This window comes from Rhodospirillaceae bacterium (genome assembly GCA_002728255.1).
Classification (GTDB): domain Bacteria; phylum Pseudomonadota; class Alphaproteobacteria; order UBA7887; family UBA7887.
In genome coordinates this window covers 1-53,552 of the sequence record PBWV01000013.1, presented here as the reverse complement: position 1 = coordinate 53,552, position 53,552 = coordinate 1, and the positions used below count along the sequence as shown (strand labels likewise).

At 45.8% G+C, this 53,552-nt stretch carries 54 protein-coding genes and 1 pseudogene; 22 read left to right on the top strand and 33 right to left on the bottom strand.

Features of this window, described 5'->3' with window-relative positions; genetic code table 11:
- The coding region (locus CMM32_03480; GenBank protein ID MBT05962.1) for a phytanoyl-CoA dioxygenase at positions 1 to 587 on the top strand (587 nt) is incomplete at its 5' end.
- On the opposite strand, the gene CMM32_03475 is transcribed toward CMM32_03480, so the two are convergent.
- Both CMM32_03475 and CMM32_03470 read right to left on the bottom strand, forming a co-directional pair.
- Entirely contained in the window at positions 584 to 2,209 is a 1,626-nt protein-coding gene (locus CMM32_03475) for a hypothetical protein (protein ID MBT05961.1), read from the bottom strand. The two genes, CMM32_03480 and CMM32_03475, sit on opposite strands and share 4 nt — an antisense overlap.
- A 159-nt stretch (positions 2,210 to 2,368) precedes the next feature.
- Complete coding sequence (locus CMM32_03470) at positions 2,369 to 2,548, bottom strand: hypothetical protein (protein ID MBT05960.1); 180 nt, start codon at positions 2,546 to 2,548, stop codon at positions 2,369 to 2,371.
- A 200-nt stretch (positions 2,549 to 2,748) separates the two neighbouring features.
- On the opposite strand from CMM32_03470, the gene CMM32_03465 reads away from it, so the two are divergent.
- The 5 genes from CMM32_03465 (at position 2,749) to CMM32_03445 (ending at position 10,490) form a co-directional block, all read left to right on the top strand.
- A complete protein-coding gene (locus CMM32_03465; protein ID MBT05959.1) occupies positions 2,749 to 4,284 on the top strand; it encodes an acetyl-CoA acetyltransferase in 1,536 nt (511 codons plus the stop codon).
- 10 nt (positions 4,285 to 4,294) lie between these two features.
- Positions 4,295 to 5,803 (top strand): amidase, encoded by a 1,509-nt coding sequence (locus CMM32_03460; GenBank protein ID MBT05958.1) that lies wholly within the window; start codon positions 4,295 to 4,297, stop codon positions 5,801 to 5,803.
- Between the two features lie 737 nt (positions 5,804 to 6,540).
- Positions 6,541 to 8,367: a ribonucleotide-diphosphate reductase subunit alpha gene (locus CMM32_03455; protein MBT05957.1), complete on the top strand. Its 1,827-nt coding sequence runs from the start codon at positions 6,541 to 6,543 to the stop codon at positions 8,365 to 8,367.
- Positions 8,368 to 8,383: 16 nt separating this feature from the next.
- Positions 8,384 to 9,343 (top strand): ribonucleotide-diphosphate reductase subunit beta, encoded by a 960-nt coding sequence (locus CMM32_03450; GenBank protein ID MBT05956.1) that lies wholly within the window; start codon positions 8,384 to 8,386, stop codon positions 9,341 to 9,343.
- 319 nt (positions 9,344 to 9,662) lie between these two features.
- Entirely contained in the window at positions 9,663 to 10,490 is an 828-nt protein-coding gene (locus tag CMM32_03445) for a hypothetical protein (protein MBT05955.1), read from the top strand.
- Here the strand turns inward: CMM32_03445 and pip are convergent.
- On the bottom strand, positions 10,487 to 11,491 hold the full coding sequence (gene pip / locus CMM32_03440) for a prolyl aminopeptidase (protein ID MBT05954.1): 1,005 nt from the start codon (positions 11,489 to 11,491) through the stop codon (positions 10,487 to 10,489). The two genes, CMM32_03445 and pip, sit on opposite strands and share 4 nt — an antisense overlap.
- A gap of 108 nt (positions 11,492 to 11,599) precedes the next feature.
- Between pip and CMM32_03435 the strand changes: the two genes are divergently transcribed.
- Complete coding sequence (locus CMM32_03435) at positions 11,600 to 11,824, top strand: 50S ribosomal protein L31 (protein ID MBT05953.1); 225 nt, start codon at positions 11,600 to 11,602, stop codon at positions 11,822 to 11,824.
- Positions 11,825 to 11,839: 15 nt separating this feature from the next.
- On the opposite strand, the gene CMM32_03430 is transcribed toward CMM32_03435, so the two are convergent.
- The 6 genes from CMM32_03430 to CMM32_03405 all read right to left on the bottom strand — a co-directional run bounded on the left by CMM32_03430 (position 11,840) and on the right by CMM32_03405 (position 16,811).
- The gene (locus CMM32_03430) at positions 11,840 to 12,295 is read right to left on the bottom strand and encodes a thioesterase (protein ID MBT05952.1); all 456 of its coding nucleotides are present in this window, start codon (positions 12,293 to 12,295) and stop codon (positions 11,840 to 11,842) included.
- Positions 12,296 to 12,297: 2 nt separating this feature from the next.
- A complete protein-coding gene (locus CMM32_03425) occupies positions 12,298 to 13,107 on the bottom strand; it encodes an alpha/beta hydrolase (protein ID MBT05951.1) in 810 nt (269 codons plus the stop codon).
- Positions 13,108 to 13,110: 3 nt separating this feature from the next.
- On the bottom strand, positions 13,111 to 14,406 hold the full coding sequence (locus tag CMM32_03420) for an O-acetylhomoserine aminocarboxypropyltransferase (protein MBT05950.1): 1,296 nt from the start codon (positions 14,404 to 14,406) through the stop codon (positions 13,111 to 13,113).
- 2 nt (positions 14,407 to 14,408) lie between these two features.
- Positions 14,409 to 14,594: a hypothetical protein gene (locus tag CMM32_03415; protein MBT05949.1), complete on the bottom strand. Its 186-nt coding sequence runs from the start codon at positions 14,592 to 14,594 to the stop codon at positions 14,409 to 14,411.
- 72 nt (positions 14,595 to 14,666) lie between these two features.
- Positions 14,667 to 15,461: a hypothetical protein gene (locus CMM32_03410; protein MBT05948.1), complete on the bottom strand. Its 795-nt coding sequence runs from the start codon at positions 15,459 to 15,461 to the stop codon at positions 14,667 to 14,669.
- 9 nt (positions 15,462 to 15,470) lie between these two features.
- Entirely contained in the window at positions 15,471 to 16,811 is a 1,341-nt protein-coding gene (locus CMM32_03405; GenBank protein ID MBT05947.1) for a hypothetical protein, read from the bottom strand.
- Between the two features lie 337 nt (positions 16,812 to 17,148).
- Here CMM32_03405 and CMM32_03400 point away from each other — a divergent pair, with 337 nt between their 5' ends.
- The 5 genes from CMM32_03400 (at position 17,149) to CMM32_03380 (ending at position 21,828) form a co-directional block, all read left to right on the top strand.
- The gene (locus CMM32_03400; GenBank protein MBT05946.1) at positions 17,149 to 17,982 is read left to right on the top strand and encodes an MBL fold metallo-hydrolase; all 834 of its coding nucleotides are present in this window, start codon (positions 17,149 to 17,151) and stop codon (positions 17,980 to 17,982) included.
- 26 nt (positions 17,983 to 18,008) lie between these two features.
- Positions 18,009 to 18,986 (top strand): NAD(P)H-quinone oxidoreductase, encoded by a 978-nt coding sequence (locus tag CMM32_03395; protein MBT05945.1) that lies wholly within the window; start codon positions 18,009 to 18,011, stop codon positions 18,984 to 18,986.
- A gap of 186 nt (positions 18,987 to 19,172) precedes the next feature.
- A complete protein-coding gene (locus tag CMM32_03390; protein ID MBT05944.1) occupies positions 19,173 to 19,736 on the top strand; it encodes a cytoplasmic protein in 564 nt (187 codons plus the stop codon).
- Between the two features lie 27 nt (positions 19,737 to 19,763).
- A complete protein-coding gene (locus tag CMM32_03385) occupies positions 19,764 to 21,239 on the top strand; it encodes a bifunctional heptose 7-phosphate kinase/heptose 1-phosphate adenyltransferase (protein MBT05943.1) in 1,476 nt (491 codons plus the stop codon).
- Complete coding sequence (locus CMM32_03380) at positions 21,232 to 21,828, top strand: 3-octaprenyl-4-hydroxybenzoate carboxy-lyase (GenBank protein MBT05942.1); 597 nt, start codon at positions 21,232 to 21,234, stop codon at positions 21,826 to 21,828. The genes CMM32_03385 and CMM32_03380 overlap by 8 nt, the downstream gene beginning before the upstream one ends.
- Here CMM32_03380 and CMM32_03375 read toward each other — a convergent pair whose 3' ends face one another.
- A complete protein-coding gene (locus CMM32_03375; protein MBT05941.1) occupies positions 21,829 to 22,371 on the bottom strand; it encodes a TIGR02444 family protein in 543 nt (180 codons plus the stop codon).
- A 169-nt stretch (positions 22,372 to 22,540) separates the two neighbouring features.
- On the opposite strand from CMM32_03375, the gene purE reads away from it, so the two are divergent.
- Together purE and CMM32_03365 are read left to right on the top strand one after the other, a co-directional pair.
- Positions 22,541 to 23,035 carry a 5-(carboxyamino)imidazole ribonucleotide mutase gene (gene purE, locus CMM32_03370; protein ID MBT05940.1) on the top strand — a complete coding sequence of 165 codons (495 nt, stop codon included), beginning with the start codon at positions 22,541 to 22,543 and terminating at the stop codon, positions 23,033 to 23,035.
- 17 nt (positions 23,036 to 23,052) lie between these two features.
- Entirely contained in the window at positions 23,053 to 24,144 is a 1,092-nt protein-coding gene (locus CMM32_03365; GenBank protein MBT05939.1) for a 5-(carboxyamino)imidazole ribonucleotide synthase, read from the top strand.
- Between the two features lie 26 nt (positions 24,145 to 24,170).
- Here the strand turns inward: CMM32_03365 and CMM32_03360 are convergent, their stop codons facing one another.
- Together CMM32_03360 and def are read right to left on the bottom strand one after the other, a co-directional pair.
- Positions 24,171 to 24,833 (bottom strand): COQ9 family protein, encoded by a 663-nt coding sequence (locus CMM32_03360; protein ID MBT05938.1) that lies wholly within the window; start codon positions 24,831 to 24,833, stop codon positions 24,171 to 24,173.
- 23 nt (positions 24,834 to 24,856) lie between these two features.
- Positions 24,857 to 25,375, bottom strand: a complete 519-nt coding sequence (gene def / locus CMM32_03355) for a peptide deformylase (protein ID MBT05937.1) — start codon at positions 25,373 to 25,375, stop codon at positions 24,857 to 24,859.
- 151 nt (positions 25,376 to 25,526) lie between these two features.
- Here def and rpsU point away from each other — a divergent pair, with 151 nt between their 5' ends.
- On the top strand, positions 25,527 to 25,727 hold the full coding sequence (gene rpsU, locus CMM32_03350) for a 30S ribosomal protein S21 (protein MBT05936.1): 201 nt from the start codon (positions 25,527 to 25,529) through the stop codon (positions 25,725 to 25,727).
- 47 nt (positions 25,728 to 25,774) lie between these two features.
- Here rpsU and CMM32_03345 read toward each other — a convergent pair whose 3' ends face one another.
- The 6 genes from CMM32_03345 to CMM32_03320 all read right to left on the bottom strand — a co-directional run bounded on the left by CMM32_03345 (position 25,775) and on the right by CMM32_03320 (position 32,242).
- Positions 25,775 to 27,178: an amidase gene (locus tag CMM32_03345; GenBank protein MBT05935.1), complete on the bottom strand. Its 1,404-nt coding sequence runs from the start codon at positions 27,176 to 27,178 to the stop codon at positions 25,775 to 25,777.
- A gap of 27 nt (positions 27,179 to 27,205) precedes the next feature.
- The gene (locus CMM32_03340) at positions 27,206 to 28,597 is read right to left on the bottom strand and encodes an NAD synthetase (GenBank protein MBT05934.1); all 1,392 of its coding nucleotides are present in this window, start codon (positions 28,595 to 28,597) and stop codon (positions 27,206 to 27,208) included.
- Positions 28,594 to 28,929 (bottom strand): NAD(P) transhydrogenase subunit alpha, encoded by a 336-nt coding sequence (locus CMM32_03335; protein MBT05933.1) that lies wholly within the window; start codon positions 28,927 to 28,929, stop codon positions 28,594 to 28,596. Before CMM32_03335 ends, CMM32_03340 begins: the two co-directional genes overlap by 4 nt.
- A gap of 2 nt (positions 28,930 to 28,931) precedes the next feature.
- On the bottom strand, positions 28,932 to 30,083 hold the full coding sequence (locus tag CMM32_03330; protein ID MBT05932.1) for an NAD(P)(+) transhydrogenase (Re/Si-specific) subunit alpha: 1,152 nt from the start codon (positions 30,081 to 30,083) through the stop codon (positions 28,932 to 28,934).
- Between the two features lie 111 nt (positions 30,084 to 30,194).
- Entirely contained in the window at positions 30,195 to 31,520 is a 1,326-nt protein-coding gene (locus CMM32_03325) for an MATE family efflux transporter (protein MBT05931.1), read from the bottom strand.
- A 20-nt stretch (positions 31,521 to 31,540) separates the two neighbouring features.
- Positions 31,541 to 32,242 (bottom strand): hypothetical protein, encoded by a 702-nt coding sequence (locus tag CMM32_03320; protein ID MBT05930.1) that lies wholly within the window; start codon positions 32,240 to 32,242, stop codon positions 31,541 to 31,543.
- 82 nt (positions 32,243 to 32,324) lie between these two features.
- On the opposite strand from CMM32_03320, the gene CMM32_03315 reads away from it, so the two are divergent.
- Complete coding sequence (locus CMM32_03315) at positions 32,325 to 33,122, top strand: hypothetical protein (GenBank protein ID MBT05929.1); 798 nt, start codon at positions 32,325 to 32,327, stop codon at positions 33,120 to 33,122.
- A 51-nt stretch (positions 33,123 to 33,173) separates the two neighbouring features.
- Positions 33,174 to 33,911, top strand: coding sequence for a hydratase (locus CMM32_03310; protein ID MBT05928.1), 738 nt, complete (start codon positions 33,174 to 33,176; stop codon positions 33,909 to 33,911).
- Positions 33,912 to 33,977: 66 nt separating this feature from the next.
- Here the strand turns inward: CMM32_03310 and CMM32_03305 are convergent, their stop codons facing one another.
- The 4 genes and pseudogenes from CMM32_03305 to CMM32_03290 form a co-directional block, all read right to left on the bottom strand.
- A complete protein-coding gene (locus CMM32_03305) occupies positions 33,978 to 35,087 on the bottom strand; it encodes an S-(hydroxymethyl)glutathione dehydrogenase/class III alcohol dehydrogenase (GenBank protein ID MBT05927.1) in 1,110 nt (369 codons plus the stop codon).
- Between the two features lie 62 nt (positions 35,088 to 35,149).
- Positions 35,150 to 36,328, bottom strand: a complete 1,179-nt coding sequence (locus CMM32_03300; GenBank protein ID MBT05926.1) for a GNAT family N-acetyltransferase — start codon at positions 36,326 to 36,328, stop codon at positions 35,150 to 35,152.
- 8 nt (positions 36,329 to 36,336) lie between these two features.
- The gene (locus tag CMM32_03295; GenBank protein MBT05925.1) at positions 36,337 to 37,701 is read right to left on the bottom strand and encodes a hypothetical protein; all 1,365 of its coding nucleotides are present in this window, start codon (positions 37,699 to 37,701) and stop codon (positions 36,337 to 36,339) included.
- Between the two features lie 55 nt (positions 37,702 to 37,756).
- Positions 37,757 to 38,239 (bottom strand): annotated as a pseudogene (locus tag CMM32_03290) (hypothetical protein).
- A 142-nt stretch (positions 38,240 to 38,381) separates the two neighbouring features.
- Here CMM32_03290 and msrA point away from each other — a divergent pair.
- The 5 genes from msrA to CMM32_03265 all read left to right on the top strand — a co-directional run bounded on the left by msrA (position 38,382) and on the right by CMM32_03265 (position 43,316).
- Complete coding sequence (msrA, locus tag CMM32_03285; protein MBT05924.1) at positions 38,382 to 38,852, top strand: peptide-methionine (S)-S-oxide reductase; 471 nt, start codon at positions 38,382 to 38,384, stop codon at positions 38,850 to 38,852.
- Positions 38,853 to 38,880: 28 nt separating this feature from the next.
- Positions 38,881 to 39,660 carry a crotonase gene (locus CMM32_03280; protein ID MBT05923.1) on the top strand — a complete coding sequence of 260 codons (780 nt, stop codon included), beginning with the start codon at positions 38,881 to 38,883 and terminating at the stop codon, positions 39,658 to 39,660.
- Positions 39,661 to 39,664: 4 nt separating this feature from the next.
- Positions 39,665 to 41,341: a cyclohexanecarboxylate-CoA ligase gene (locus tag CMM32_03275; protein ID MBT05922.1), complete on the top strand. Its 1,677-nt coding sequence runs from the start codon at positions 39,665 to 39,667 to the stop codon at positions 41,339 to 41,341.
- A 125-nt stretch (positions 41,342 to 41,466) separates the two neighbouring features.
- Positions 41,467 to 42,456: an NADPH:quinone oxidoreductase gene (locus tag CMM32_03270; protein MBT05921.1), complete on the top strand. Its 990-nt coding sequence runs from the start codon at positions 41,467 to 41,469 to the stop codon at positions 42,454 to 42,456.
- Positions 42,447 to 43,316 (top strand): hypothetical protein, encoded by an 870-nt coding sequence (locus tag CMM32_03265; GenBank protein ID MBT05920.1) that lies wholly within the window; start codon positions 42,447 to 42,449, stop codon positions 43,314 to 43,316. Before CMM32_03270 ends, CMM32_03265 begins: the two co-directional genes overlap by 10 nt.
- Positions 43,317 to 43,366: 50 nt before the next feature.
- Here CMM32_03265 and CMM32_03260 read toward each other — a convergent pair whose 3' ends face one another.
- The 11 genes from CMM32_03260 to CMM32_03210 form a co-directional block, all read right to left on the bottom strand.
- Positions 43,367 to 44,545 (bottom strand): DNA polymerase IV, encoded by a 1,179-nt coding sequence (locus CMM32_03260; GenBank protein ID MBT05919.1) that lies wholly within the window; start codon positions 44,543 to 44,545, stop codon positions 43,367 to 43,369.
- Positions 44,538 to 45,446: a hypothetical protein gene (locus tag CMM32_03255; protein MBT05918.1), complete on the bottom strand. Its 909-nt coding sequence runs from the start codon at positions 45,444 to 45,446 to the stop codon at positions 44,538 to 44,540. Before CMM32_03255 ends, CMM32_03260 begins: the two co-directional genes overlap by 8 nt.
- Before the next feature lie 6 nt (positions 45,447 to 45,452).
- Positions 45,453 to 46,112: a hypothetical protein gene (locus CMM32_03250; GenBank protein ID MBT05917.1), complete on the bottom strand. Its 660-nt coding sequence runs from the start codon at positions 46,110 to 46,112 to the stop codon at positions 45,453 to 45,455.
- Positions 46,106 to 46,405 (bottom strand): hypothetical protein, encoded by a 300-nt coding sequence (locus CMM32_03245; GenBank protein MBT05916.1) that lies wholly within the window; start codon positions 46,403 to 46,405, stop codon positions 46,106 to 46,108. The genes CMM32_03250 and CMM32_03245 overlap by 7 nt, the downstream gene beginning before the upstream one ends.
- Positions 46,406 to 46,407: 2 nt before the next feature.
- Positions 46,408 to 47,403: a hypothetical protein gene (locus CMM32_03240; GenBank protein ID MBT05915.1), complete on the bottom strand. Its 996-nt coding sequence runs from the start codon at positions 47,401 to 47,403 to the stop codon at positions 46,408 to 46,410.
- A gap of 191 nt (positions 47,404 to 47,594) precedes the next feature.
- Complete coding sequence (locus CMM32_03235; protein MBT05914.1) at positions 47,595 to 49,259, bottom strand: hypothetical protein; 1,665 nt, start codon at positions 49,257 to 49,259, stop codon at positions 47,595 to 47,597.
- A 135-nt stretch (positions 49,260 to 49,394) separates the two neighbouring features.
- Positions 49,395 to 49,562 carry a 50S ribosomal protein L33 gene (gene rpmG, locus CMM32_03230; protein ID MBT05913.1) on the bottom strand — a complete coding sequence of 56 codons (168 nt, stop codon included), beginning with the start codon at positions 49,560 to 49,562 and terminating at the stop codon, positions 49,395 to 49,397.
- 66 nt (positions 49,563 to 49,628) lie between these two features.
- Positions 49,629 to 50,780: a hypothetical protein gene (locus CMM32_03225; GenBank protein MBT05912.1), complete on the bottom strand. Its 1,152-nt coding sequence runs from the start codon at positions 50,778 to 50,780 to the stop codon at positions 49,629 to 49,631.
- Position 50,781: 1 nt separating this feature from the next.
- Complete coding sequence (locus CMM32_03220) at positions 50,782 to 51,501, bottom strand: hypothetical protein (protein MBT05911.1); 720 nt, start codon at positions 51,499 to 51,501, stop codon at positions 50,782 to 50,784.
- Positions 51,413 to 52,849, bottom strand: coding sequence for a hypothetical protein (locus CMM32_03215; protein MBT05910.1), 1,437 nt, complete (start codon positions 52,847 to 52,849; stop codon positions 51,413 to 51,415). Before CMM32_03215 ends, CMM32_03220 begins: the two co-directional genes overlap by 89 nt.
- Before the next feature lie 186 nt (positions 52,850 to 53,035).
- Positions 53,036 to 53,552, bottom strand: a 517-nt coding sequence (locus tag CMM32_03210) for a DNA topoisomerase I (protein MBT05909.1), incomplete at its 5' end; no start/stop codon positions are given.

The window sequence follows — 53,552 nt, the reverse complement described above, 5'->3', positions numbered from 1 at the left end:
TAGGTCCTAACGTTTTTTTTCATCATTCAAAATTAAATTTTAAATGGCATGAGGGCGGTGATACAGTGCAGTGGCACCAGGATATCCAATTTTATCCTCATACTAATTATAGTCCTCTGGCTATTGGTTGCTATTTGGAAGATACGGGCCCTGATGATGGGCCAGTTGGAATTATTCCTGGATCCCATGATGGACCATTGTATGAGTTGTATGACGAAGAAGGGAAATGGACAGGGGGCTTGAGGGACGAAGATGTTGCGGACCTTGATACCTCGCGAGCGGTATACCTAAGTGCTCCAGCAGGTTCAATAACCATTCACAATTCCAGAACTGTTCATGGCTCTCCGCCAAGCAAGCGGGCCGAGGGGCGACCCTTGCTAATAAATGCATACGCCTCGGCTGATGCCTTTGCGTATACGCCGAGCCCGGCCGTATCTAAAAACTATCGGGCTATTGTGAGAGGGCAATCTGTTAAATGGGCTCATCATGATCCACGGCCTTGCCCCATACCACCAGACTGGTCAGGTGGCTATACCTCGATTTTTGCGGCCCAGGCTGGTGGCAATTCTGGGACAGTCGATGGCTAGGTGTTGGAGGTAGTAGAAACTATTTTTTTCTGCGCCAAGTCTCGTAAAAGTGTCTTTTGAATCTTGGTTCCATTAGGACCAGTAGTAGTAGGAAACTTGCTGATCAAAAAGACATAGGAAGGGACCTTATACTTCGCAAGGCGGGTCTGACAGAATTCCATGATTTCCTGCGTACTGACATGGGTTCCTTTTTCTACCGTTACGAAAGCTGCGCAGGTCGGCCGTTGAGGCCCATTTATTCCCACTACCTGGCAGCCTATGACTTTCGGGTGTTTTTGGATAAAGTTTTCGACCTCTTCTGGATTTACGAGAAATCCACCGAGCCTAAGTGCGTCGCCTATGCGAGATAAGAACTCAAAACTCCCATCATTACAAATTTTTCCTAAGTCACCAGTCTTAAAAAAGCCATCCTTGGTAAGTGCGAGTTCTGTTGCATCTGGGTTTTGATAGTAACACTCCATTCGACTAACACATTTAATTTCAAGCTCACCAACCTCTCCTTTGGGCATGGCTGCCCCAGTCTCTGGATCCCTAATCCGGACCTTAGTGCTTTCGCTGACGGGGAAACCTCCCATTCGGCGACGCCGAGAGGTTGGCAACTCAGGTTTTTGGACAGCGAGAAATGCAAGTAATTCGCTTGTGCCATAAAGTCCAACTAGAGTTAGTCCAAATTCCTGACATGTTTGAACAATATTCGATAGAGAAGGGGTAAAACTCGCGTAGCCACAGAAAGCAACCGAATTAAAATCAGAGAGATCACTGCTTTCATTGATTAATCGATCAAACATTTCATCGCTCCCATTAAGGTGAGTGACATTGTGTTCTTTTATCAAATCTAACGTGTTACTTGCATCGAATGATGGAAGACAAAGAATAGAAGCTCCGGAAGAGATGGCGGCGATAGCCTGGGAAAAGCCAAACACTCCACAAAATGGGATAGCCTGCAGAATTACAGAAGAAGGAATATCTAGTTTAATTGATTTTGCAACATCCTTGGCATGAGAGGCAATGCCATTTTGAGTATGTACAACCAGTTTGGGTAAGCTGGTTGTGCCAGATGTGGTGAACATTATACACTTTGAGGAGGGGCTGATAGTTGTCGATAGCCATACTGTCGAGCTTTGTTGAATTAGTTTTGCGTAGGTAATGAGTTGAATTTTTTGGAGGTCTTTTGCTTCCCCGGAGGGCTTGCCAACGGTAATTACTGTTTCTAGTGCAGTTAGGACATTTTTGTTCACCTGGCTAAGTATGGATAAATATTTGTCATCGCTGGGGTTAGAACAAACAAATAGAGCCTTACATCCGGAGCGATTTAGTATGTCAGATACTTCTGTAGTGCCAAACCTTGTATTAATGGAGACGGCTATCGCTCCCAGGTGCGCACACGCAAAAAACACCTCAATCCACTCTGGGATATTAGGCAACCATATTCCTATCCGATCTTCTTTTCCGATGCCCATTTTCTGGAGCTGAGAAGCCAAATTATATACACGATTCTGTAAGGTTTTGTATGAAATACGTTCCCTGTTGTGGAGAAGCGCTGTCGCACCCGGATTTATTTTGGTTGTTTCATCAAGTAACTTTATGAGTGTTTGGGAAGGTGATGCATTTTGTTTGGGCATTGATCAGATATTAAACCTTTTGGGTTCCTTCTTAGTTCAAGAACTTAGGTTACTGGGTCGTTCAAAGTGTTACTCTTTAATTTATACCCCTGATTATAATATGTTATGGTAAATAAACTCACATAGTGCGATGTGCGTGTAGCTTCACTTATGGTGAATTTAAAAAAATTTTCTGGTATTCAAAATTACATTTAGTGGGTCAGTCCCCGTAGGCTGACATATTCTAAGGCCATAAAAAAGGCTTTTTGTGAAACTAGCAATACGACATTTTCGTTGGGTGTTTAGGCGCTCGTTCTCCATTATAGCTCCTAATCCAATCTTGTTTGTTTTGGCTATCATCTATTCTAAAATCTTACATCGAGAGTCGTCCATTAAGTTTTAGGACCTCAAATCCGTAACATGATCTGCGACACNTAGGAATCTGTACTGTGCGGAAGAAGGTCTAAGGAAACCGAAAAAGGGATAGGTTACTATTAGCTTTAGCAAAAGATATAATTTAATTAATTTGGGGCGTACTTTGATGTAGAGGGAATAGGAAAATGGATGGGAATAGAGTGCCAGTCTTAGTTGGCGGTGGCCAAATTACCCAAAGGGAGCCTGATCCTTCTCGTGGTTTATCTCCCATAGATCTAACAGCGTCTGCAGTGTACAAAGCGGCAGATGATAGTGGAGCAGGTTCCACTTTACTCAAGGCGCTAGATACGATTGTTGTGGTACGCTCCTTCTCCGATACGAGTTGGCGATTTACCTGTCCTTTTGGTACCTATTCAAACCCACCAAAGTCTTTAGCTAATCGTATCGAAGCAGAAAATGTTCAACGTTTTGTGTATACCCATCCTGGCGGAAACATGCCTCAATGGTGTGTAAATAAAATGTTTGAGATGGTAACCAGGGGTGAAGTAGATGCAGCAGTAATTGGGGGTGGGGAATCGTTGGCGACCCAAAAGGCAGCCGAGCGCGCAGGCCTCCAATTAGACTGGAGCGAGAATCCGGGAGGTAGCTGTGACGTTTGGGGTATAGAAACTAGAGGCTGGTCCGATATGGAAGATCGACATAAAATGGCAGGNGCGATATTTGCTTACCCAATGATTGAAAATGCGATTCGAGGTAATAGAGAAAGGACAATCGAGCAACATAGTCTTGAGATGGGTAAGTTATTTTCAAGATTTGCAAAAGTCGCGGCAGATAANCCGTTGGCAGATCGCCGCCAGGGTTTTACAGCGGATCAAATTTCCTCAGTAAATTCAAATAATCCGTACATTGGCTTTCCATATACAAAATTGATGAATTCAAATGCCTTTATAGATCAGGCTGCAGCCATAATTTTAACCTCCGCCAAAAAAGCTCGGGAACTTGGCATTCCAGAGGAAAAATGGGTTTATTTGCATGGTTGCGCGGATGCCCATGATCATTGGTATCTAAGTGATCGCATAAATTTTCACTCNTCGCCCGCTATGTCCAAAGTGGCAAGAGAGGCATTTGAGATGGCTGAATGTTCTCTGGATGATTTAGACGCACTGGACTTATACAGCTGTTTTCCATCTGCCGTCCAAATAGCGTGCGATGAAATGGGAATTAATCCAGATGATCCAAGAGGNTTAACTGTGACGGGGGGGTTGCCATATTTCGGGGGACCAGGAAATAATTATGTGACACATTCTATTGCTGAAATGATGAACAAGGTTAGGGATAAACCAGGAAGTAAGGGACTTGTCACGGCCAATGGGAATTATATAACGAAGCAATCCGCTGGAATTTACTCCACGGAACCTCCTAATAAGCCATTTCAGCCAAAAGATCCAAAACTCTACCAAGCAGAAATTAATGCAGACAGGGGGCCATGCGTCACAGAGGCAGCAGATGGAAAGGCTATAATCGAAACCTATACGATTATGCACGACCGCAAAGGTCCTTCTTTTGGTATTTTATTTGGGCGATTGCCGGACGATTCACGCTTCATCGCAAATACCCGATCTGATTTGGGCCTTTTGGCAGATATGACAGTTGAGGATTATTTAGGCGCTAAAGGAAAAGTATCAAACTTTGATGGNGTGAACGTATTCACACCTGATTAGGNAGGCCAAAATGAGTTTCAGCGAATTAAATGATATAGAACTTTTATCGATAAGGGACCTAGGTCACGGCCTGGATCAAGGAGTTTTCACATCGTACGATCTGGTGCAACATTTTTTGAAGAAGATTTCGTTAGAGGACGAAGATTTTAATTCTATAGCCTTTCCAAACCCTCAAGCAGAAGACATTGCAAGGAAAATGGATGAGGAAAGAGAGAAGGGAATTGTTCGTAGTGCGTTACATGGGATCCCATTAGTCATCAAAGATAATATCGATACGGCAGACGAAATGATGACATCTGCTGGCTCTTTAGCATTGGACGGATCAAGGGCGCAAAAAGATGCTTACTTAGTTTCTCGACTAAGAGCAGGCGGTGCTATTATCTTGGGCAAGAGTAATTTAAGCGAGTGGGCTAATTTTAGATCGACAAGGTCCTGCAGTGGTTGGTCCAGTCGTGGGGGTCAGGTTCGAAATGCCTACACTTTGGATCGCACGCCCGGTGGATCAAGTTCTGGGTCTGCTGTTGCTGTTGCTCGAAATTTTTGTGCGGGTGCAATAGGTACTGAGACTGACGGATCTATTGTTGTCCCTGCGGCAATGAACTCACTTGTAGGTATAAAGCCAACAGTAGGACTTGTTAGTCGGACGGGGGTTATTCCTATCGCGCCTAGTCAAGATACTGCCGGCCCAATTGCTAAAACTGTTGCCGATGCTTCGACTATTTTAGCAGTATTGATGGGGCACGATTCTGAAGACACATCGACAAACGTGTTAGCCAAAAATTTTTACCACAACTTTTTAGGTTCATTAAACCCGAAGGCGCTTCAGGGACAACGAATTGGCGNGGTGAGAAATCTTGCGCACTTTCAAGAAGCTGTTGATCAGGCCTTCGAGGAAGCTCTCACAATAATTAAGTTTGCTGGGGCTGAAGTTATAGATGGCATCGTTCTTCCTGATCAACAGACTATTAAGGAGCATGAAATTGTGGTGTTACGAACAGAGTTTAAGGTCGCTCTGAACGCGTATTTAGCCGCTTTAACAGACCAAAGCAGAGTCAGTTCTTTATCCGAATTAATACATTTTAATGAGCAAAACAGGCTCGAGGTAATGCCGTATTTCCAACAAGAACAATTCCTGGCAGCTGAAGCGACCTATGGGCTGAATGATTTGAAGTATCAAAAGGCGCTTGAGGAATGTCAGCGTCTTAGTAGGCGAGAGGGTATAGATAGAGCGTTATCAGATCATTCGTGTTGCGCTTTAGTGGCGCCTACCACTTCTACGCCGTGGGCGATCGATTTANCAAATGGGGATAACAGGCTGGGGGATAGCTCTTGCTTGGCAGCTGTATCTGGTTATCCGAGCGTAACGCTGCCAATGGGCTATATTGCTGGGTTGCCGGTTGGCTTATCTTTCATTGGTAAGGCTTGGGAAGATACTTTCATTATCAATCTAGCTTATGCTTTTGAACAAGCGTCCTTAATCCGGCGTCCGCCAGGCGGTCCAGTCCAAGTTTTGGAGTAAGCCTGCCCATGCTTTTCCCGTTGTTTTTTTATTCTAGATGCAAATTCCATGCAGGAAGACCATTCTTGGATGAGAGTAGAAAAAGTGATAACTGTATAATAATGAAGAACAAATTCTTGGATAGGTCCATGACTTAGTCAGAGAAGCTGCCGTTGCAGCGCTGAAGGGGTCACAGGAATTCATTAATGAGGGGGCCGCGAATCTCAGCCGCAAAGGCAGCTATTTCTTTTTCTACAGTCATATGCTTGTCCTATCATTTTATAGCTTGAATTTCGAAATTTCCGCTTTCTCGAGTTGCAGTCCGTGCCCCGGAGCATTGAGGGTTGCCATCTTACCGAAAGCCGGCGACGGAATGTAGAACTTTTTGGATTGAAGGTGATTCGCCCGGGGTGAATGATAGACTGCAGTCAAACCTATGAATTAAGTTTTATGGCCCGATAATCTTTTTTTTTGGGTCGGATCACTAATAGCATGTGGTTAAGTATCGAATATCCACGAGCTATGTTGGGCGCGGGTTTTTGGTGTTTGAGAGGAAATGATCTAGTTCTTAGGAACAACCCAAAGTAGGTTTTAGTGGTCGTTTTTGCTGCAAACTAACTTGCACTGGATTAGCGTATTTTGTTTAGTAACAATTCGACATTTTCTAGTGGTAGGAAAATCCTCTGCAGCATAGAGGGCTTTATCCACAAACGGTTATCCACACGCTGTGGATAGATACGGAGTGCAAGGATGGTGGTATGCTTAACGTAGTCCAACTTGAACGGAGCGGTCAGGTCGAGACAAAGCCTGAAAGAGATGCGTTGCTCACAGGATTTGGCAAGGCAGTATTGGATGACCGGTATTTGATGCCTCAAGAGAGTTATCAGGAATTGTTCGCTCGCGTGTCTAGTTATTTTGCCTACGATACGGGTCATGCCCAACGTTTGTACGAGTATATCAGTCGACACTGGTTTATGCCTTCTACCCCTGTCCTGAGTAACGGCGGTACCAATAGAGGTCTTCCAATATCATGCTTCTTAAATGAGTCATCAGATAGTCTAGAAGGAATAGTAGACTTATGGACCGAGAATGTTTGGCTCGCTGCGCGAGGTGGGGGCATAGGAAGCTACTGGGGTAATCTTCGGTCAATCGGCGAAACCGTGGGGGGTAATGGCAAGACGTCCGGTGTGATTCCTTTTATACGGGTCATGGATTCCTTAACCTTGGCGATTAGCCAGGGATCGCTTAGAAGAGGTAGCGCCGCAATTTACCTGCCGGTTTCCCACCCTGAGATTGAGGAATTTATTGAGTTGCGGCGTCCAACTGGCGGCGACCCTAATAGAAAAGCCCTTAATCTTCATAATGCGGTGGTGATCCCTGACTCTTTTATGCGGGCGGTGGAAGACGGAGAAGATTGGGCGCTGGTTAGTCCAAAAGATAAGGCGGTTGTGCGAAAGATGTCCGCTCGGGACCTATGGGTGAGAATTTTAACTGCGCGTATAGAAACGGGGGAGCCTTATCTCCTTTTCATTGATCATGTGAATAGGGCGTTGCCCGAGCACCAGAAATTAGCAGGCCTAAGTGTAAAAATGTCAAATTTATGTAGTGAAATTACCTTGCCCACGGGAATGGACCGGCTTGGCTCAGAGCGTACAGCAGTTTGTTGTTTATCCTCACTGAATCTGGAGTACTTTGAGGAATGGTGTAATGAACCACAATTCATCAAAGATATTATGCGTTTCTTGGATAACGTTCTTCAGGATTTTATCGAGAAAGCTCCAGATAGTATGTCACGAGCTAGGTATGCAGCAATGAGGGAGCGAAGCGTTGGTTTGGGTGTAATGGGTTTTCACTCTTATCTTCAACAAAAACGCGTGGCAATGGAGTCAGCGGTAGCTAAATCACTAAACTTCCGGATTTTTAAGCATATAAAAACTGAGGCGGATAAGGCCTCCCGAGAGATAGCCGCTGAATTGGGGCCTTGCCCTGATGCAGCAGATTTTGGGATAGCTGAGAGGTTTTCAAACAAGTTAGCCGTCGCTCCAACTGCTTCCATTTCAATAATCTGTGGTGGTNCCTCACCTGGAATCGAGCCAGTTGCTGCAAATAGCTACTTACACAAAACTCTGAGTGGTTCTTTCAATGTGCGAAATAAGTATCTGTCAGAAATTTTTGTGGAAAAGGGCAAGGATAATGACGCAACTTGGTCATCGATTATCGCCAATGAAGGATCTGTGCAGCATTTGGATTTTCTGACTAGTGATGAGAAGAATGTCTTTAAGACAGCATTTGAAATTGATCAGAGGTGGTTAATTGAATTAGCAGCAGACAGAACAAAATTCATCTGTCAGTCTCAATCTCTGAACCTTTTTTTGCCAGCAGATATTCATAAACGAGATCTACATGGAATCCACTTCAGTGCCTGGAAGAAGGGAGTAAAAAGCCTTTATTATTGTAGATCAAAGTCTCTTCAACGAGCAGATACCATTGCCACCCTGGGGGAAACGGGCGTCACTTCGTCCTCCTTGGATGCTGACCCTCCTGGTAGTGCTGTAGATTATGATGAATGTCTCGCTTGTCAATGATAGGTAGTTCCTCCAGATGAGTCTTCTTGATGCGGATCCGGTATACAAACCCTTTAAGTATCCCTGGGCCTACGACGCATGGTTAAAACAACAGCAGATACACTGGTTGCCTGAGGAAGTGCCNCTAGCAGACGATGTCAAGGATTGGCATCGGATCTTGACCCCCCAAGAAAGAAACCTCCTGACCCAAATTTTTCGATTTTTTACCCAGTCCGATGTCGAGGTAAATAATTGTTATATGAGNCACTACTCAAGAGTTTTTCGGCCAACTGAAATACAAATGATGCTGGCGGCCTTTTCTAACATGGAAACTGTTCATATCGCCGCATATTCTCATCTTCTGGATACAATTGGCATGCCAGAAATCGAGTACTCTGCGTTCTTGCGGTATAAGGAGATGAAAGACAAGTACGATTTTTTGCAAGCATTCAAATCCGATTCGAAGAGAGAAATCGCCTGTACATTAGCGACTTTTGGTGCATTTACGGAAGGCCTTCAATTGTTTGCAAGTTTTGCTATCCTTCTCAATTTTCCTCGATTTAATAAAATGAAAGGGATGGGGNAGATTGTTTCCTGGTCAGTGCGCGATGAGACTTTGCACACCAACTCTATGATAAGGTTGTTTTCCACGTTTATGTCGGAAAATACAGAATTACGTTCTAATTCCCTGGATCAGGAACTCCAGGAAATATGTTTGAAAGTTGTATCCCATGAAGATGCTTTTATTGATCGCGCCTTTGAACTTGGGGGAGTTGAGGGTTTGGAGGGAACCGATGTTAAGAGATATATTCGGTTCGTAGCGGATGGTCGACTCAGGCAGCTTGGTTTGGATCCTTGCTTNGAAATTACAGAAAACCCACTTCCGTGGGTCGAAGAGATGATTAACGGGGTGGAGCACGTTAATTTTTTTGAGAATCGTGCCACCGAATATAGCAAGGCGGCCACCAAGGGAAGCTGGGGCGACGTTTTCAGCTAAGCACTTTTTCTAAGTGAGATTGTATTAATCAAAGGTCTGCAGCCAAATATGCTTGGGAAGGGCTACAAGTAACCTTGTTGATTTATGCAATACGGTATAAAAATAACGATTAAATAATAGANACTTATAATAAAATCCTAACTAATTTTATTAGTTTTGAAATAATTGGGCTCCTTCTGTGGAGGGAATGCCCATTCCTTTCGTTAAATGTGAAGGAATATCAATTATTACTGCCACCAAGTTAAAATGTAGTATTGTATTCTGAACGTGATACTTGTTGTTGTCTGTGCCATTCGGACAGAGCCAAAAGGAACTTACATTGCTAGTAGTGCTTCGAAACGCGTTACTGTGCTGGGTTGCGTCCAGTATTGCCTTCTCTGTGGAAGGTTTGGGGCAACACAGGCCTTTGTCCCCGGAGCAGTTTCAGTCAATTTTCGAGGAAGAATTTGTACTGGGTCAGGGAGGCGAGTGGCTGGAAACGGACTTGGCCCTGAAGGTCTTTGTGGGAGATGGCAATGTTTTGTGGAACGATGAGTGGTCGACAGGCGATAGTGTTGGCCTATCAGAGTTAGGATCGAGAATCATATCAATTGGACCAGACGCGAAGTTCATAGTAGGTAATATTATGTCGCTTGATATGAAGATAGGGTACAGCATGTTATCGAATAGAGATCTTGCTATTTCGTCAAGAGATCAATCGGGAGTGCCAGGGAGTAAGTCTCAATGGAGATGGTTTTCATCGGTGGGATTGAGCTCATATCATAAAGTCAGGGGTATGAATTTGCACGGCCGAGTTAATTTGAGTCAACACTTGGTAGATAAGGGTAGAGGGTTAATCGAAAATCATAATTGGTTTTCAGAAGGGTACGAGAAAGGGCCTAAACAGCTCATCGATGCCCGGTTAGGTTTGGCGCTTGGTCGCATTGAGCCTTTCTTAGGTGGTCTCTTCTCTTACAAAGACATTTCCCCGATTTCGGCTTTTCGAAAGGGTTGGGAATTTGGTGTCGGAGCAAGTCTAGGTCTTCGAGGCGGGTTAGAATTTGAAATTGGCGATGCTTTAAGTGGCGGAATTGTAGGTTCAAGGAGACTGGATAGTATTGGAGGAGATGCAAACGCTTTAGAGGGAAGTTTGCGTATAAAGTTTTAGCTGTCTGAGTGGAAAGGCAGGGAAGGTATTCGCTCTCTTAGGTCTCTTAAAGCTTCTATTAAAGCTGTTNTAATTTGGGGTTCCGTCGCGGTATGGCCAGCGCAGGGTACGATCCGAAGTTCGGCGTCAGTCCAATGTTGAGCAAGTCGATGGGCGGTTTTTGGGGGACATAGCATATCGTAACGTCCCTGGATTAGGATCCCTGGAANTCCCTGAAGACGGGCAGCGCCCTCTAGGAGCTGGTTGGGGCCGAGAAACCAATTATGCTTAATGTAATGCCATTCTATGAAGGGTGTGTTGGGTGTGCCTCCCAGGTTTTGGGTTTCTCCACTGGTCATGGCGGAAGGGAGGTCNGTGGAACTGGGTAAAAGAGATGAAAGTATTCGCTCAAANTGGCCCCAATTCTGAGAGGCGGGAATATGGATTTTAGGGTCGGCGTTTTCTAATCGTTTGCCGAAATGCGGAATAGGGTTGTGCCTCTGGGCTTCTGGCACTAACTGTATAAATTTGGCCCAAAGGTCTGGATAGAAGGTTCTGGGACCGACCCCAAAAGCCCATTCGGTTTCTTCGGAGGTTCCCAAAAAAATTGCTCGTAAAACTAATCCGTAGACNCTCCCTGGATGTTGCTGAGCATATGCAAGCCCTAGCGTGGAACCCCAGGATCCTCCAACCACGACCCACTTCTCTATTGATAAGGTTTCCCTTACTACCTCTATATCAGAGATAAGACATTGTGTAGTATTGTTCTCCAGCGAGCGTTTTGGGGTGCTTCTCCCAGAACCGCGTTGATCGAGGAGTATTGCATGGTAGTGGTCTGGATTAAAGAGGCGGGCTTGGTCGGGATTGCATCCGCTTCCCGGACCGCCGTGTAGGAATATGGCCGGAATTCCTTTCGGATTTCCAAACGTTTCGAGATAGAGAGTATGGCCATCTCCTACGTCTACGTATTTATTGCTTATTGGTCTAAGCGGAGGGAATAAATCATGTGGTCTTTGGGACATAAATTTCTCTCAGACTGGCAGTAGAATGTGTTTAAACTTTCCTCATTAGGCACTTGAGCCGAGTTCCTAGGTCGGTTATACACTCCAGCATATACTAGGATAGGTATTATGAAAAAAGACGTACATCCTGATTACCATGAAATTAACGTCGTCATGACTGACGGTACAGAGTATAAGACGCGGTCAACGTGGGGAAAAGAAGGGGACACCTTAAAATTGGACGTAGATCCTCTGACCCATCCAGCTTGGACAGGTGGCGGGACCCATCTTGTTGATACCGGAGGCCAGGTGGCAAGGTTTAATAAAAGATTCAAAGGTTTTGTTGCGGGCTAGGCCGTGGAGGCCTCTCTAGAGTGAGTCGGGGCCCTTGGTGGATAGTTGGGCGAGGGCCGCTCTCAGATCTCCGGGAATTTGGACAGGTTGGTGCTGCTGTGCCCGATTTACGAAAACGTGAACAAAGTAGCACTCAGCGGATGCATCGGATTCCTCTGGTCTAAAGAGGGCACTATCATAGGTGACGCTTGATTTTCCAAGTCGAGCTACTTTCAAACCTACATCTAGCTTATCGGGAAACCGGACAGGNTTTCTATATTTACAATGGGTTTCTGGAATTATGCCAGCAATATCACCATTTTTGATGTCTAGGTTGCCAAACTTGATGAGATATCGGTTAATTACAGTATCGAATAATTCGTAGTAGATAACATTGTTTAGGTGTCCATAGGTATCATTATCATTCCAGCGGGTGTCTACCGTATCAAAGTAGGAGTAGTCGGATCGTGTGCGTGGTTTTTNTTCNGGCATNATTAGNNAACNGTNGAATTTGANCNGGCNAANTCCCAGAGAGNTTGGAGTANTTCATCCGGNGTNTCTATCATCATCATGTGGCCAGCNCTNGGNATAACNGCAGTNTNNGANCCNGTTATNTTTTCAGCTATANTTTTAATACTGCCCGGTGGGGTCATTTTGTCGTCAGCGCCCGCTACAATAAGGGTGGGGCACTTGATATTTTTTGCGGCACTTAGGCCATTTAAATACTCGTTGCACGCCTTGAAATCAGCATGTAGCTGGCCATTTTTACTTTTCATTAGGAGTTGCCGGCCTCCTCCAAGCATCCAGAATCCCGGCGTCCTTGTCCCGCCAATTTGTGCCCGCCTTCCGAAGGCCCAGTTCACGATCAATTCCACAGCCTCTGGGACAGAATTTTTGGTTTTGGCCAGTAGGTCTGCATTGACTGGCATCGGTACAGAAACACCGAGTAAGCTTAGGAACGATACTAAGTCAGGCCTTTTTGCAGCGGTTTCTAGGGTAACAAGGGCGCCCATACTATGGCCAACAAGGCCTACCCGACCGCACGATAGTGATCCTATCAAAGTGATGAGCCAGTCAGCCATTTCTTCTACGGATGATAAACAAGGGCCTTGGGATCCCCCGTGTCCAGGAAGATTTGCGGCTATTACAGAAAATCCATGGTGAGCAAAATAGCGACTCTGTAAAGCCCATACGGTGTGGTCCATACCCGCCCCGTGGACAAAAACCAAGTTTGGTTTGGAGGGATCAAACTCCCGCCCTCCAGTTTCAAGCTTAACTAGTTTATCGTTTACATGAATATCCATTGCTCAACTCTTTTGGGATGCTCTTAAGGCCTGCTGTAAGTCGTTCTTTAGATCCTCTGAATCTTCTAAGCCTATGGATAGGCGGACTAGGTCTGTGCCAATTCCTGCAGCTTGTAACTCTGCGTCTGACATTTGTTGGTGTGTTGTGCTAGCTGGGTGCAGGACTAGNGATTTNGCATCACCGACGTTNGCCAAGTGGGAAAANACTTTAAGNCTTTCGATNAATTTNTTTCCNGCTTCTCTNCCCCCTTTTATGCCNAAAGAAGGGACTGCCCCGCAGCCTTTGGGTAACAGNGTNTTGGCTAATTCAAANTCNGGNTGNCCAGCAAGCTCAGGATANCTNACCCATTCAACCGCATCGTGTTGGTTCAANAATTCAACAATTTCTCNNGTGTTAGCTACATGNTGNTTCATCCTGACATGCGCATCTTCTACTCCNAATATTATGTAGAATGCATTAGAGGGACTCATNCAAGCGCCNAAATCNCGNAGACCTTCNGTTCGNGCCCGCATTAAAAAAGCNCCNGGACCAAACTCNTCCTGATATTTTAACCCATGATATCCCTCGTAGGGCTGTGTCATATTTGGAAACTTTTCTCCACCACTCCAATCAAAGGAGCCCTTGTCTATTAGAGCTCCGCCAATTGCTACCCCATGTCCACCTAAAAATTTTGTTACCGAGTGCATAACAATATCTGCGCCAAGCTTGAGCGGTTGGCTGAGGTATGGGGTAGCAAAAGTATTGTCGATCATTAACGGGATGCCAGCCGAGTGAGNAATTTCAGNTAGNCGNGGAATATCNAAGACTTCNAGACCAGGATTTCCCAGAGTTTCGCCAAACACCAAGCGGGTNTTGGGCTGTATCGAGGCTTCAAATTGGTCAATAGCNCGGGCATCNACAAAGCTAGTTTCTATCCCAAACCGGGGAAGAGTATGCTTGAATAGGTTGTAACAACCTCCATAAATATTTTTAGAGGCAACTATGTGACTGCCTGAATCCATGAGGGTGGTGACAGCCAAATGCAAGGCAGCCATTCCGCTAGCTGTACAAATTGCACCAACCCCTTCTTCCAACGCAGCTAACCTTTCTTCCAAAACAGAAACCGTGGGGTTGCTTATCCGCGAATAGATATGGCCAGCTCTCTCAAGGTTGAAGAGAGAGGCAGCGTGGTCAACGTCTCCAAATACGTAAGAGGTGCTTTGATAAATCGGCACTGCTCGTGACCCAAAATCGCTATCCGGTTGTTGTCCGGCATGAAGAGATAACGTGCCAAGTTTCAAGGTTTTATTTTTTGCCAAGGTCAAGTCTTTCTAAAGAATGATTCCGCTTTGAGCTTNAGAAGTGATTTTTTCTGAATTTCCTCATTTACCCGGTTCATTTCCTTTTGGAGGATTACGAGGTACTCTTGTAGGTAGTCAACAGACAGAGGCTCTAACATGGGGGGTGTAAACATTTTATCAGGTTTTTCAAGATCTTCTTCTTCCATGCTGACAGTAATCCCTTTAATGAAGGTCTCCGAGATCCAAATTCACCAATATGTAAACTCTATGTCCATCTCTCAGACTTGTTGGTATATGCCTACCATTCTTTGAAACCCAGTGTCAGTTTCTTCGAGAATAGAAATCACGTCGGTAATATCGGTAAACAGGTGTTCCCAGAAGTATTTTTGATAGCCATCCCGGAACTGATCTAAAGTTTTCAGTCCAAACCGGTTCAAAACCCCACCTTCTCTCGCAGATAAAAACATTTTCAAGGTTGCTCGGTTAGTGTCCAAATTGGACATTAAACCAATTATTTGGCAGGCCCTGGTTATGTTACTCAGGTGACTAAGATTTCCTGGGAGAGTAGTTTTGGTAAAATCAGCACATTGGATCGCATCGGTAATAGGTTCAACATCGAGATAAGAAACATCTGCAAGTTTTGAGCGAACATACATGCAACTGCGATCAGCACAATGCTGCCATAAAGCAGAGTCTGTTTGGGTGTAGGGCAAGGTAATCATTTCACGATTAGGTTTTAAGAAGGTTGGTTCTTTATCCTCTATAAACAACCCTCGTAGGATCCCAACACGGCANAATAGGGTAGCGCACAAAATCTGCCGCATATTGTGTGCGTCAGCCTGCCCCGTTTGTATGACTTGGCCATGAACGACATCTAGGGCAATGATAGCGCACTTAATGGTGTAATCCAGGGAAAAGAGAAGACTGTCGCTTTTAGACATAGTCGAAAACGCCAGTGCTGCCATTGATTTTATTTGATGTTCCAGTAGAGGATCATCTCGGAAGTGGCTATCGCACAGTGTGCTGAGGTGCTCAAAAAAGATATCAGTCTCTACAGAGGCAAATTTGAACATGCTACCACCTCACAAATANTTGGACATTTCGTAACCGAGTTGTGACATGAATGATAAGGTCGGGATATCGGGTTCTTCAACCTCGAGGCTAAAAAATTCGAGGACATAGCGAACGCCAAGTTTGTCCGAGACTGGAAAGGCAAAGGCGCCCTTTACTCCAATATCTTGTGCTAGCTTCGCTCTTGGAAAATTGGGATCTATAGTCACATCCTCCACCCACTCCGCCCGACCAGAAACCGAAACTCTGCCCGGGAGCCCTTCACCATTTTTAAAAATGGTTCTTGATGTGACGGAAACAAATGTATCCAGAGCTGCGGAAGAGCTTTCCAGGTGCCAAACCCTAGTGGGTTCCATGCAGGCCTCATCATCTATGTTTTCAGGTCTCACATAAGCGTGGCCGACTGGCCATTTCTGGAAAGCACAGATCCGGCTTAGGATAAATCTCAGGGAAGATTCAAAATCTTGTTCTACTTTTAACTTTTCGCTGATCACATTTAATAATTCCAACCCTTGGTTGGAGAGGATTGCCCTATGCTCCTCAAAGAAAACATGAAAATTCAAGTTTGAGTTCCACTGTCTACCACTAGCCGTTAAAGATAGATACTCGCTCGCTTGTGCAATGTGGGGTTGTACATAGTTGTAGAAAAACGAAGGGTATGACTTTTTTAAGTCCATGGGGTTGTCGTAGCCAAGCTTGCTATTAGCTCCAGTCTCCTCAAATTCATAAAACAAAGCAGGAATTTTACGATAATATCCAGGGTCACCTAGTTGGCCTATTAAATCAGCAGAGGAAACCAAGTTTGTCAGTTCTCTATTTTTGGTGTCGTTTATCCCATGGATTCTATCTTTAGGGATAGGAAATTCAGTGTTTTTGATGAAATCACAAATCAACTGTGTATCCAAATCCCCTGTCCACTCAGCCTCATTCAGAAAAATTTGCGATCTTTCAACATGGTAAGGAGTAAGGAAGGCATCAGTTGCGTTAGGGGGTATCTGGATGGACTCCCCATTAAAATCTATCACTTGTCTAGAATCGTTATCGCCCCTTAAGATTCCTCTGGAATAGCCAATGTCGTGAAAGAGTAACGATATACTATAGTGTATCCAGTCATCTATATTTACGTCGTTTTTAACTATCTTTCGTCCAACGAAGATGTCTTGGCCGCAAAGGGTTACTAGTATTGTGTGTTCGGTATCGTGGTATAAAGCGTCGCTGTTATTTAGTATTTTGATACAGTTGTGCACAGCACGATATAGGACGTCGTTAAACATGTCTTTCTGCTCTGGAAAAATTACATGTTTTCGCTTTTGAATTTCCTCGATAAAAATATCGGCATAATCTGCGTCCATTACCCAATGTCCATTTGACAGTAATTATCTAGCAGGAACCTATAGTAACGCTAGCCCCAGCAACCAACTATATCGTATTATTAATAGTGCTATTCTTCGGAGGCAACACGATTTCCGCGTCAATTTCCCTAAATAGATTATATTTTACTCAAGTTATACTCCTATCGCTGCCAACTCGCCCCAAGTGGGCCAGTATTTGCTTGCCAGGAGGCTACACAAGAATTATCTACGGCCTTGTCCGAAAATGCTTATCTTTTGAANTTCTACTTTTTAGATAAATTTTCGAGTACTTCGATAGAACTTTTTGGTAGGGCCTAATATGCGCAAAAGTAATCAAATGGGTGCGGAGAATNGCCTAAGATTGAAATTTTGGGGGGTGAGGGGAAGCATCGCGTGTCCGGGTCCTAAAACGGTACGATATGGGGGAAACACATCATGCGTCGANGTTAGGTGTGGCCAAGAGCTATTAATATTGGATGCCGGCACCGGACTGAGAGAACTAGCAGACAGTTTAGGACAGGGGGAACCGTTGAAAGCGCATTTATTTTTGACCCATACCCATTTGGATCATGTGTGCGGATTCCCTTTTTTCCAACCCTTGTTTCGGGAAAATACTAACTTAAACATCTGGGGGGGGCATCTTTCTCCGGGTCGTCCAGTCCGGCAGGTTTTTGATGGCTTGATGATGGATCCTCTTTGGCCAATACAGTTAGGTGACTTAAAGGCGGCAATAACATTCCACGATTTTGTTGCGGGTGATGCTTTGAGGCCAGTCGATGGCGTTGAGGTGCAAACAGTGGCTCTTAACCATCCTAATGGAGCGACAGGCTATCGTATCAATTATAAGGGTAAATCCGTCTGCTACGTAACTGATACTGAGCACTTCCCGGATCATATCGACGAAAATATTGTAGGTTTGGCCGAAAAGGCGGACATATTAATCTACGATTCCACATACACGCCAGATGATTATAAAAATAGGGTCGGTTGGGGACACTCTACGTGGGAAGAAGGCGTTAAAGTTGCGAAGCGAGCCGGTGTAAAGCAATTCATTGTGTTCCATCATAATCCCGAACACGATGACAATGATATGGATCTAATTGAACAACAGGTGTGTGATGTCATGGGAAATGCTGTGGTTGCAAGGGAGGGGATGGTATTATGCCTATAGACGGGCTTGGAAGCCTCCCANAAATCATGAAGGTTATTAAGATTTCGGACTTTGGGGGGCCAGATGCACTCGTTTTAGCAGAACGNGANCTGCCCAACCCAAATGCAGGTGAGGTGCTGATCCGGGTTTCAGCAGCAGGGATAAATCGGCCNGATATTATGCAGCGAAAAGGCTTGTACCCACCGCCACCAGGGGCTTCCGATATTCCTGGATTGGAGGTGGCTGGTGAAATATGTGCGGTCGGCAGTGGGGTGAGTGCTGACAAACTGGGTCAGGCTGTTTGTGCATTGGTTTCTGGAGGCGGCTATGCTGAATATTGTATAGCCCATATCGGACATTGTTTGACAGTGCCTCATCGTTTGAGCATGGCTGAAGCGGCAGTTTTACCTGAGTGTACCTTTACCGTCTGGGAAAACATTTTTGAGCGGGGAAAATTGGTTAGTGGAGAGAGTATTTTAATTCATGGGGGTAGCAGCGGTATTGGGACTTTGGCTATTCAATTAGCTAGCCATTTTGGTGCTCGTGTTTTTGCTACCGCTGGCTCTTCAGACAAGTGTCGGGTTTGTGAGGAACTTGGTGCTGAGCACGCTATTAATTATAAGAAGGAGAATTATAGGGAAGAAATGGCCAAGCTTTTGAAAGATGAAGGATTGGATGTGATCTTGGATATGGTGGGTGGGGACTATATTGAACAGAACCTGTCTCTTCTCAAGAAAAATGGCCGACTTGTCCTCATTGCTTTCCAAGGGGGGTCTAGCGTTAAATTAGATTTAAGCCCGGTNTTACTTAAATGGCTGACTATTACTGGCTCCACTCTAAGGCCCCGGTCCATAGCAGAGAAAGAGGCGGTGGCACGGGCGGTAGAGCAAAACGTCTGGCCACTTGTGGAAGCAGGTAAAGTAAATCCCATAATATATAAGAAATTCCCTNTTTCTGAGGCTCCGAAGGCCCATTCTCTGATGGAGTCCAGTGAACATATTGGGAAGATTGTATTGCGGACCTAAGAAATGACTAGCTTTGGCTCAGTCGGTTTCTGTGATTTTAATTTTTGTGAAAGTGTTGATGTCTTCTTGAATATGCTATTGTTGATACGTGATTTCGTTTTAAGGTGTCATAAATTGGTTTTTATGGGCCTTAGTTAGTCGTAGGGCTTTGGATCAGCTCTGAACCAAGCAAGTGAGGATAAAATAATGCCCTTAATGCCAAAGGCTACAGCAGTGTGGCTGGTAGAACATACAACGCTTACTTTTCAGCAAATTGCGGACTTTTGCGATATGCATCCGTTAGAGGTACAGGGAATCGCCGATGGTGAGGTAGCAGTGGGGATAATGGGNCAAGATCCGTTAGCTAATGGCCAACTGTCAAAGGACGAAATCACTAGGTGTGAAGCAGATGAAAATGCAAAGGTGAAACTTGTTAAGACTAAGGAAGGAGTGGCCAATCTTCGGCGAAAAGTCCCGCGTTATACACCGGTTTCCAAGAGGCAGGATAGGCCTAATGCGATTTCTTGGCTGATAAAATATCATCCAGAGCTTAAGGACGCTCAGATTTCCCGGTTATTGGGAACTACTAAGACGACTATAACCGCTGTGCGTGACCGAACCCACTGGAATATAGTAAATATTAAACCTCAGGATCCGGTTCTCCTGGGGATCTGCAGGCAAATCGAATTGGAATCAGAGGTGTTAAGGGCCGCAAAATCATCCAAGCGGGCTTCGAAAGGAGCTGCAGAGAATCCGGAAACGACAGAGTAATTGGGATAATTTGGTCTCTATAATCCAATGCGGGTTGATCTTAATCATTTAACTGCTGGTATAGCCAAATTGGCTGAAGCGCGGGTCTTGTGCGTCGGAGACCTAATGTTGGATCGGTTTCTATATGGAAGTGTCGGACGGATTTCGCCGGAGGGTCCAATCCCAATTATACATGTGGATACCGAGACTACTATGCTTGGTGGGGCGGGTAACGTAGTGAGAAATGTTGTTGCCTTGGGCGCACATTGCACCTTTGTCAGTGCCATTGGTACAGACTCAGGGGGAAAGCGATTGACAGATTTGGTGGCCCGGTTGGAAAATGTGGAAGCATATTTGCTTCGTGAGTCGGGGCGACCATCCACTATAAAAACACGCTATATGGCTGAGGGACAGCAATTACTGAGAGCGGATCAGGAAACAGATGTATCTCTTGCTCCTGCAACTGAGTCNGACATCCGGTTAGCAGCACTCGACGCCATTTCTGGCTGCGACGCGGTTATTTTGTCTGATTATGGCAAAGGTGTCTTGTCGGATCCAGTGATTGAAAGTGTAATAAATAGAACAAGGGAACTAGGTAAACCAGTAATCGTGGACCCCAAAGGGCAAAACTTTGGAAGGTATTCGGGATCGGATTTTGTGACCCCGAATAATGCAGAATTGGCCCTGGCTTCAGGAAAAATACTAAACGATGAGCAGTCCATTATCTCAGCTGCACGAGATCTTCTTGCGGAGCATGACGTTAAGTCATTCCTAGTTACAAGGAGCCAGGAGGGGATGTCCCTTATAGATGCGAGAAGCGCTACCCATATCCCGGCCCAGGTTCAGGAAGTATTTGACGTGTCTGGAGCTGGTGACACTGTGGTGGCAGTTTTTGCAGCGGCAATTGCGGTAGGTCTTGAACCGACAGAGGCGGCAAACATTGCCAATATTGCGGCAGGCCTGGTTGTAGGCAAGCTTGGTACGGCAGCTATTTCAGTAAGTGATCTTCATCACGCGGTATTGCATAATCGTTTAGCTGGCGGGACCGATAAATTGGTTGTTAGGGAGGCGGCGGCCGAGGTAATCAAAGATTGGCGGAAAATGGGTCAACGGGTTGGCTTTACTAATGGCTGTTTTGATATCCTACATCCAGGTCATCTTTCATTGCTTCATCAAGCTCGGGAATCTTGTGACCATTTAGTTGTGGGGTTAAATAGTGATTCCTCTGTGGCTCGCCTTAAAGGTGTGGGAAGGCCCGTTCAAAAGGAAGGCGACAGAGCTAAAATTCTAGCTGCCCTATCAGATGTAGATTTAGTTATTATATTTGAGGAGGATACTCCTGAATCCTTAATTCAAACCATCTCTCCCGATTTGTTGGTCAAAGGTGCAGATTATAATAGAGCCGATGTGGTGGGTGCTGATTTCGTGGAGGGCAGAGGTGGAAAAGTCTTATTGGTGGAGCTAGAACCTGGCTACAGCACGTCTGGCACCATAGCCAGAATAATTGGAAAACAAGATGGCTGATCGTTTGATTGTTGGCATGACGGGTGCATCGGGAGCAATATATGGCATTCGTTTGTTGCAGATGCTAGAAACGTTGGACATTGAAGCCCATTTGGTTATGAGTCAATCTGCGGAGGTTGCTTTGGCGCATGAAACCATAATGAAGGTTTCAGAGGTTAAAGCGCTGGCGGACCGCTGGTACAAAATAGATGATATAGCTGCTGCCCCTGCGAGCGGCTCCTATCAAACTTTGGGGATGATTATCACTCCTTGTTCAATGCGAACAGCAGGAGAATTAGCTTCAGGTGTTACTAGTAACTTGTTAACAAGAGCTGCTGATGTAGCCATTAAAGAGAAGCGGCGTTTGGTACTAATGGTTAGAGAAACCCCGCTCCATTCTGTTCATTTAGGGAATCTTAAAATTTTATCTGATATGGGAGTGGTAATAGCCCCTCCAGTCCCAGCTTTTTATACCCGTCCTAAAGATCTACATGAAATGGTGGATCATAGCATAGCTAGAGTGTTGGACTTATTCGGCATTGCCCCTGATAGCGTCGTTAGGTGGGGCGAGAGTGTTGGCAAAATCACGGGCGGAGCAGGAGGGGAATAATTANGGGGGTGGCGACACAATCTCTTCAGCAAAATTCACTAATTTGTGCCTAGTTTCGATGTTATTTGGGCTCTTAGGGAGGGCTAACAAAGAAAAATAATTACTCAAATTGCTAGCAGCAAGACCTTTTTTATTGGAGCCCTTTGATAGGTTTTTCAAACCTAGATATTCTTGGCATAGAAGCGCCTGACATATACGTTCTGATTCTAATTCAATGTCCGCGGTCATACCGAGAAAGTTATCGGAGAAATTGGAGGATAAGGCAGTTTGGACTTTGACGGTTTGGCGAATTTTCCGAAGGGGTTGGATAACGTTGTGACGCCAATCTGCAATTGATGAGTCGAGTGTCTGGAAGTGGTGTTTTAGAAGAGCAGTTCCCTCAACCCGGCCAACCCACAAAGCTAAGAGTGTGAGATTTATATCTACCCCCTGCAAATTCTGGAGTCCAAGCAGAATTTCCGGAATCTTGGGGTGTTGATAATAGGTTAAGGAAAAATTCCAGAACCTTAAAGAAGTAGAGTTTGTCATCTGTACATCAATCACGATGTTACTCTATGGGACTAATGGATTAAGAGGAGTGACAATATACCAAGGCTGGACCGCAAGAAAGCGTTAGAGTTCTTGGGGGCATGCGTTAAAAAATTCCTGTCCCTTGCTACAAACCTCGGCTCCAATCATAATAGTAGGTATAATTTTTTTGGAGGCGAATTTTATGGACGAGGGAGCTCCAGAGGTTGGATTAATCATGGGAAGCCAGTCTGACTGGGATACCATGCGTCACTCTGCGGATACGTTAACTTCCCTTAGTGTGCTGCATGAGGTGAGGGTAGTTTCGGCTCATCGGACACCTAAGCGTCTAGTTGAGTATGCCGAGGGTGCAGAAGGGAGGGGGATTCGCGTTATTATTGCTGCGGCCGGTGGAGCAGCNCATNTGCCAGGTATGGTAGCTTCTCTAACAACTGTACCCGTAATTGGTGTTCCAATCGAAAGTCATAGCTTAAAGGGATTGGACAGCCTGTTGTCAATTGTGCAGATGNCGGGTGGTGTTCCTGTTGGAACCATGGCTATTGGGAAGCCAGGCGCTATCAATGGTGCCCTATTTTCTGCGGCTATAGTCGGATTATCCAACTCAAAGGTAGAGGAGGCTCTTAAAGAATTTCGGATGAAGCAGACACGATCCGTTCCTGATGCCCCAGAAGCAAGCTAGATAGAGGGAGACTGTTTGTGCGGGTTAAAGATCATATAGCGCTACCACCGGGATCCGTAGTAGGAATTTTTGGGGGAGGTCAACTGGGAAGAATGATGGCGGTGGCCGCGGCGCGAATGGGATATCATGCCCACATTTATTCAGATGAAATGGCTAGCCCTGCCATCGAGGTTAGTCGCTCCTATACAATTGCTTCGTATGCAGACGAAGAACGCCTAAAGAGTTTCGCCCAAGAGGTTGATGTCGCAACTTATGAATTTGAAAACATCCCAGTTAATAGTTTGCGTGAAGTCCAAAAGTTGGTGCCTGTCTATCCAAAACCAGNCATATTAGAGATTGCGCAAGACCGCGTTTCCGAGAAGGACTTCTGCAACAAATTGGGGATACCGACTGCACCTTATTGGCGGGTTACTGACCTCGGAACATTACAGGTATCCCTAAATGAACTTGGGCTACCAGGACTCTTAAAAAGTACAAGATTTGGCTACGACGGGAAGAACCAGATAAAGGTCAAAATTGGCGATAATTTAAGTGATGCATGGAACCATATAGGCGGTGGCCCCGGTGTGTTAGAGGGGTGGATGAATTATGAGAGAGAAATCTCTGTAATTGTNGTAAGAGCACAAACTGGTGACGTTCAATGTTATGATCCAGTAGAGAATGAACATAAAAACTATGTTTTACACAGAAGCATTGTCCCTGCTAGAATTTGCTCAGAAACAAAGGAAAAGGCTATTACCGCAGCCAAACATTTGGCTGTTAGTCTTGACTTGGTGGGCGTCTTGGCTGTGGAGATGTTTGTCATGAAGGACGGCGCAATTGCAATCAACGAGATGGCGCCGCGACCCCATAATTCNGGTCATTGGACGATTGAAGCTTGTGCCTCAAGTCAATTTGAGCAGTTGATACGATGCATTTGTGGGCTACCCCTTGGCAGTTGCGCCAGGAGTGCAGATGCGGAGATGCAAAATCTTCTTGGTGATGAGGTCAATGATTGGTTTCTTTATTTGGCGGATCCTAGCCAAAGACTACATCTTTACGGCAAAGGTGAGACTAGGGTAGGGCGAAAAATGGGACACGTGACTCGCCTGAAAACGCTTTTAAAATAGTTGTGGATAGTCTNAGTCGAACAGTTTTANTGTGCTCCACGAAGTGACTTAAGGNCCTTGAATAGCGGCAATATTGAACTTTCTATTTTTGGGAAACATTTCTTAATCTTCGGCTTTATTTTTTGAATAGACATTACGTTGCCTATTCTCCGCTCAAGGAAGGCTTGGGTTTCTAGATAGTCTGGAGAATCATCTGTAAGCCAATAAAGTACGGTGGAACAGTAGACTGCTGTGAGGAGAGAGCGTTTGGAGTAGTAGTTGAAATCCGTGGCGGCATCGCCAGCGGATCGCCACATTAGGTCTATGCTATGGTAAAGGACTTCTGCGCCTCTTGAGAGGTATTGGGGTGAGTACAATAAAGGAATGAGGTGTGATACGGCTTCTCGGTGAGGAGACATAGCTTGAATTCTAAGCATTATTAGGGTGCTTATACGTTGCCTTACGGGCATATCTAGGAGTGCCAAGAGACTAGCAGAAGTTAGCATTTCCGAATCAATCGCTGCGCCGTGTGCAAGAATAAGGTCACGAACTCCGCCCGGGAAAATTCTTATTATAGTCCGTTGATCAAATCCCAAACCCAGGCCTATGTTTCGAATATTTGCTTCTGTCCATCCAAGAAATGGATCCTGCCTCAGTAGAGTCTCCAAAATTTTGGTACGTTCGGTTTCAAAATTTGATGCTAATGGCATATGATCATGTTCCAAAAGTTACTTTAATCTGCGTTAAAACGCATCTCCGAGACATAATGAAGGCTATTTAGCTTATCCATGCGCATGGGATAAAGAATACCATCTAGGTGGTCGTATTCGTGTTGCACGACCCGGGCATGAAACCCATAAGCTTCGCGGTTGATTTGTTTTCCATTTTGGTCCCACCCTTGGTAATTGATGTGTGTATACCGAGGTACTGATCCTCGAAGATCTGGGACAGATAAGCATCCTTCCCATCCATTCTCTTTCTCATTCCCTAGAAATTGTAATTCTGGATTTATTAGGACTTGCTCCTCAAAACCTGTGTCCTGGCCTTCCTCTTCTGTTGGAATCTGAAATATCATCACTCGCAGAGAAACGTAGATTTGGGGAGCTGCCAGGCCCACTCCTCCTGCATCAGTCATTGTCTCTCTCATATTATCCAAAAGCTCGCGGATCTCGCGGCTAGTGGGGTCGTCAACCGTTTTAGCAACCTCCTTAAGAATGGGATGTCCCATTTTTGCTATTTTCAATATGGCCATGGTTGTTAGTCCTAAAATTCCACTTGTCCATGTTTGGGCTCGAATCCCAAGATACTCCCGTTGTTATAATTTTGGAAGGACTTCACAGAGNGCACGGATTGTGGTACTTCATGCTNTCTTATAGAAANTCTGTGGATTGAGAGGATAGATTTTGCAAGTTTTGGTGCGTGATAANAATGTTGATCAGGCTCTTCGTGCTCTAAAGAAGAAGATGCAGCGGGAGGGAATTTTTAGGGAAATGAAGATGCGGAGATCTTTCGANAAACCTTCTGAGANGAAGGCGCGGGAGAAAGCTGAGGCTATTCGACGAGCTNGAAAATTAGCCAGAAAAAAGGCCATGCGCGAAGATTAAGGCCTACCTAAATTAANAGAAAATATGTATGTCTAGNGAACGNGTAATTATTNTTNCTCTATGGNNGGCATNTTAAAAGGTTCTGCCNTTTCAAAAGCNTGACANAACCTCAATAGATTTGCTTCATCAAAACGCGANCCAACTATTTGCATGGAGAGGGGCAAGTGCTCTTTTGTAAAACCGCAAGGCACAGTCGCGGCTGGGTGTTGTGTCAAATTAAATGGATAGGTGAAGGGTGACCATTCCCACCAACGTTTCATTNCACTGTTGGGCGGCACTTCATTATTTGCTTCAAACGCGGTTAGTGGAAGTTGGGGAGTGATAAGAAAATCATGATCTTGCAGAAAAAGGGTAATTGCGACAGCTAATTGGTCACGAGCTTTTTCGGATTTTCTGAGTTCTATGCTACTCACCTGGCTTCCCAATTCCGCCAGTTCCCGCAGCGGGGCATCCATCAGGGCCTGTTTTTCTTTTGGAGTTTCATTTACCAGGACGGCCAACCCAACAGACCAAAGTGTAATCATATCTTCAATTGGATCGCTTATGGGTGGATCTATCTCCGTTACTTTGGCTCCAAGTTGCTCGAAAAGACCAACTGCCTTGCGCACTTTTTCGGCGACTTGAGGATCTACTTTCGCGTAACCTAATGAAGGGCTAAAAGCAATTTTTACATTTTTAATGCCTTGCTCCAGATCTTGTTCATAATCAATTGGACGGTACGGGGCTGCATACCAATCGCGCGGATCGGGTTGACTAATAATACTAAGCATACGCGCCGCATCTCGCACTGTCCGGGTCATAGGTCCTTGGTGGGATAGAGTGCCCATAACAGTNTGAGGGTAAGCAGGTACTAGGCCAAAAGTTGCCTTCAGGCCAAAAATTCCACAAAAGCCTGCGGGCATTCGTATCGATCCGCCACCGTCTGAACCTATATTGAGGTGTCCCATTCCTAGTGCAGCCGCAACAGCTGCTCCCCCTGAACTACCACCAGAAGTAAGCTCTGGGTTCCAAGGGTTTTTGGTGCTTCCGNTTAAGGGGCTGTCTGTTACGCCTTTCCATCCAAATTCCGGCGTAGTTGTTTTGCCTACAAAGACCACNCCTTGTTCCCGCATTCGNGCAACACTNGGTGCGTCTTCNTNCCANNTNTGATTTGGGTCTGTTGTNCTTGACCCCTTAAGCGTAGCCCACCCCTTTGATAANATGAGGTCTTTAATGGTGCTTGGGACTCCATCTAATAGTCCAATGGCTTCCTTGTTTTGCCACCGATTTTCCGACGCCTGGGCATCGCGGAGGGCTTTCTCTTCATCTACAAGACAGAAGGCGTTATATTTTTTCTGAAGGAGGCTAACTCTGTCCAATACAGACTGGGTTGCTTCCACGGGAGAGGCTTCCCCAGAGTTATACAAGTGAACTAGATCTGTAGCGGAAAAATCACATAGTTGACCCGACATTTAATCTGCCTCACTTCCTACCCTCAGTTAAAGGCTTTTTACTATACCTTCAACCATTTGTTTGGCATCACCGAACAACATCATGGTCTTGTCCGAGTAAAACACCTCGTTATCTATTCCCGCATATCCTGGAGAAAGTGATCTTTTAACAAATAGTACTGTGCTAGCTTTCTCCACATCTAATATAGGCATTCCGGCAATTGGACTGGCNGGGTCTTTCTTAGCTGCAGGGTTGGTTACGTCATTAGCACCAATAACAAAAGCCACGTCACATGAAGCAAAATCGTTATTGATCTCTTCTAGCTCAAAAACCTCATCATACGGCACGTTGGCTTCAGCTAATAATACGTTCATATGTCCAGGCATGCGACCCGCCACAGGATGTATTGCGTACTTCACATTGACGCCTTGGTCCTTTAACAAATCTGCCATCTCTCGAAGAGAGTGTTGAGCTTGGGCCACTGCCATACCATAGCCCGGCACGATGATAACGTTTTGGGCGTTTTTCATAATAAAAGCAGCATCGTCNGAGCTACCGCTTTTTGCATTTCTATCGCTGTTATCTGAGGATGTCCCACTTGTTTCCGCTCCAAATCCTCCCAGTATTACGCTAAAAAAGGAACGATTCATTGCGCGGCACATGATGTAACTTAGGATAGCACCCGAAGATCCCACTAAAGCTCCAACTATAATTAATGCGGGGTTTTGTAGCGTAAATCCAATACCTGCAGCAGCCCATCCAGAATAAGAATTCAACATGGACACAACGACAGGCATATCTGCTCCACCAATGGGAATNATGATGAGAATACCCANNAGNAGGGCTAAGGCTATCATAGCCCAGAAAACGGAGTAGCTGNCGCCNCCAGTTAAACAAAACAANACAATCAAGCCNATAATCACAAGGCCTGCAAGGAGGTTCAGCAGNTGTTGCCCCGGAAATACAATTGGAGATCCGCTCATGAGGGCTTGTAGTTTGGCAAATGCAATGATCGAGCCTGTGAATGTAATGGCGCCTATGACCGCCCCTAGTGACATTTCAATGAGGCTTGCTGATTTTATGTCTCCGCTTGAGCCAATTCCATACGCTTCAGGGGCATAAAGAGCGGCCGCAGCAACTAAGACCGCTGCAAGGCCAACCAGACTGTGAAAAGCTGCCACTAGTTGTGGCATGGCTGTCATTTGTATACGGAGAGCGGTGATCGTTCCTATTGCGGCACCCGCGGCTACAGCTACAAAGATGGTGAGATAAGCGGAAACATTAGGCGCCAGAAGGGTGGTTACGACAGCAATAGTCATTCCTGCTATCCCAAACATATTTCCCGAGCGGGCGGATGCAGGTGACGATAAGCCCTTTAAGGCAAGGATAAAGCAAACAGCGGAGATAAGATAAAGAATTGCGGAAAGATTACTTGTCATGGCTGCTCCTTTCCNTATTTCTTTTTCTTAAACATTTGAAGCATTCGCTGGGTGACAATGAAGCCTCCAAAAATATTAATGGACGCTAATAACACTGCGAAGAAGCCTAATGTTTTGGATATACTGAGCGAACCATCCTCAGGGTTTGTTGCGATCCCGGACATTTGGGTTCCAACAGCAATTAGTGCGCCTACCACAATGATGCCCGAAATTGCATTTGTCACTGACATTAAAGGGGTGTGAAGGGCAGGGGTAACACTCCACACCACATAATAGCCAACGAATACGGCCAACACAAAAATTGTTACATCGGTAATAAAAGGATCGACCATAGCTAAACCTCATCCTTTAACATTGGGTGAACCACTTCACCTCCACGTGTTGTTAGGGTCCCCGAAATTATTTCATCTTCCCAGTCAATAGAGAGCTTTCCGGACTCCTTGTCTATCATAGGTGTGAGAAAGTTTACGAGGTTTCTCGCAAATAATGCGCTTGAGTCCACTGGAATTCGTGCAGGCATGTTACTGTGCCCCACTAGCGTCACCCCTTGCTTTACTATTACTTTATCTATTTCTGACAGCGGGCAGTTACCTCCGGCCTCTACTGCGAGGTCGACAATGATGGATCCACCTTTCATATCCTCAAGCATGTAACCCGGTATCAACTCGGGGGCGGGTTTTCCTGGAATTAGGGCTGTCGTGATGACGATATCCTGTGTTTTGAGCGTCTCGTGTATTAGTTTGCTTTGTTGCTTTTTGTAGTCCTCAGACATTTCCTTAGCATAGCCACCCGTTGTTTCGGCATCTTGGTCACTCGTATCCACTACCTCAATAAACTTTGCGCCAAGGCTCTCTACTTGCTCTTTAACCGCGGGCCGTACGTCAAAGGCGGAAACAACTGCACCCNAACGCNTGGCTGTTGCGATAGCTTGTAATCCCGCAACGCCTGCGCCAAGGACCAGTACTTTGGCCGGGGCGATGGTGCCAGCCGCCGTCATCATCATTGGAAAAGCTCTGCCAAACTCTTCTGCGGCATCTATGACTGCTTTGTAGCCGGCCAGGTTACTCTGGGAGGAAAGGACGTCCATGCTTTGCGCGCGACTAATTCGCGGAAGAAGCTCCATGGAAAACGAAGTAAGCCCATACTTAGCATAGGATGAAATTGATGCTGGATTTTGAAGAGGAGAAAGTAAGCCAATGAGAATTGAGTTTGGATTCATATAAGAAAGCTCGTCCGTTCCCTCTTCATTAGTCATTGGGCCACGAACTTTCAAAACGACTTCAGCATCAGCATACGTTTCCTTGGCATCCGGGGCAACGAATGCGCCTGCCTCGGTAAAGGCTGTATCGGTAATNTTACAGTGATCTCCCGCACCTGCTTCAATAACGACTTGGGCTCCCGTTTGGACTAACTTTTTAACCATGTCCGGGGATGTGGCGACGCGAGTTTCTCCGCCGCGCGTCTCCTTAGGAATCGCGATCTTCATTACTAGTTACCTACTGTGATCCAGATATGAACATAGATGCTAAATAAAATGCACTTTTTTATAGCTTTGCCAAGCACGTTATTATTGAATTTATCTGAAAGTTGAGAAGATCTATGTTAATTCACGCTCCAACCGTGGATAACGGACTCCTAAGGTGATACCNCGNAAGCTCAGAAAAATGAGAAATGCAANCCATAATCCATGGTTNTCGAATATTGGGACTAGGACAAGTATGCTTAAAAGGTAGGCAAAGAAGGACACGAACATGGCGTTGCGCATTTCTTTGGCTCGTGTGGCGCCAATGAAAATCCCGTCNAGTTGGAAGGCCCAAACNGAGATGAGAGGTGCTATCACTACCCATATCAAATATTTTGCAGTTTCTTGTTGTACGGCCCTTATGTCTGTTATGGCAGAAATAATATAATTTCCTAAAGCTCCATATAGGCATACGTAGGCAAGCGANACAAATAGGGCGAGTTTAGTAGATTCTACAACTGCTTTTCGCAATCCAGCGCGATTTTTCTCCCCAATGGCGTGTCCTACCAAAGTTTCGGCCGCATGCGCAAAGCCATCCAATCCATGGCTTAAAAGGGATAAGAAAAGAATAAGAATTCCATTCGCAGCTAGTACAAGCTCACCCATCTTTGCCCCTTGTGCTGTAAACATGGCAACGGATGTGATGACGCAGATGCTTCGAAGAAATAGGTCCCGATTGATCCCCATAAGATTCGAGAGACGTGTTCTATCTACAATGCTACGCCAAACTACTTTGGCTCCGAGGGTCAGTTTTGTATTAGCTATTATCCAAAGCGCTGCAAGTAGCCCAGCGTATTGCGCTATCACCGTTGCCCACGCAACGCCGCTAACCCCCATTTCCAGTTGGACGGCCAATAGAACGTCAAAAACAATATTGACCCCGTTGATAAGGACCTGCAGTGCCAGTGCTGTTTTCACTTTTTGGAGGCCAATTAGCCATCCTAAAACACCGATATTAGCCAGAGTAGCGGGGGCACAAAGGATCCGGATACCCATATATTCTCTAGCTAGGGTTTCCACTTTGTCTGTGGAATCGACCAAAAATAAAGAGAGAGAAACAATCGGTTGTTCAGCGACAATGAAAATAGTTCCAAAAATTATAGATACGGCGAGGGTCTGGCTTAATACAGTAAATACTTCGTCTGGTGTGTCAGCCCCGTAGGCTTGCGCAGTGAGGCCGGTGGCAGAAAAACGGATGAATGCTAAGCTCCAAAACAAGAACGAAAAAATCATGGAGCTGAGCGCGACCGAGCCGATGTGCGCTGCACTTAGGTTCCCAATGACGGCCGTATCCACCATTCCCAACAATGGAACCGTTAGGTTCGCTAATATGAGTGGAAGCGCAAGATGCCATATTTTGCTATAATGATGTCCTCCGAGGGGAGGTCGCCGGCCTGTCATATTTGCTAATTATGTGCGGATCAAAAGTCAGAAATATCGTCGGAAATGGAGCTATGTATTAGCTGATAATGACATGAATCGTAGGAATCAGCNCCTTTGCGCATACTTGTCTCAGCGGACAGGTGCTTCGAAAGAACTTCTTTAGTAATTATAGAATTATGCCCTTCCACCAGTACGATCCATTCCGACATTTTATCGGGGGTGCCACGGATTTCCAATTCTTTCGTGACGGCGTGAGTGGCTTCCTGGTTGCCTTCACACATGTGGATGCCCACTACGCCTGTGCAGTCCATGATTTTTCCAAAGACAGCCTTCCGCACCCAGTTCTCCATCTCGTTCTTAGTTTTATCAGATGGTGAAATCCATGCGACCGAAAGCCCGGCACCAATTCCATACCCGAAACTCTCCTTTACCTTGAAGGCCGTACGGTTAGTATTTCGAAACTTGGCTAAATTTACTGTAGACCATTCCGTGGGGTTGTTGAGTTGTTTGTGATATGCGGGACTGGCAAGGGTCTCTGCAGTTTCAGTTTCATACAGTGCTGCAAATTGTGGATCTCCCTCGACGGCTTGATAGCGCCGTCCCCGCAAGAAACCAGCAATATTCAGTCTTTCTGGTAGATGTTGCTTAGTATACCATAGTTGAAAGTCTTGTAATTCAGCATCGTTTTGAATTGCGAGGTCGTGCCAAATCCCCAACAAACCTTTGCCTAAAAGAGCCATGGATGGCAGGCTAGTGGGGAAGTTCTTACCGGTCAATATTTAGTCCAACAATATCGTTGTTAGTCGCACAAGGAGTAGTTTAATGAATTTGCCGTTTTTTATCGTAGACGCATTTACTAACGTACCTTTTGGGGGAAACCCAGCAGCGGTTTGTATAGTGGAACAAGATGTTGATGCAGCTTGGATGCAGAATGTAGCTGCTGAGACACGTCTGTCTGAAACCGCATTCATCCAATCCGGAAGTGGGTCTAGGTTTAACTTAAGGTGGTTTACTCCAACGGTTGAGGTTAACCTTTGTGGNCATGCCACCTTAGCCAGTGCCCTAGTTTTGTGGACTGAAGACAGGGTGCCGTCTTCTCAGAACATTGAATTTGAGACCAAAAGTGGCCTTCTCACTGCTGCGCGGGTAGCTGAGGGTGCTGCCGTGGACTTTCCTTCCATTTCATCCCATTCTATCGAGGTTCCGCCGGGCCTCGAGGACGTCCTAGGAATTGATTTCGTGTGGGTTGGCACTGCCGGTGAAGATTTGTTGATTGAGGTAGACGACCCAGTTTTAGTTAAAAACTTTCAGCCGAATTTTTCAAAACTCTCAACTGTAGAAACCGCGCGGGGAATTATTATTACCGCTAAAGGAGATACTGACGGNTCTGCTGATTTTGTTTCCCGTTTTTTTGCGCCGCGATTTGGAATCGACGAGGACCCGGTAACCGGCTCTGCTCATTGTGCTTTGGGGCCTTATTGGGGTGCCAAACTTGGTAAACAGGAGTTAAATGGACACCAAGTATCGGCTAGGGGGGGTAAGATCGCGATTATTCTCGCGGAGGATCGCATTTCTTTAATTGGTAATGGTGTGACTGTTATGAAGGGGGAGTTGCAGTGAATTCCNATTCAATAAAAAAGGCTGCNGAAATTTTGGCCGCCGCCCGGATAGATGGTGGGGAGATTCAGGCCTTGGATCACGANCTNCGCCCATCAAATGAGGCTGANGCTTACAAAATTCAAGANATGCCTNCANAAGATTTTNGAGNACCGNGGTCACGGTANNGNAATAGGTTATAAAATNGGNTGCACNACTNCNGTNATGCAAAAATTTCTACAGATAAACAATCCCTGCGCTGGCTCGATAATTCAAAAAGATTTGCACAATAACCAAGGTATTTTCTCGCACCCATCCTTCCGGCGCGTAGGCGTAGAGTGTGAAATTGCTGTTCGTCTAAAACGTCCCTTGGGGTCTGACTGTCCAATACCTGAACTTGAAGAGATGTCGAGCTGTGTGGCTAGCATGCTGCCAGCCATAGAGGTAGTCGATGATCGTTATCAGAATTACGAGTTGTTAGGGGCGCCTACTTTGATCGCCGATGACTTTTTCCACTCGGCGTGCGTTGTGGGTAAGGGGACAACTTCTTGGAAACACAGTGAGTTAGGGTTATTGAACGGTGTTATGACTATAAATGGTACCGTGGTTGGGTCAGGGCTTGGAAGCGATATTATGGGGCATCCGCTTGGCGCCTTGCAGTGGATGGCAAGACTGTTCCAAGCCCGGGGTAAAATTATAGAGCCAGGTCAGATTGTATTGTTGGGCAGTGTTGTCGAGACTAAATGGGTGGAGGCAGGAGATACGGTTCAAGTTGATATAGAGCAACTGGGCAGAGTAGAAGCGCAATTTTAGGGATTTGCCAAACATTATTGACACTGGGCTAGCATAAAGTAGCGTCAGAAGAACAATAGTTACTAGCTAAAAATTTACCACACTGCGAATTGACGTGCCTTTCCTCATTAGATCGAACCCTTCGTTAATTTTTTCTAAAGGCATAGTATGGGTGATCAGATCATCAATGTTTATCTTTCCATCCATATACCAATCCACAATCCGAGGCACATCTGTTCGGCCTTTCGCGCCGCCAAACGCCGTTCCACGCCAATTTCTTCCCGTTACGAGCTGGAATGGACGGGTCGCTATTTCTTGGCCCGAACCGGCAACTCCAATAATAATTGAAGTACCCCATCCCTTATGGCAACACTCGAGGGCTTGGCGCATGACATTTACATTTCCGATGCACTCAAAACTGAAATCAGCACCACCTTTGGTAAGATCAACTAGATAGGGGACAAGGTCTGCACCAACTTCTGATGGGTTTACAAAATGTGTCATGCCAAATTTTTCAGCGAGCTCTTTTTTAGAAGGATTTAAGTCTACGCCGACAATCATGTCGGCCCCTGCTATACGAGCTCCCTGGAGCACGTTGAGCCCTATGCCACCCAGCCCAAAGACAACTACATTGTCGCCAGGCTGGACTTTGGCGGTGTTCATAACCGCACCAAGCCCTGTGGTCACCCCACAACCGATGTAACAAACTTTGTCAAAAGGGGCGTCTTCCCGAATTTTAGCGAGAGCTATTTCGGGAACAACTGTGTGATTTGCGAATGTTGAGGTTCCCATGTAATGATAAATAGTATCTTTTCCTATGCTAAACCTACTTGTCCCGTCTGGCATTAGTCCCTGGCCTTGGGTTACACGAATTGCTTGGCACAGATTTGTTTTTCCACTCAAACAATACTCACACTCTCGGCATTCCGGAGTATAAAGGGGTATGACGTGGTCGCCCTTTTTTAGGGAGGTTACTCCAGCACCAACGTCGACGACGACGCCAGCCCCTTCGTGTCCTAAGATTGCTGGAAAAATTCCTTCTGGGTCTTCTCCAGACAGGGTAAACTCGTCGGTATGGCATACTCCAGTAGCCTTTATTTCAACAAGGCATTCGCCTGCTTCTGGACCACGGAGCTGCACTTTTTCGATCACGAGAGGTTTTTGGGCCTCGTATGCGATTGCTGCCTTAGTTTCCATATTTCCCCCTAATTTTTACCCTATCTAACAGTTGGCTTGTTGTAAGTAGTTTTTGAAGCGCTTCACCGAAGTTGTTTATATGGAGAGTAAATTTCCTCTATTGCGTCCACATGTGATTTTATTTCTCTTCTTTCGTCTGCTAAATAATTTTTAACCGCTTCTCTGAAGCCCTCATTACGTATCCAATGAGCACTATAGGTGATCTTTGGAAGATATCCTCTATGCACTTTATGCGAACCTTGGGCCCCTGCCTCGACAAATGAAAGCCCATTTTCAATGGCAAACTCGATGGCTTGGTAATAGCAAACTTCAAAATGTAGGCAATCATGTTCCTCGATACATCCCCAATGCCGCCCAAACAACGTGTCTTTGCCTAAGAAATTAATTGCTCCCGCTATGTAACGTCCATTATTTTGGCACATCATGAGAACTATTTTTTCTGGCATCATGTCGTGAATGATATTGAAAAACTCCCGGGTTAGATATGGTGTGCCCCACTTTTTATTCCCGGTATCGACATAAAAGCTGTAAAACGCATCCCAATGTTCTTCTTTAAGATCATCTCCGGTTAAAATTTCAATTTGCACACCGTTCTCCAGAGCCTTTTTGCGCTCACGTTTTATCGATTTTCGCTTTCGAGACGTCAAGGTGGCAAGAAAATCATCAAACGTTTGGTATCCATTGTTTGACCAATGAAATTGTTCCCCTGTCCTTTGAAGAAATCCAGATTCACCCATTAGCTCCCATTCATCACTAGTTGGAAAGGTAAAGTGTAGAGAGGACACTTCGTATTTTTGGGCTACGTGGACTGAGGCGTTGAGAAGTAGGAGCATTTTCTCTTTAGCTCGATCCCCAGGAGCAACTAGTAACCGAGGGCCGGTGGCGGGTGTAAACGGAACTGAGGCTTGTAACTTAGGATAATAGGAACCGCCAGCATTTTCGAACGCTTGTGCCCATCCATGATCAAAAACATATTCTCCCTGCGAGTGGTTTTTTAGGTAAAGTGGAATTGCACCTAATAAATCGCCGTCATTTTGTTCCAGCAAAATATGTTGCGGCAGCCACCCCGTTTGTGATGTGCAGGAGCCGCTTTCTTCAAGGGCGCGCAGGAATGTATGGGAGACAAACGGATTGGTGTTACCAGCGCACGAATCCCATTCGTTAGGCTTGACTTCCGAAATGTTGGAAATTGTGCGGGCCTGTAATGTGGGAGCTTCGTCTAATGGCTGTCCTTTATCCATGCTGCTGTTTAGGCGGCTTTCCACAGACCCTCACGTGCTAGTTCATCGCTCAATTTTCGGATGGCCCTTTCGTCGCGTTCGATCATTTCATCTACATCTGATTCCGTCATTACCAATGGCGGTGCGTACGCGTAGGAGTTTAGTATAGCCCTGTGAATCACGCCCTCCTCAAGTAATAATTGCGTAATGCGAGGACCAATTTTAGCTGACGGGTCAAACGGAATTTTTTTCGCTTTGTCAGCGACCAACTCGACACCTGCCATCATTCCGACACCTCGAACCTCCCCGACCAAGGGATTGTCTGAAAAGGTTTCCTTCAAGCGAGTTTGTAGGTAATTGCCAACCTTTTGGGCATTATCAACGAGCTTCTCACGGAGCATAATTTCAATGGTTTTCAGACCGGCTGCTGCTGCAAGAGGATGTCCGGCATAGGTGTAGCCATGTGCAAAAGGACCCGTCTCGGGAGAGCCATCTCTCAGGACCTCCCAGACTTTTTCGGAAATTATAGCGGCCGACATGGGCACATACGCACTGGTCAGGCCCTTGGCAATAGACATCATATCCGGCTCAAGTTCATACATATGTGATCCGAACATGGTTCCTAGGCGACCGAAGCCACAAATCACCTCATCGGCAATAAACAAAATATCATGCTTTTTCAGAATAGCCTGAACACGCGAAAAATATCCTTTTGGAGGAGTTATGACCCCACCGGCTCCCATAACGGGCTCCGCTATGAAGGCCGCAATCGTTGACGGGTCTTCTTTCTCAATAGTTTGCTCCAGTTCCTTGGCTAATCTTTCCGAGAATTCTTCTTCAGTTTCCCCCGGCTCCGCGTTGAAGTAATGATGGGGAGAGGTCACGTGCAGGAAGCCGTCCAGAGGAAGATTAAACGACTTATGGTTGGTAGGGAGGCCGGTCATGCTCGCNGCTACAGCGGTTACCCCGTGGTAGCCATTGTGTCGGGATATGATCTTNTTTTTCTGAGGAAGACCNCGCAAATTNTTNTANTACCANGNNATTTTTACNTGAGTGTCGTTTGCTTCNGAGCCNGAGTTNCAAAAGAAAACCTTGCTCATGTGNTCTGGGGCTANACGGAGGACTTCGTCNGCTANNCTAATNGCNGGTTCATTNGCCATNGAAAAGAANAANTGGTAGTAGGCNAGCTTNCTGGCTTGNTCNNTTATGGCATCCACCATTTCTTGGCGNCCATGTCCAATATTAACGCACCANAGGCCACCCATNGCATCNATNTAATCCCGCCCAGTNGTATCNGTNACGCGAGCNGCNTGNCCTTTNNCTATCACNATCGGCCCANGTTCTAAATGNTCNGTGATNGAGGTNTATGGATGNANTAAGCTTTGTTTATCCATTTCCTCCANTGANAGGTTTCGGCCTTGTTTNTTGATTNCCCATGGNNTNTNTCCTTTANGTTNNGNGTNATNACTTTATNTCAAANACNGCNTCNGCTTCTGTTGCCACATTTCGAGGTAGAGCGTTTGTTCCAACAGCAAAGCGAGCGTGCCGTCCAGCCTCTCCAAAAACCTCGACCATGAGATCGGAAACGCCATTCGCGACTTGTGGTTGTTGGGTAAAACCATCNACACAATTGACAAACACTCCAATTTTAACGCACTTGACCACACGATCAAGGTTGCCGCCACAAGCTTCTTTTAGTTGAGCAATGATGTTAAGGCCGCAGACTTTGGCCGATTTAATAGCATCCTCTACGTCAAATTCGGCACCGACTTTTCCAATATGAAGAATATCTCCATTCCAAAAGGGTATTTGGCCAGCTATGAAGACTAAGTTTCCACTTACCACGTATGGAACGTAGTTGGCGGCAGGATTCGCTGGCTGCGGTAAAACAATACTTAGTTCTGTAAGGCGATTCTCAATTTCATTAGACATTAGGTCCTCCGGCATAGTGGCAGGAAATTATTGCGGTTTGCCCGGTCTCCTGATTTTTGACTTGTTTCATGGAAGTCTAGCAGGCAAAAATTGTGTGTCGTTAATTGTATATCTTGTCTGAGAAAAAGGAAACGGAGTAAGCATGGAACAGGCTACATTTGGTGCTGGCTGTTTTTGGGGGGTGGAGGCCGCGTTTCGTCAATTGGAGGGGGTTAGAGAGACGTCTGTGGGATATTCAGGCGGTCATTTAATCAATCCAACTTACGAGGATGTTTGTGGAGGAAATACAGGGCATGTGGAGGTTGTAAGGATAATTTTTGATCCAGAAGTCATTACTTATGAATCTTTGCTGAGTACCTTCTGGGCCAGTCATGATCCCACGCAAGTAAATAGACAGGGTCCGGACGTCGGGAGCCAATATAGAACTGTAATCTTTGTTCATGATGAGATTCAAAGGAAAATTGCTCAGGAATCAAAGGATCAGTTGCAGGTCTCTCAAAACGCTATCAGGGTCATCGCTACAACTATAGAAGAAGTTGGGGATTACTGGGTGGCGGAAGACTATCATCAACAATTTATTGAGAAAAGAAGGTCCGTAGGTTTCGGTAGGTGAAGATTTTATCNGAGTTAGCGAGGAAGAAATGAAATTTTCTGAAATTTTGTACGAAGAAGATGGTCCGATTGGACGCCTAACTTTGAATAGGCCAGACGATGGCAACATGTTTACCCCGATAATGTGCCACGAGGTTCGGGATTGCATAAATGAAATTCGTCGTGAGACTCGAACCCGAGTTATTGTATTAACCGGTTCAGGTGATAAATTTTTTTGCATAGGCGGCAGGAAGGAAGGCATGCAAGACACCAATTTGTATGCAGGAGTATTGCCCACCCTGGAGATGTACGAGTCGATTGATAGGTTGCAAAAACCTGTTATTGCTAGTGTCAACGGTTTCGCGGTTGGCGGCGGTAATGTTTTACAGATGGTATGTGATTTAACCATTGCGAAGGAGGGGGCAGTTTTTAGGCAGGTGGGACCTATGATGGGCTCGTTTGATGCCGGTTATGGCACCTGGTATCTGGAGGACTTAGTCGGAAAGAAACGCGCTAAAGAGATGTGGTATACGAACAAGAAGGTTAATGCCGAGGAAGCGCTAGCTATGGGGTTAATTAATCGAGTGGTTCCGGATTCGGAGCTCGCTGGAGAAACGACTTCCTTTGCTATGGAAGTTGCTGGTCGTGGCTCTGTAGCTTTAGCGTCGATAAAGGCCTCGTTTAATGCTCGGCATGGGGGCGTGGGTGGCCTCTCCAGATTGGCTCATGATTTACTTCTCAGGCAGTATTTAANCACTGAAGAGTCTAAAGAACTCAGAGATTCTTTTGCGGACCGACGTCCTCCTGACCCGGAGAAATTTGGCCAATAAACTTATGGCCTTATTAACNCTTCACGATCCAGCCGCGGCTGCTCAATATTATAAAGAAGGTCTCTGGCGTGCGGCTAGCTTTTATGATTTGGTTGCAAAGCATGCTAGAGAGCGTCCCGAAGGTCATGCGGCAAGAGATTGCAATAGGAGGCTGAGTTGGGCAGAGTTGGAAAGATGGTCACGTGCAGTGGCCATAAGTCTTGAAAAATCGGGGTTGAGATTTGGCGACCGGGTGTCTATGGCCATTTCTAATCGTGTAGAAGCTCTAATCATATTTATTGCATGTTCTAGAAATGGATACGTGTGTAATCCATCTTTGCACAAGAATTACACGGCCGCTGAGATGCGTTCTTTGCTAGCAGAGATTTCATCCAAGGCAGTTTTTTATGAGAAAGATTGGAACGCGGATAAAAAGGATCTATTGGCTACGGGAGTTGGGGATCTTGCTCTTCAGTTTACTGCGGAACTACNGCCGGGTAGTGAGTTTTCTCTTGATTTTCTGGATTCCTCTGAAATGGATTTGATGCCGCACCAGGCCTCGTTAGGAGGAGATAAAATTTGTTATCTTGCCTTTACGTCTGGAACTACAGGTAAGCCTAAAGGAGTTCTGCACAGTGACAATACCATCTTGGCCAATGCGAGAAATTTAGTTGAGGAGTGGGGACATGATTCCAATACGGTAATTTTTTCGTTAAGCCCAGTTTCCCATCATATTGCGTGGGTGGGTCTTGCTCAGGCAGTAATTTCTGGGGCGGAATATGTGCTTGATGGCCCCGGTGAATTAAATCNACTAGATTGGATTACGNAGTCTGAGGCTACTTACGTAATGGGAGTGCCTACGCATGCTATTGATCTTTTAGCGGAACAGCATCAACTAGGGTCGAGTAGGATTGGTTCAGTCGAAACCTTCTATATGGCTGGGGCGCCGATTCCTAAATCAGTCGCGGAATCCTTTTTAGAGCAGGGGATTACACCTCAAAATGTTTATGGNATGACGGAGAATTCATCACATCAATTTACTCATCCGCAAGATGAAACCAAAACGATTATAGAGACATGTGGAAAAGGGGGGCGCGCATATGAGGTTAAAATATTTGACCCCGAAAATAAAGATAAGTTGCTTTCGAGGGGGGAGGTTGGCGAAATTGGTGGGCGCGGGGCCGCGTTGATGTTGGGTTATTTTAATGATCAATTTTCTACCGAAGATTCCTTTAACCAAACTGGATGGTTTATGAGTGGTGATTTAGGCCGTCTAGACGCAGACGGTAACCTAGAAGTAGTTGGGCGACTCAAGGATATTATTATACGGGGAGGAAGAAATATATTTCCTACGACTATAGAGGATTTGGCAGTGAGGTCTGATTATATCGAGAAGGCTGCTGCAATCCCATTTCCAGACGCGAGGTTGGGCGANAAAGTGTGTTTGATTGTCTTGTCTGCTTCGGAAGTTGCTCCCAAACCTGGGGAAGTATTAAATCATCTTAAAGAAAATGGCTTGTCAATTTATGATATGCCGGAATATTTTTTGGTCGTGGATGATCTACCACTAACTGCGAGTGGTAAAATACTTAAACGGGAGTTATTGGTCCAAGTGGAGCAGGGTAAGCTCTGTCCAGTGCCAGTAAGATTCTTGGAAAATGACAGAGAAAAGCAAGCTAGTGTTGACATAGAGGCGGGTTAGCTTTCTTTGCCTTATAACTTGAGGTAGGTTTCTGTTAACTGTGGACGCATAGTTCTGATATATTAGGGTCATTCAGNCAAAAACTTCTTCTCTCTCCTCCACATTACATAAGGTAGGCATAAAGAATGCAAGGGGTCTCTATTAGTGATTTTTCTGGGTCAGACCAGTGGGAGCCGAGCGAAGTACCAATGCCTCAAATATCCGCCGGCGAGGTGCTGGTTAGGGTTCGGAATGCAGGAATTAGCTTCGTGGACGTTCTGGTCATCGAAGGGAAGTACCAGATAAAACCACCTATGCCGTTTTGCCCGGGTAAGGAGGCCGCTGGGGTGGTACAACNAGTAGGTTCTGCAGTCACAGAATTNNCTGCCGGCGATCGGGTTATGGTGTTGGTTGAGTACGGTGCGTTTGCTGAGTTNGTGGCAGCCAAGCAAGAACAATGTTTCTTGTTACCAGAAGCAATGGGCTTTGATGTTGGAGCTACATTTGGTCTACCTTATCAAACGGCATTTTTTGCTCTTCGTGATAGAGCGCGGGTAACGGCGGGTGATACTATATTTGTTACGGGGGCGGGGAGCGGAGTCGGATTAGCCGTGGTTGAACTTGCTAAAGCTTTTGGACACAAGGTGTTAGCAGGTATTGCTACTCTTTCAAAGGCACACATAGCCGAGGCATCTGGGGCGGATCACATTATTGAGTTAGCTCCTGANAAGGATAAGGATCGGGTCCGCGCTGAAGTACGTGAGCATACCCAGGGGAGGGGGGCCGATGTAATTATCGACGTCGTTGGAGGTGATGTATTTGATACGGTTATTCGCTGTTTAGGTTGGAGAGGGAGGCTGGTAATTGTTGGTTTTGCTGCCGGTCGTATACCCTTAATTAAAGCGAATTATTTATTACTAAAAAACATTGAAGTTTCTGGTTTGGATTGGTCAGACTACCGGACCAAGACNCCAAAGCTGGTTTCCGATGCTCAAAAGGAATTATTTGGTTTATTTCTGGGTAAAAAAATTGGGTCACATGTTCAGACTACTATTCCCTTTACCCGCTTTTCGGAGGCTGTCAGATTGATCAAGGAACGCCGGGTAAATGGCCGTATAACGCTTGCATGGTCGTGAATGGATGGGGTTATAGCTTGTCACAATTATTTAATACATGGATCTGGAATAGACGTCTAAAGATATTAGTCTGTCTAGTTTTTTTNATCTCTCCAAGCGTTTGGGGAGCTGAATTGGTAGCCCATAGGGCGATCTATGACNTGGAATTACTGCGGGGCGGTGGTGGTGCCGATTTTACAAATGTAGGCGGNAAAATGTATTTNGACTGGAACGATGTATGTGATGGGTGGACCATGACCCAGCATGTCCGGTTATTTTTTTCTAATGCAAACGGTCCAACTATGCAAAATGACTTTAGCTTTTCGAGTTGGGAATCTCGCAGTGGAAAGAAGTTTAGATACTCGATGCTAAGTAAAACAAACGGCGAAGTGAATGAAAGAGTTGAGGGCAAGGCACATATAGATCCAGTCACAGGTATGGGAAAGGCTACTTTCACAAAGCCTACGAAATTTGAGATGGAGCTCCCGGTTGGAACTATTTTTCCGACCCAACATATTTTTGATACTGTCGATCATGCCTTGGGAGGAGGTCATAGTTTAGTCCGATATGTTTTTAGTGGTACAGGTGATGATAGTTTGAATGAAGTTTCTGCTTTTATAAGCACTGGCCGGGGAGGGGTCCCTTATAGTGAAAGCGCCGACGATGATGACACGGATGCTGACTGGCAAAAAAACTTGGATCACTGGGCCATATCAATGGGGTATTTCCCATTTGGGGGAGAAGATTCGAGGCCAGAGTTTGAAATTCATTTTGAGATATTTGAAAACGGTATATCCCCATTGATGGATCTGGACTATGGAACTTTCGCTATCCGTGGCACCATGAAGCACGTTGATTTTTATCCTGTTCCGGATTGCTAGCTTTTTCTGTCTTTTTATTGTTCCCTATTTAAGGGAGCTCCCGCAACTTATCAGAGCCCAAGGTAGGGAATATTAGGTGGATCAGCTTCCCCGTTTTCTCCAAGTTTAGTGAGGCCAAGCCCGATAAGGCGAAATTTTTTTCCTGGGTTAATTTCTTTTGTTAGCAGGTGTAAGGCGGTCTCGTAAACCGTTTGCCATCGTTTAGTAGGGTAATTAAGTGTCGTGGTNCGGGTTAGGCTTTTAAAATCNGAAGTCTTTAGTTTGAGNACAATTGTTTGGGCCGCTTTTTTGCTGCTGTTNAANCGNTCCGTGACCCGTTGGCTAAGGTCNCTGATAATTGGCTTTANTACTNGGAGNTCATTGATATTNCTTTCTAAAGTAGTTTCGCANGAAATNCTCTTTCGNCGNGTTNGTNCTTTGACNGGTCTAGGGTCTANTCCNCGTGCGTAATTTGCNAANCGNTGGCCAATAACACCGAAGCGCTGNACNAGGTCNTCTTCNTTCCAGTTTTGCAATTGGGATACTGTNNTTATTCCAANTTTTGCCAGNCGTTTGGTTAGGGAGGGACCTACACCGTTAATTTTGCTAACCGGCAATGGCGCTATAACTGATGTTGATTCATTAGCGCCAATTATAGAAAAACCTCGCGGCTTATCAAAATCTGAAGCCAGTTTGGCCAGAAATTTGTTAGAGGAAAGCCCAATAGACGCAGAAATTCCCAAAGTTCTTTCAAGATCATTAGTGAGGTGTACCAGGGCGCGAGCTGGACTCATTTCCGAGCTGTCCAATAACTCCTGTAGATCTAGGTAAGCTTCATCTATAGATACAGGTTCTATTTGAGTAGTTACTTCTAGTAGAAGGTTTCGCACCTCTTGCCCAACTTTACGGTATTTAGGCATATCGGGTGGTAGTACTACGGCGTCAGGGCAGGCGGACACAGCCTGAAACATAGGCATCGCAGAGTGGACGCCATACTGCCTGGCTATGTAACAGCAGGTGCTAACCACACCTCGTTTGCCCCCTCCAATTATGAGTGGTTTGCTAGCAAGGCTAGGGTTGTCTCTTTTCTCTACAGCGGCAAAAAAGGCATCGCAGTCCAGATGAGCTATCGCAAGTGTGTTAAGTTCCGAGTGTTGAATGAAACGCGGACTGCCGCAAAAGGCACATCGACGTGCATTGTTTTCTTGAAAAATTCGTGCACAGTCCCTGCATAGGCATTCCTTACTCATAGTTTTCCGGTCTGCTGCCTAGCCAAGCTGCTCCCCTCACTCCGCTGGAGTCTCCATGTTGATTTCTAACAATGGGGGTATCACACGCATCTGAAAATACGTAGTCAGGCAGCTCCTGTGGAATTGTGTCATAGAGAGATGTAATATTTGAGAGGCCTCCACCGAGTACTATGCCATCTGGATCTAGAACATTTATTATTTGTGCTAATGCCTTTGAGAGCCGTCGGGAGTACCTAGCAAGAGCTGCTTCCGCAGCAGCATCAATGTCGATAGATTGTGCCATTGCTTCGACAGAGTGGAGCGTGCCGCCATTAGACTGGTAATCTCGTAAGAGAGAAGGACCAGATAAGAAAGTCTCAATGCAGTTGGTTTGGCCACAGAAACATTTCACTGGGTCGTGATCAGTTGTGTCTGGCCATGGTAGGGGATTATGTCCCCATTCGCCCGCTATTCCATTCAGTCCTGGGCGCACGGTCTGATTTATCGCGATGCCTCCGCCAACGCCTGTACCCAAGATAACTCCAAAAACTACATTGAACCCTGCGCCGGCGCCATCCACTGATTCGGAGAGCGCAAAACAGTTAGCGTCATTTGCAAGTTGTACTTCTTTACCTAGCGAATTTTCTAGATCCGCACGAAAATTTTGATTATTGAGACATGTGGAGTTAGCGTTTCGATGTAAGCCGTTAATTGGAGAAATACTCCCGGGCGCGCCTATCCCGATTGTACAGGGGCCATTACTCTCCGTTTCAAGGAATTTACATAGAGTGACTATGGTATTAACAGTACTATTATAGTGGCCCGGTGATGTTGGTTCCCGTTCTCGCCGAATTTCTTGGCCTGTCTCATCCAGAAGTATTCCCTCTATTTTGGTGCCGCCTACATCTATGCCAATTTGCATTAGTAGCTAATATCCTAATTCGGTTAGCTCAGTTCCAATAGTTATTTCAGCCGTTTTCCAGTCGTCCAAACGATAACAGCTATTAGGTGCTTTCTCTACCAGTTTGGATAGTCGAGGATCATGAACAAAGTGAATGCAGCGGACAAAATCTGCATGTTCAAAAACAGATTGTATATTGCTGGGAGAGTCATCCAAAAAAAACACGGGGGCTTTTACTTCTTTAGCTAACTTTTGGACTGCAGGGCCTTTTTCACCCCTATTAGCTACTAGTGGGTAATGCATTCCATGTCCTTCAAGGCACTGTTTGCGCGCCTCATAATACTCTTCTCCTACATTACTTAGTATTACAATTTGTGCTCGCAACGACAATCTTTCAAGAGCTGCGCTGGCCCCTGGAACTTCATTCAAATTCCTAGTCTCCTGGTCAAAGAAACTTTTTAATAGGTTAAAAACTTCATCTTGAGACAGAGTGTAATCATCATCAGTTCGATGCACATTTCCAGTCAATCGAAAGCTAGACCAGTCAAAGTAGTAACCTTTGCTCGTCAGGAAATTCTCAAATTGGCTCATGAAGGTTAGGAGCACTTCATCGGCATCCGAAATGATTAGTGCTCGATTGGGGTCAACTGAAATTGCGGAAATCTGTGATAAGGTGCTATCTAGCATAGGTTTCTTTGCAAGTTGGAATCTGGATTAGACAGCTTTTTCCAGGCCTGCATTGCACTGGTCGGAGAGATATCAATTTGTGTGCAAAAATCACCTAACAAATCTTCATCTGCAGATAGATAATCAAGAATTCCCGCTAAATGGTCGGTGTCCTTTAATCGTTTCCGCAGTACAAATTCATCTAAACCAGTTTTATCCAAGAAGGCTTTTCGGCGTTCGGGATCACTAAGGATAAAGGCTAAGAACTGGAGAGCGATGGTCTCTGCCTCTTCGAAGGTTGTGCCTCGGTCCATTGCTACCAATCTCTTGTCACCATGCGTACTTTATGATTATCGCTATCCGCTATATAGAGGTTTCCTTTAGCATCTGCGCTACAAGCATGCGGTCGATTTAAGCCGGCTTCGGTTGATGGTCCTCCATCCCCATCCCCACCCTCATGACCGCCAGCAACGGTTTGCACTGTATACGTATTGAGGTCTATTTGTCGTACGGCGTGGTTTTCAGTATCTACAACCAGAAGATTATTGGCTTGGTCACACCGAATGGCTTTCGGCCCATTCCAGGTCGATTTTAGGGAGTGTTGTCCGTCGCCTTCGTAACCGAAGTCACCGGTTCCGGCGATTGTTGAAATAATGCCCTTTGTGTCTATGCGGCGGATAGCATTTCCCTCTCGTTCACAAACATACATATTGCCCTTATTGTCTTTACAGACGGCGCGGGCTCCAAAGATACTAGCCTCTAGGGCCAGACCTCCATCCCCCTTACGTGCTTTTTCTCCGTTTCCAGCTACATCTGTTACTGCACCAGTCAGGAGGTCCACGCTTGTGATTTTTTGACTTTGGACATCCGCCACTAAAAGCGCGGTATTATCGACGAGGAAACAATCGTTGGGTTCTATATATCCACCTCCTTTAGTTCCACCAGCAAATGTCGAGATAATTCCAGAGTTGTGGTCTATTTTTCGAATAGCCGCGTTTAGTCGATCAACTACATAGATATCTCCATTTGCTGCAATCTGTACGGCGTAAGGTTCGTTAAAAGTTGCTTCATTCGCTGGTCCTCCGTCGCCTGAATAACCTGCTTTCCCGGTCCCTGCTACCGTATTTACAATTTGACTATCAATGTCTAGAAGTCGGATGCAATGATTTGTTGCCTCAACGATATAAATGTTGCCTTTGGTATCCAGTTCACACATGAATGGCTCACTTAGGTCGGCACTAACAGCGGGACCACCATCTCCTGTGTAACCTTTTACTCCCGTTCCAGCGATAGTAGAAATTATGTCTGCCACTCTATAGTCCCCTTACAATTATAATAGAAAGAATCATATATTCTGTCAGGATAGCAAGCATTGTAACTTTGTTCCAAAATGCTCACTCAAAATGGCAACTATATCGTTAATTTCTTGGTGATAGGATAGTTTTTTGAGATATTCGGGGTAGGTCTTATTTGCCTGAGCTCTATATATTTTCGAGGTTTCGGTTAACTCCGGGTATATTTTGAGTCCGCTTTAGGAGGTACGAAGTAGCGAGGGAAGGCACCTATTTGTGACATATCGACCTCGACAAGCGCTGGCCCATTAACGTCCAGAGCTTCCTGCACATGGGCCGTAAGATTAGCAGCGGACTCAACTTTCCAGTAAGGCATCTTTGCTAATTCTGCGCAGCCTTCCAAGGAGGGGTGAGCAAAATCGGCGAAGAAATGGCGTCCATCGTGGAAAGTGTCCTGTATATGCTTGATGACCCCGTAACCACCGTCATTCATCACCAGAAAGACAATATCAGCTCTCTCTTGCGTTGCNGTCCAGAAGTCAGCAAAGCCCATAAAGAATCCTCCATCGCCACACATGCAGACAACTTTGCGATCCGGGGCAGCCACTGCTGCGCCGATTCCATGGGCAACGCCGAGACCGATAGCTGCCCCGAGAGCGAACACATGGTTTTTAGGGCTAGTGACGGGAAATGTTCGNTTTCCCCAGGTACTATTATTGAGAGTGATATCCCTTACCCAGATGGCATCGCGAGGCATGACATTTCGAAGTTGTTGAGCAAAGGATCCGTAAGGTCCCAGGAGTCCCTCGTAGTCCTTCACTACCTCGGCCTTAAGTGTTCCAATTTCTTCAGCGAACTTTTGCTCTACACCAATGCGTCCTTCCAGTTGATCAGCAAGCTCAGCCAAAGTTGTTTGGGCGTCCGCGCAGATGAATTGGGCAGTACTATAGGTGCGTCCGTTTGCTGCTGGATTGATGTCTATTTGGACCCGGTTTTTAGGAAGTTTCAGTTCAAAATCACGAGTTTCATGACCCCTTACGCGTGACCCAGCGATGATTAGGAGGTCCGCTGTTTGCATAAAATCTTCTACTTTAGAAAGGTCTTTTAAGCAGCCGAGCACCATTGGGTGATCTTCAGGTATAACGCCTCTCCCGGCTAAGCTGGTAATTATTCCGAACCCCATATCTGCAAGACGCTGTGCCTCTCTCCCCGCATATTTTGCGCCATTCCCGAGCCAAAGCAGGGGGCGCTNTGCACCTTTTGCAGTTTTCACCAGTTCTTCGATTGAGGCAGCNTCTGGNCTTTGAGGTTCTTCCAAAGAAAGATTGAAGTCGTGCAAATTATTAGGTCGAATAACTTTGGTGCGTTGGATATCAATGGGGATCTCGATACTTACTGGGCCGGTTGGGGCTGTGAGGGCCTCAGCAGCAGCCATGGATAGAACGCCTAGTACGTTTTCTGCAGAGCGGATGCGATAGGCCGTTTTTGAGACAGATTTCAGCATTCCCAATTGGTCGGGGACATCGTGTACGGTGCCCCGTTCGCGGTCAACGTTTTTCGTAGCGGTCTGCCCTGTCAGATGTAACAAGGGAGCACCGGAGAATCGGGCTTCCACTAATGCTCCGCACGCATTAGCAGCGCCTGGGCCAGTACTGGTGAATAAGACCCCTAGCCCACCTGTAACACGGGAGTACGCATCCGCCATACTTCCAGCACCTGCTTCTCCGCGAGCTTTAACAAATCTGATTGCATTTCTTCTACCGATGGCATCTAACATCGGTGTATTGTGAACAGAAACGACGCCAAAAGCCGTTGTTACACCAATAGCCTGAAGAAACTCGGCAACAATATCTCCAACGGTTATTTCGTCTTTCATTTCAGTGCTTTCTTTATCACTAGTTGAGCCTAGATTTCTATGCCNCTGTGCTTAACTTCTTGGAAAATAAAGGCCGATGGAAAAACAAAACAGCGGCCAACAAGGCCGCCGCTCAAAATCAGATTTGAAAACCTATTACTTAATTTTCCCCTCCTTAAACAAGACGTGTTTCCGGGCAACAGGATCATATTTCTTTACCTCAAGCTTGTCCGTCATGGTACGGGGGTTTTTTTTGACAACGTAAAAGAAGCCCGTGTCTGCCGTACTATTCAGGCGAATCTTAATGCTACTACCTTTGGCCATAGCAACCACTCCATTTAACTTATTTATTTCGTTGAACCGCCAACCATAATATCGAAGAAATTACTGTCAAGGCTGGTTTCTAGACAAAAANTGATACAAAAGCCCGGGTATTGCCACGGCTAATGTCGCNAACGCCATTGTAAACATTAAGGCATGTGGGGACCACAGCATGCAAATCCCAACTATTGAGGGGCCAACTGTGCTGCCGAAGGCATAAAGAATCGCGGANACAGAGTTAATAGAGGCCAAGTCAGAGCCCTCAAAATTATCTCCNAATAACATTAGGGGGATAGTCCAAAAACTCCCGATTAGTNCCCCGGACAGAAAAATAAGCCCAAATAGGAGGGGTTTTATATCCCAAACTAGAGTGCTTGCAAGAAGCGCTAGAGTCGCCAGGATGGCAGAAAGGTATAGTAGGTGATACCTATTCATTCGGTCGGCAATCACACCAATTGGAAACTGACAAATAACACCACCCAGTATGAAAACACCAGCTAACCTCGCCGCCGCATCTGGTGTAAGNTTNAGGGAAACTCCATAGACTGGAAGCAGACCAAAGGCGGCAGCAAACAAAATTCCAAATAACATGGTAAAAATAATCGGAATAGGNAGCTTGGTGGCTAGGCCCCATTGGGAATGTTGGCTGGCCGGATAGACGCGAGGAGCATNTCCATGGGTAGCAATAAGTAGCGGTAGAGTGATTAGTGCTATAATTGCTCCGATGAGAAAAGGNNCTGGTCCGTTCACACCAGTAAATACCAATAAAAATGGCCCCATTCCAAAGCCTGCTGATATGGCCGCTGCATACAATCCTATTATTTGTCCACGTTTGTTTTGTGGAGCTATCTGGTTAATCCAGGTGTCAGCAGAGACGAAGATTATAGCTTCGGCAGCGCCCAAAAAAAATCTCAGTATTAGCCAGGGGAGGAACCCTCCTACCAGTGCAAAGCAAGACAACACTAAAGCAATAGAAAGGATCCCAAAAATCATTAAATTTGAAACGCCGAAGCGCACCAAAAGAGCGGGAGTTATAGAAGAAGCCAACATTAATCCTAGAAATTGCACACTCACGTGGGCGCCAATTGCCGCGCTAGAATAGCCTGTTTCGGAAAGAACTAGCGCAAGGACAGGCACGGTTAATCCAATTGATATTCCGAAAACAGAGATGATGGAGATCGCTGCAGCAATACTTAGCTTAGGCGACCTTTTTGGTTGCATGCTAGCGACCCGGTCGTCTACGACGATAAGACTTGGCTTTTTTGTATGTAGTTCGAGGCTTTTCAAGCTCAGATAAACTAAATGTAAGTGCACTCGTTATTGTGTTTGCATCTTCAATTCGTACAGAAATTTCGTCTCCTAGTTTAAAATTCATCCTAGCACGTTTNGCAGTTAGTATTTGTGTGAAGGAATCATACCGCACTCGCTCACCAAGTTGTTGACCCAGGATACGGATTGGTATCAAGCCCTCTGCATGTGTTTCCGTAAGCGATACAAATAAACCAAATTTAGTCACTCCAGAAATTTTNCCCATAAAATTGGCGCCNACTTTATCCGCCATAAACAAGGTCATGTAGCGATCTGTAGCACTTCGTTCTGCGTTNGCAGCTCGNCGTTCCGTTTGAGACAGGTGGGTNCCGATGTCAGGTAAATCTGGGCTAAGATCTTGAGGAGCCCCCCCAGGCCCTAGATTTAGTTGGCTTATCAAGCTTCGGTGAATCAAAAGGTCTGAATATCGCCGTATAGGGGACGTGAAATGGCTGTAGAGCTCAATATTTAAACCNAANTGCCCAANGTTNTNAGGGCTNTACTCNGCCTGNGACTGNGACCTAAGTATCATTANCGCGATTGCNTCANNGTNTTTTGTTCCCTCTAGATTTNTCAAGAATNTGNTGGAAATGCTGTGGTCGAAGCTGCTGGGTNCGNCTGAGCTTGTATCCAAGTTCTTTGAGGTAGGAACGGAGTGTTTCNGNTTTATCNTGNGGNGGCTGNTCGTGTNTTCGGTACAANCANGGNGCTTTACGNNANGTTAANGCTTCCGCCGCTNCCACATTAGCNANNATCATAAATTCCTCGATGAGCTTGTGGCTCTCGTAGTGTGGTCGGGCATCCACCGAAATTACTTCGCCACTCTTGCCTAACGTTATTTTTTTCTCTGGAAGATCGAAGTCCAGTGTCCGTCGTTTTGTTCTCGCCCGCTTGAGGGCTGTGTATGCCCCATAAAGATTATCTAGCTGTTCGCCGAGAGATTCCGTCTGGGGTGAAAGGGTACCGTCTCTATGTGCTTGAACCTGTGAGTAAGTCAGTCGGGCTTTGGATCGCATGATACCTCTGGTGAATCCGTAACCCAAAGTTTTCCCCTCTTTATTTATAGAGATCCGAACAGCCATGCATGCGCGATCCTTCCCAGGTTTTAGTGAGCACCAATCGTTAGAAAGGGCCTCAGGTAACATTGGAACCACCTTGGATGGCAGGTAAACCGAATTTCCTCGATCCTGAGCTTCTTTGTCTAAGGCAGAGCCGGGCTTTACATAGGCGGCAACATCAGCGATTGCAATCATCAAATTCCAACCGCCTAGATTGTTTTCAGAAGTATCGGGTTCAGCCCAGACGGCGTCATCGAAATCTCTCGCATCTTCATCATCAATTGTAACTAGTGGTATCGAGGTGAGGTCCTCTCGCCCCTTTGGTTCAGGAGGACCAGCCGTAAGGCACTCTGATATCGAGGCTTTTGAAAACTCGGTTGGAATATCTAATTCTGAACAAATTATTATTTCGGGTGAGCCTGGCTTTCCGAAGTTACCTAGAACTTTTTTTAGAACACCTTGCGGTTCACCATAGAGTTTTTCACCTTCCAATTCGACCTGGATGATATCGCCATTCTGGATATCAGTTTCAGACAAGTTATTGACCCGAACAGTGGTAGGTCCCCGCCTGTTGACCGATTTGATCTCTGTGTATCCTTTTTTCTTTTCTACAATACCTATGAGGGTTCCCTTCCGCTCGGGTAGGACCCGCATGATATGGGCCCCAATAACACGCTTGTCGATCTGCTTTAGTCTCACTAAGGCGCGTTGGCCAATGCCTAAATTATGATCCCTAGATTTTCGTCGGGAACTCGAAACTACAATCACAATCCCGCTGGTGTTTGTTTGCCAGCCAATCGGTTTCCCGTACAACTCACCATTGTCATCAACTCTTATGGCTTCGATAACCCCAACCGGTGGGATTTTTGAGGGAGTAGCATATCTTCTGTTTTGGAGACGCACTATGACACCTTCTTCCTCCATTTCAGAGAGAGTATGCTTGAAGGCATTCCGATAGGCTCCTGGTATGTCGAATGCCTGCGCTAAATCTTTTCGGTTTATACCGTTATTTGAATTACGGAGGAGACTTATTATTTCATCAGGACTTGGTAGTGAAACCAGTCCCTTCTCGTTTTTTGTAGAATACGAAATATCTTAACTCGTTCTATTTCAGGGTGTTTTCTTTTTAGCGGACGTCTTTTTTCGTCCCTTTGTAGATTTTCTCTTGCGGGTCTTTTTTGGCTTGGCGTTACGACTTGCGATGAGTTGCTCCGCTTCCTCTAGGGTTATTGTTTCAAGGGAACTACTTCGAGGGAGGCTCGCATTGGTTGTTTTATGTTTTACATAATGTCCAAAACGCCCATCAAAAACTGCTACTTCTAGGCCGTCTTCAGAATGCTCGCCTAGAACCCTAAGTTTTTTGGCCCCGCGTCTCTCCTGTTTTGGTTCGGCTAGAATAGTTACGGCACGGTTAATACCGATAGTGAACACATCTTCCTCTGAAGGCAGAGAACGCTTTTCCTTTCCGTGACTTAGGTAAGGTCCGTATGGTCCAATCGTTACCTTAATATCTTTCTCGGTTTCTGGGTGCGTGCCTACCAGGCGTGGAAGGCTCAATAGTTGCAGAGCCAAAGAAAGGTCGCAGTCCTGGGGATTGATAGACCGAGGCAAGCCCATAGTTCTAGCC

Bases quoted from the DNA above. Each gene is read 5' to 3' on its own strand.
- CMM32_03475 (MBT05961.1), bottom strand. From the start codon at position 2,209: ATGCCCAAACAAAATGCATCACCTTCCCAAACACTCATAAAGTTACTT.
- CMM32_03470 (MBT05960.1), bottom strand. From the start codon at position 2,548: ATGATAGCCAAAACAAACAAGATTGGATTAGGAGCTATAATGGAGAAC.
- CMM32_03435 (MBT05953.1), top strand. From the start codon at position 11,600: ATGAAAAAAGACGTACATCCTGATTACCATGAAATTAACGTCGTCATG.
- CMM32_03380 (MBT05942.1), top strand. From the start codon at position 21,232: ATGGCTGATCGTTTGATTGTTGGCATGACGGGTGCATCGGGAGCAATA.
- def (MBT05937.1), bottom strand. From the start codon at position 25,375: ATGGCCATATTGAAAATAGCAAAAATGGGACATCCCATTCTTAAGGAG.
- CMM32_03305 (MBT05927.1), bottom strand. From the start codon at position 35,087: ATGGAAACTAAGGCAGCAATCGCATACGAGGCCCAAAAACCTCTCGTG.
- CMM32_03300 (MBT05926.1), bottom strand. From the start codon at position 36,328: ATGGATAAAGGACAGCCATTAGACGAAGCTCCCACATTACAGGCCCGC.
- msrA (MBT05924.1), top strand. From the start codon at position 38,382: ATGGAACAGGCTACATTTGGTGCTGGCTGTTTTTGGGGGGTGGAGGCC.
- CMM32_03255 (MBT05918.1), bottom strand. From the start codon at position 45,446: ATGCAAATTGGCATAGATGTAGGCGGCACCAAAATAGAGGGAATACTT.
- CMM32_03250 (MBT05917.1), bottom strand. From the start codon at position 46,112: ATGCTAGATAGCACCTTATCACAGATTTCCGCAATTTCAGTTGACCCC.
- CMM32_03245 (MBT05916.1), bottom strand. From the start codon at position 46,405: ATGGACCGAGGCACAACCTTCGAAGAGGCAGAGACCATCGCTCTCCAG.
- rpmG (MBT05913.1), bottom strand. From the start codon at position 49,562: ATGGCCAAAGGTAGTAGCATTAAGATTCGCCTGAATAGTACGGCAGAC.